Genomic DNA, 57,127 nt, shown 5'->3' with positions numbered 1-57,127 from the left:
CGATGTCCCGCAGGAACTCGATGGCCGACAGGCCGGCCGTCCAGTCCAGGTTGTTCACCATGACCGCGGCGTTCTCGCCCTCGAAGGACAGGAACGGCTCGATCTGCGCGCGCAGCCGGGTCACCCAGTTCGCGACGGTCTCCGGGGCGTTCAGCGTGCGCTCGGCCGTCGGGCGCGGGTCGCCGATCTGGCCCGTCGCGCCGCCGACCAGGGCCAGCGGGCGCAGGCCCGCCTGCTGGAGGCGCCGCATGGTGAGGACCTGCACCAGGTGCCCTACGTGCAGACTGGCCGCGGTCGGGTCGAAGCCGCAATAGAACGTGACGGGACCGTCTGCGAGCGCCTTGCGCAGAGCATCTTCGTCAGTGGACAGGGCGAACAGACCCCGCCACTTCAGCTCGTCGACGATGTCCGTCACGGTTCTCGTATCTCCTTGAGTGGTCTGGTAATCAGGTACGAGGTTATACGCCCTGACTGACAGAGCTCATATTGAAGTCCGGCACCCTCAACGCCGGCATCGCGGCACGAGTGAACCAATCGCTCCATTCCCGCGGCAATGTCTTTTCGGTCCGCCCCGCCTCCGTGGCTCGCCCCAGCAGGTCCACCGGCGACTCGTTGAACCGGAAGTTGTTCACCTCGCCGACGACCTGCCCGTTCTCGACGAGATAGACGCCGTCCCGGGTCAGTCCCGTCAACAGGAGCGTCGCCGGGTCGACCTCACGGATGTACCAGAGGCAGGTCAGCAGCAGACCGCGCTCGGTGGCGGCGACCATCTCCTCCAGGGAGCGGTCCTCGCCGCCGTCCAGGATCAGGTTGCCGATGGTCGGGGCGACGGGCAGCCCGGTCAGGCCCGCGCTGTGCCGGGTGGTGGACAGATGGGTCAGCGTGCCCTCGCGGACCCAGTCCGTCGCGGAAAGCGGCAGACCGTTGTCGAACACGGACGCGTCGTCGCCCGAGGAGTGCGCGAGCACGAAGGGCGCGGACTCCAGCCCCGGCTCGTTCGGGTCGCTGCGCAGTGTCAGCGGCAGCTCGGTGAGCTTCTCGCCGACACGGGTGCTTCCGCCGGGCTTGCTGAAGACCGTCCGGCCCTCGGCCGCGTCCCGGGCCGCCGCCGACCACATCTGGTAGATCAGCAGGTCCGCGACGGCGGTCGGCGGCAGCAGCGTCTCGTAGCGGCCCGCGGGCAGCTCGATGCGACGCTCGGCCCACCCGAGCCGGGTGGCCAGCTCGGCGTCCAGGGCGGCCGGGTCGACGTCCTTGAAGTCCCTGGTGGACCGTCCCGCCCACGCCGAGCGCGTACGGTCCGGCGACTTGGCGTTGAGCTCCAGCGTCCCGTTCGGCTGGTCGTGCCGCAGGCGCAGCCCCGTCGACGTACCGAGATAGCTGGAGACGAGCTCGTGGTTGGCGAACCCGTACAGCTCGCGGCCGCCCGCACGCGCGCGTGCGAACGATTCACCGAGCGCCGGCGCGAAGTCCGCGAAGACGGCGGAGGAGGTCTCCGTGGGCGCGTCCGTGAAGTCGGGGGACTCCGGCACGCCCGTGACCAGCGGCTGGGCATCCTCGGCGGGACCGGCGCCGCGCGCGGCGGCCTCCGCGGCCCGCACCAGGGGCTCCAGCTCGTCCGCGGTCACGGCCGCGCGCGAGACGACGCCGGACGCCGTGCCCTCGCGGCCGTCGACGGTGGCGATGACGGTCAGGGTGCGCCCGCGCGTGACCCCGTTCGTGGTCAGCGCGTTGCCCGCCCAGCGCAGGTTCGCGGTCGAGTGCTCGTCGGCGATCACGACGCAGCCGTCGGCGCGGGAGAGTTCGAGGGCGCGCTCGACGACCTCGTGCGGCTTGTTCGTACGGGCGCTCATCGACCGGCCTCCTGCGTGGTGTTGAGGATGTTGACACCCTTGAAGAGGGCGGACGGGCAGCCGTGCGAGACTGCCGCGACCTGGCCCGGCTGGGCCTTGCCGCAGTTGAAGGCACCGCCCAGGACGTAGGTCTGCGGGCCGCCCACCGCGGCCATCGAACCCCAGAAGTCGGTCGTCGTCGCCTGGTAGGCGACATCCCTCAGCTGACCGGTGATCCGGCCGTTCTCGATCTTGAAGAATCGCTGCGCCGTGAATTGAAAGTTGTACCTTTGCATGTCGATGGACCAGGACCGGTCACCGACGACGTAGATACCGCGGTCGACGCCCCCGATCAGATCCTCCGTCGAGAGCCCACCGGGATCCGGCTGAAGCGAAACGTTGGCCATGCGCTGCACGGGCACATGCCCGGGGGAGTCGGCGTACGCACAGCCGTTGGACCGCTCGAAGCCGGTCAGCTTCGCGATCCGCCGGTCCAGCTGATAGCCGACGAGCGTCCCGTCCTTCACCAGGTCCCAGGACTGCCCCTCCACCCCCTCGTCGTCGTACCCGATCGTCGCCAGGCCGTGCTCGGCGGTGCGGTCACCGGTGACGTTCATCAGCTCGGAGCCGTACTTCAGCTTGCCCAGCTGGTCGAAGGTGGCGAAGGAGGTGCCGGCGTACGCGGCCTCGTAGCCCAGCGCACGGTCCAGCTCGGTGGCGTGGCCGATGGACTCGTGGATCGTCAGCCACAGGTTGGAGGGGTCGACGACGAGGTCGTACAGCCCCGCCTCGACGCTCGGCGCCCGCATCTTCTCGGCGAGCAGCTCCGGAATCTGCCCGAGCTCGGACTCCCAGTCCCAGCCGGTGCCCAGCAGGTACTCCCAGCCGCGCCCCACCGGCGGCGCGATGGTGCGCATGGAGTCGAACTCGCCGCTGGACTCGTCGACGGCGACGGCGGTGAGCTGCGGGTGCAGCCGTACACGCTGCTGGGTGGTCACGGTCCCGGCGGTGTCGGCGTAGAACTTGTTCTCGTGCACGGTCAGCAGCGAGGCGTCGACGTGGTTGACGCCGTCGGCCGCGAGCAGCCGGGCGCTCCAGTCCGCGAGCAGCCCGGCCTTCTCCTCGTTCGGTACGGAGAAGGGGTCGATGTCGTACGACGAGATCCACGTCTTCTCGGCGTGCACCGGCTCGTCGGCCAGCTCCACGCGCTCCTCGGAACCCGCCGCCTTGATCACCTGGGCCGACAGCTTCGCCATCGCCACGGCCTGCGAGGCGACCTTCGCGGCCGCGTCCATCGTCAGATCCACGCCCGACGCGAACCCCCAGGTACCGCCGTGCACCACCCGCACCGCATACCCCAGGTCCGTGGTGTCCGACGACCCGGCGGGCTTCGCGTCCCGCAGCCGCCAGGACGCGCTGCGCACCCGCTCGAACCGGAAGTCCGCGTGCTCGGCACCCAGCGCCCGGGCGCGCGCCAGCGCGGCGTCGGCCAGGGCCCTGAGAGGCAGTGCCAGAAATGACTGATCGACTTCATGGGGCACGGGTGGGATTCCCTTCGCTGTGACTCTGCCGTGATGACCGTCGCTGGCAGTGAATCACGGCTCACCGGCTGTTTTCCCCTGAGATACGGATGAGCCCGAGAGGGACATCCGTGTCCGGACTGCTGGACTCCCGGCTGGAGCGGCAGGCGCAGGAGAGGGTGCAGGAGAGGGCGAAGGAACGGGGTGCGGAGTGCGAGGGCACGTACGACGACTCGTACGCCCGCCTCCGAGTGGCGTGCCTTCCTGCAGCCTTGCGCTCCCTCGACGCCATCCATGTGGCGAGTGCGCCGGCGATGGGTACGCCATTCGACTCCCTGATCACGTACGACAAGCGGATGCTCGACGCGGCCCGGGAGGCGGGCCTGGCTGCTCACGCGCCGGGCATGGCGGACTGATCTCCGAGACGAGGTTTGGACAGGCGCCGACTGTAGAGACCCGACAGGAGCAGCGGCGCGCCACTGTCGGTGCCCGATTCTCCGCGAGGCGGAGGGGACCGATAGGTTTCCAAGGAAGGCGCCTGTCTTGCAGGGGTTTCAGACTGCTATCGAAAGGGTGATCCGTTGAGCCGCTCGGTTCTCGTCACCGGAGGCAACCGGGGCATCGGCCTCGCCATCGCCCGCGCGTTCGCCGATGCCGGCGACAAAGTCGCGATCACATACCGCTCGGGTGAGCCGCCCGCCGCCCTCACCGCTTTGGGGTGCCTCGCCGTCAAGTGCGACATCACCGACAGCGAGCAGGTGGAGCAGGCCTACAAGGAGATCGAGGCCGAGCACGGTCCCGTCGAGATCCTGGTCGCCAACGCCGGCGTCACCAAGGACCAGCTCCTGATGCGGATGTCCGAGGAGGACTTCACCTCCGTCCTCGACACCAACCTCACGGGCACCTTCCGGGTCGTCAAGCGCGCCAATCGTGGCATGCTCCGCGCCAAGAAGGGGCGAGTCGTCCTCATTTCGTCCGTCGTGGGGCTGCTCGGCTCCGCGGGGCAGTCGAACTACGCCGCCTCCAAGGCCGCCCTGGTCGGCTTCGCGCGCTCGCTCGCCCGCGAGCTCGGCTCACGCAACATCACCTTCAACGTCGTCGCGCCCGGTTTCGTCGACACGGACATGACCAAGGTGCTCACCGACGAGCAGCGTGCGGGCATCGTCGCCCAGGTGCCGCTCGGCCGGTACGCGCAGCCCGAGGAGATCGCCGCGACGGTGCGGTTCCTCGCCTCGGACGACGCCTCGTACATCACTGGAGCCGTCATTCCGGTTGACGGCGGACTGGGAATGGGTCACTGATCACCATGAGTGGAATTCTCGAGGGCAAGCGCGTCCTGATCAGCGGTGTGCTGATGGAGTCCTCCATCGCCTTCCACGCCGCCAAGCAGGCCCAGGAGCAGGGCGCCGAGATCATCCTGACCGCGTTCCCGCGGCCCACGCTGACCGAGCGCATCGCCAAGAAGCTCCCCAAGCCCACCAAGGTCATCGAGCTCGACGTGACCAACGACGAGCACCTGGCGCGTCTCGCCGACATCGTCGGTGAGGAGTTGGGCGGCCTCGACGGCGTCGTGCACTCCATCGGTTTCGCGCCGCAGGACGCGCTCGGCGGCAACTTCCTCAATACGCCGTTCGAGTCGGTCGCCACCGCCATGCACGTCTCGGCGTTCTCCCTGAAGTCGCTGACCATGGCCTGCCTGCCGCTGATGCAGAACGGCGGCTCGGTCGTCGGCCTCACCTTCGACGCGTCCTTCGCGTGGCCGCAGTACGACTGGATGGGCCCGGCCAAGGCCGCCCTGGAGGCCACCAGCCGCTACCTCGCCCGCGACCTGGGCAAGCAGAACATCCGCTGCAACCTCATCTCCGCGGGCCCGCTCGGCTCGATGGCCGCCAAGTCCATCCCGGGCTTCAGTGAGCTGGCCTCCGTGTGGGACAACCGCTCGCCGCTGGAGTGGGACCTCAAGGACCCGGAGCCGGCCGGCAAGGGCATCGTCGCGCTGCTGAGCGACTGGTTCCCGAAGACCACCGGCGAGATCATCCACGTGGACGGCGGTCTGCACGCCATCGGTGCCTGATTTCACCTGCGTGGCCGACGCCCCGTTTCCCGCACTGCGCGGGGAGCGGGGCGTCGCCCGTTCGGCCTAGTCGGCCGGGCGCCTCCGGCGCCGTACCGCGCACGCTGGGAGTACGCACCGCCCCGCAGCCGTACGGCCGAGGAGGTCCCCCTTGTGCGCCTGTCCCGCCGTTTTGCCCCGGTGTTCGCCGCTCTCGCCTTCATGATGGTTCTGCCGTACGACGCCGTGCCCCACGCGCGCGTGCGGCACGAAAAACCCGCCACGCCCCAGCCGTTCGGCGCCGAGTGCCGCACCACGGTGCAGGGTTCGGACGTGATCGCGTACTGCCACAACCCCTACCCGGAGACCGACTGGGTCGCCCTGCACATCGAGTGCGACCGCTGGTGGGACATCGACACGGACACCGCCGCGGTCGCGGCGGGCCCCGCGATGACGGTTCGACTGGCCGGCCGATGCTGGAAGGAGATCCGGTCGACGTGGGTCAGCCACGAGAGGTGACGGTTCCCGTCAGCCACCGGATGTGACGCCGGGGTCCTTCAGTCACGGGATGTGACGCCCGGGTCTTTCAGCCACCGGATGTGATGCCTGGATCCTTCCGGCCCAGCCGTCCCGGACGGCACTGGAACGGATAGCCCGCGGCCTCCGTACCGGCCGCCTCCGTGTCGCCCGCGCGGATCGCGTCGACGAGCCGCGCGTGGTCCATGTACGTCTCCGGCGTCAGCTTCCCCCCGACGTCCTCGCGCAGCCAGTCGCGCAGCACCTCGCCCAGGTCCGCGTACATCGCCGTCATGACGTCGTTGTGGGACGCGGCCACCACCGCCATGTGGAAGGTCGCGTCGGCGGCCACGAAGGCCTCCGCGTCACCCGACTCCCAGGCCTCCTCACGCCGGACGAGCAGCGCGTCCAACTGCTTCAGATCGCGCTCGGTGCGCCGCTCGGCGGCCAGCTTCGCCGCGCTCGACTCCAGCGTGGCGCGCAGCTCGGCGATGTGCCGCGGATCGGCGTCCGCGAAGCGCCGGTGCATCACGCCCGCCAGCTCGCTGGTCGCCACGACATAGGTGCCCGAGCCCTGACGGATGTCGAGCAGGCCGTTGTGAGCCAGCGCGCGGACGGCCTCGCGGACGGTGTTGCGGGCGACGCCCAGCTGCTCGACCAGCTCCGGCTCGGTGGGGATGCGGGAGCCGACCGGCCACTCGCCCGAGGTGATCTGGTTCCGCAGCTCGGCGATGACCTGCTCGGACAGCGCCGAACGGCGGGGGTGGCGAAGCGGCATGGCGGTCCTTCGTACGGGCCCGGTGTGATCGTTCGCGCGGGGCCGGAGATTCCGGAGATTAACGCAAGGGGATTGGACAGCCAATCATCCCATGATTCTATGATGGCGCCATGGCCAGCGAGGAGACCCGGACGATGACGTCCCTACCGATACGCGGCTCCGCCGAGAGCACGGAGCCCCGACCGCACCCCACGCGCGCGTGGGCGACGCGGCTGATGGCCGTCGGCATCGTCCTCACCGCCCTGAATCTGCGCCCCGCCATCACCAGCCTCGGCGCCCTCCTCGAAGAGGTGCGCGTCGGGCTCGGCATGAGCGGCAGCGTCGCCGGAGTGCTCACCTCCGTGCCGCCGCTGTGCTTCGCCGTCTTCGGTGTCATGGCGCCGCGCCTCGCTCGCCGCTTCGGGCCCGGCGCGGTCGTCTGCGCCGGGATGGTCGCCATCACGGCGGGCCTCGCGATCCGGCCGTACGCCGGGAGCACGGCCGGCTTCCTGGTCGCCAGCGCCCTCGCGCTCATGGGGATCGCCGTCAGCAACGTCCTGATGCCGGTGATCGTCAAGCGCTGGTTCCCGGACCGGGTCGGCTCCATGACCGGCCTCTACTCGATGGCGCTCGCCCTGGGCACCTCGACCGCGGCGGCCGTGACCGTGCCCATGACCGACGCCCTGGGCGGCAGTTGGCAGTCGGGGCTGGCCGTGTGGGCAGGGCTCGCCGCGGCCGCCGTACTGCCGTGGATTGCGCTGGTACGCGCGCGGGGTGCCGATTCCGAGAGCGGTGCCCCAGGTGGGCGTACCGATTCCGGGGCCGCCGCGTCCGCCGCACAGGAGCCCGACGGGCTGCGCATCACCCGCAGCCGCACCGCCTGGGCCCTCGCCGTCTTCTTCGGACTCCAGGCCACCGCCGCGTACATCACGATGGGCTGGATGGCGCAGATCTTCCGCGACGCGGGTGTCTCCGCGGGCACCGCGGGGCTGCTCCTCGCCGTCACGATGGTGATGGGCGTGCCGCTGGCCTTCGTCATCCCGCGCCTCGCCACCCGCCTGCCCCACCAGGGGCCGATCGTGATCGCGCTCGGTGCCTGCGGACTCGCCGGATACGCGGGCCTCTACTTCGCCCCGGCGGGCGGCGCCTGGGCCTGGGCCCTCCTGCTGGGCGTCTCCAACTGCGCCTTCCCGCTGGCCCTCACCATGGTCGGCATGCGGGCCAGGACCGGCGCGGGCGTCGTCAAGCTCTCGGCGTTCGCGCAGAGCACCGGATATCTGCTGTCGATCCCGGGGCCCCTGCTCGTGGGCGTGCTCTACCAGCACAGCGGCGGCTGGGGGCTGCCGATCGCGCTCATGGCCGCCCTGATGGTCCCGCAGATCGCGGTGGGCGTCCTGGCGGGCCGCGACCGCACGGTGGAGGACGAGGCCGCGCGCCGCCCCCGCCCGTGAGACCCCCCACCTGTGAGGCGGCGGACGAAGGGTGCGAGACTGGCCGTATGCCTGTGCTCGACCCGAACCCCCAGAACGGCCAGAAGAAGATGCTGCTCGTGCTCGGCGCGATGCTGGCCATCACCGTGATCATCGGCGTCATCGCGTCGATCGCCTCGCCGTAACCACCATCGCCCGCGCCCCCTGGGATGCCGATGGTGGGGCTAACCCCCCATCCCCTAGGGGGTGAGTGTCAGGGTCAAGTGGGTGGATCACCGGATGGGTTGACGGCTCCGGATTGCGTAACTTCGAGTTGTGGCCGCGAGGACGCGGACCACGGAGCGCTCGAAGACCCACGGAGGCGTCATGTCGGCCCGTACGCACACCCGGCCCCACCCGGCGACCACGGGCCGCGTCGACATCCGGCTGCCCTGGTGGGCCCTGGCCCTGCCCGCCCTCGCCTTCGTGACCCTGCTGCTTCTGATACTGAACCCGGTGGACGCGCACGCCGCGGGCGGCGACCCCGCGATCACCCACATCTTCGAACGCGTCCAGCAGACCGTGCTGCACCAGGCCCCCTGAGCACCCCTGGGGGAGCCCGTCAACTCTCTGCGCCGCATGGCGTGTTTCATGCGAAGCTGGGACCCATGAGCGTCGCAGAACCCCGCAGGATTGTCCTCTTCCGGCATGCGAAAGCCGAGTGGTCGCAGGTGTCCGACCACGAGCGGCCGCTCGCTGACCGGGGCCGCAAGGACGCCGCCGTCGCCGGGCGCAAGCTGGCCGACACCGGTATCCCCTTCGATCTGGCCCTCTGCTCCACCGCGGTCCGGACCCGCGATACCTGGAAACTGGCCGTCCATGAACTCCCGCACCGGCCGAAAACAGTCTATGAGGAGCGGCTCTACGAAGCCTCGCCCGGCGAGCTGATCGCCGTGCTCAACGAGACCCCGGACGACGCGCAGAACGTGGTTCTGATCGGCCACAACCCCGGCATCCGCGGCCTCGCCGAGATCCTGGCCGGACAGGCCGAGGGCGACACCCTCACCCGGATGCAGGGCGGTTTCCCCGCCGCCGCCTTCGCCGTGCTCTCCTTCGAGGGCTCCTGGAAGTCCCTGGAGCCCGGAGTGGCCACGCTGTCCGACTACTGGGCGCCGACCGAGTAACCCACCTGGACAGAGACGGGGGCCCGGCACCATCGCGGTGCAGGGCCCCCGTCGACGTACTGCGACCCCTATGAGTACGACTGACTACGACCCGTATGAGGGCGACTCCTGTGCGTACGATCCGTACAGGTCTGCAACACCTGTACGACCGTATGGGCTCAGTGGTCGTCCAGGTGCATGTCCGCCGCCTCGACCTCTTCGCGGGTGACCCCCAGCAGATACAGGACGGTGTCCAGGAAGGGGAAGTTCACCGCGGTGTGCGCGGCCTCGCGGACGACGGGCTTGGCGTTGAAGGCGACACCGAGACCGGCCGCGTTGAGCATGTCGAGGTCATTGGCGCCGTCACCGATCGCCACGGTCTGGGCGAGCGGCACCCCGGCCTCGGCGGCGAAGCGGCGCAGCAGCCGCGCCTTGCCCGCGCGGTCCACGATCTCCCCGGTGACCTTGCCGGTCAGCTTCCCGTCGACGATCTCCAACGTGTTGGCCTGCGCGAAGTCGAGGCCGAGCCGCTCCTTGAGATCGTCGGTGACCTGAGTGAACCCGCCCGAGACGACACCGACTTGGAAGCCGAGCCGCTTCAGCGTACGGATCAGCGTGCGGGCGCCCGGCGTCAGCCGGACCTCCTCGCGCACCTTGTCCACCACCGAGGCGTCCAGCCCCTTGAGCAGCGCCACGCGCGCGTGCAGCGACTGCTCGAAGTCCAGCTCCCCGCGCATCGCGGCCGCCGTCACCTCGGCGACCTCCTCCTCGCACCCGGCGTGCGCGGCGAAGAGCTCGATCACCTCGTCCTGGATGAGCGTCGAGTCCACGTCCATGACGACCAGCCGCTGGGCCCGCCGGTGCAGTCCCGCCGCCACCACGGCGATGTCCACGCCGAGCACCGCGGCCTCGGTCACCAGCGCGGTGCGCAGCGCCTCGGTCTCCGTACCGGACACGGCGAACTCGACCGCCGTCACCGGGTACTTGGCCAGCCGGAAGATCCGGTCGATATTGCTGCCGGTCTTGGTGATCCGGGCGGCGATCGCGGCCGTCGACTCCGCGGTGAGCGGATGCCCGAGCACGGTGACCAGGGACCGCCCGAAGCCGCGCGGCCGGTTGTCGCCGAGGCCGGAGATGATCTCCGCCTGCATCTTCATCGAATCCGCCCAGCTGTGGACGGTGGCCCGCAGATCCCCCTCCAGACCGGCGGACGGCTCCGTCACGAGCGCGCACAGCACGATCCGGCCACGGGTGACGACCTGCTCGATGTCGACCACGTCGACGGAGTAGGCGGCGAGGGTGTCGAAGAGTCCGGCCGTGATGCCCGGCCGGTCCTTGCCGAAGATCTTGACGAGGAGGGTGGGGACGTCGGGGGTCTGCGAAGCGCTCATGGTGGTTCCACCGTATCCGGCACCCCGTGCCCATCGCCGCACAGGTCCGCCCTGCGGACAGGGAACACTGGGTGTCGAAGCGGTGTCGAGCGCGTTGCCCGGGTGTGGCGGTCAGTCCCGCTGCCGGGGGTTCGGCGACCCGGGCGGTCCCTGGTCGGGCGGCGGCTGTGGCGGAGGGGGCACGTTCCGCCCCCGTGGCCGCCGCTTCTGCGGCCCAGGTGGCGGCGCCATCGGCCGGACGACCGTCGGCGCGCCGTACACGTCGTCGGGCGGTCGCGCGCGCTCGGAGGTCCGACCGTCCGTGGGCTCCCGCAACTCGTCGGGCAGCCGCAGATACGGATTGGTGTCGGGGTTCGCCGGCCGGTACGGCGTGCTCGGGGCGTAGGGCCCCGGCTGCGGCGGCAGGTCCGGGGGGGCCGGGAAGGGGGGCGCGACCGGAGGCCCTGCGTCACTCAGTGCCAGCGGCGCCGCCCGCCGTCCCGCGGCCCCGCTCGCGTGGGCGAGCAGCGCCCCCGCCGCCCCGGCGCCCGCACCCCACGCCGCGCCGAGCAGCAGCGCCATGCCCAGGTGCCCGTGCAGCACGATTCCGGCGCCGAACGCGTCGATGCCGAACACCGACAGCGAGGCGTCCACGGACACGTCCGTCAGCCACGCCAGCAGCGGCAGTGCCAGCGCCGTCACGATCCCGAGCCGAAGAGCGCAGCGCCCTGCGAAACCGAGGGCACCCGGCCCTCGTACATCCGGAGCAGTCGCCGTTCCCACCGGAGCTGCAGCCCGCCCCCGTACAAAAGGCGTACGCGAGGCCGCCAGAACACCGGCGAACAGCATCATGACCGCCGTCGCGACCCCCAACAGCCACACCCGTCCGTCGAGTTGGGCGAGGCGGCCCAGGGTGACGGGCTGGTTCGAGTCGACGCTCAGCAACTGGTCGAGGGGGTGGGGGAGCACCTTGGCGAGTTCGCCGGTGGCCTTGCCGTCCCAGGGGACGAAGAGGCCGATCGGGATGCCCAGCCACACCCCGTTGGGCGCGCCGAGCAGCGCCGCGCCCGCGATCAGCTTGGGATGTGGGTCGCCGATCGCCGCGTACGCCGCCGCCGCGAGCCCCGCCGCGACCGCCACCAGTAGCACCGTGACCAGCGCGGAAGCGGCCGGCCGCACGACCCGGTGCACGCCCTCCCAGCCGCGCGGCAGCGGGGTGCGCCGGGAGGCGAGCAGGGCGATCACCAGGATTCCGGCCGCCCAGGCCGCGCCACCGAGCAGCGTCGGCACCGTGTCGACGGTGAAGCCCACGGCCGCCTGCGCTTTCACGAGGTCGCCGATCTTGCCGGGCAGCAGCCCGCCGAGGTCGCCGAGCCCGCCGGGGAGCTTGTCGGTGATGTTCCCGAGCCCGCCGCCGCCCGTCACCCTGTCGAGGCCGAGCTTGCTCCCGTCGATCGTGATGACGTCGTGCCCGGCCCAGGCGAGCCCGCCCAGGGTCGTCACGAACAGCACGACCACCGCGCCCGCGCGCACGAGGAGTTCGGACGGCGCGATCACAACTCCCGCCCCGCGCAAGGACCGTAGGAAGAAGAAGGAGAGCAGGAGCGCGCCCACCAGTCCCACACCCAGTGGCGTGATCTGTATGGCCGTGTGCGCCTCGGCGCCCTTCAGGCCGAAGGCCGACACATCGCCGGACGGTTTGACCGCCCCATTGGCCCCAAGGGCCACTACCGCCGCGGTCATCGGCCCGAGTGAGCCCGCGGCGTCCGCGCCGACGAGATGCAGGCCGAGTGCGGCCGTGCCCGCCATCGCGATCAACGCCCAGCTCACCGAGGCGATCGCGGACAACAGCACATCCCCCCACGGCAGTTGCCTGCTGTGTCGCACGGTGTCGATGCTCATCGTCAGACCCCCCGATCCGCGCCGCGGCGTCACCACCGCGGATGTCCCCCTCGCGGGGGATTACCACTCTCCGGTCCGGTTTCAACCCCGTCAACGGAAACGGGCAACCCGTCCGTACCCGGTCTTCAGATGGCCCGACTTTCGGTCAAGGGGCTGCTCCTGAAATAGTTCCCCCCGATGTTCGACATCCCTAGACTCCCTGTGATGGGGGTAACTCGGGGGACAACTCAGTGGGGCATGGAGTGCCGGAACTCGTACTGGAATTGAATGGACGGACCTGGACGCTCGATGCGTCCAGGCCATACGCCCTCGGACGTGATCCGCAGGGGGACATCGTGCTCGACGACGCCAGGGTCTCCTGGCGTCACGCCACGATCAGCTGGGACGGCCGGAGTTGGGTCATCGATGACCACGGCAGCACCAACGGCACCTTCGTGCAGGGGCAGCGGATCCATCGGATGGAGATCGGCCCCGGCTCGGCCGTGCACCTCGGCAACGCGACCGACGGCCCGCGCCTGAACCTCTCCGGTGCCGTGGCCGCTGTCGCACAGCCTCAGCAACAGCCGTACGCCGCCCAGGGCGCGAGCCCCGGTTGGGCGCAGCAGGCACCGCCGCAGCAGCAGGCGCCGGAGCCGAGCCACCAGCAGCCGCAGCAGGCCGCGGCGAACGTGCCGCAGCAGCAGGGACCCGGTGGTGGCGCGGGGGCGCCGCCGGTCTACGGCGACCGCAGCCCGACCACCTTCCACCAGCTGGCCCTCGGCCGGGTGATGCGCATCGGTCGTGCGCTGGAGAACGAGCTGGTCGTCTCCGACCTGCAGGTCTCGCGCCACCACGCCGAGTTCCACGCGACGCCCGACGGCCGTTTCGAGATCCGCGACCTCGGCTCGCACAACGGCACGTACGTCAACGGTATGCCGATCGCCAAGGGCGGCTCGGCGCTGCTCGGCCCGAACGACATCGTCGGCGTCGGCCACTCGACGTTCCGGCTCGTCGGCGACCGCCTCGAGGAGTTCGTCGACACCGGTGAGGTCTCCTTCTCGGGCCGCCACCTGACCGTCACGGTCGACGGCGGCAAGCAGATCCTCAAGGACGTCTCCTTCGGCGTCCCGGAGAAGTCGCTCGTCGCGGTCATCGGCCCGTCCGGCTCCGGCAAGTCGACCCTGCTGAAGGCGCTCACCGGTTACCGCCCCGCCAACCAGGGCGATGTCCTCTACGACAACCGGAACCTCTACAAGCAGTTCGCCGAGCTGCGCCAGCGCATCGGTCTGGTCCCGCAGGACGACATCCTGCACAAGGAACTGACCGTCAAGAAGGCCCTCAAATACGCGGCCAAGCTGCGCTTCCCCGCCGACACCACGGGCGAGGAGCGCGAGGCCCGGATAGACGAGGTGCTGCGCGAGCTGAAGCTGGACATCCACAAGGAGAAGAAGGTCACCTCCCTCTCCGGTGGCCAGCGCAAGCGTGTCTCGGTGGCCCTGGAGCTGCTCACCAAGCCGTCGCTGATCTTCCTGGACGAGCCGACCTCGGGCCTCGACCCGGGCATGGACCGCGATGTCATGCAGCTGCTGCGCGGCCTCGCCGACGACGGCCGTACGGTCCTCGTCGTCACGCACTCCGTGGCCGAGCTGGCCATCTGCGACAAGCTGCTGGTGATGGCGCCGGGTGGTTCGGTGGCGTACTTCGGTCCGCCCGAGGAGGCCCTCAACTTCTTCGGCTACGAAACCTGGGCCGACGTCTTCTCCGCCTTTGAGAACTACCGCGACTACGACTGGGCGGGCCGCTGGAAGGGCTCGCAGCACTACCAGATGTACGCCGCGGACATCGACGCGATTGCTCCGCAGTCCGTACAGATGACTCCGATGCAGGCGATGAAGCCGCCGAAGCCACAGGGCTGGATGTCCCAACTGGGCACCCTGGTACGCCGCTATGTGTCGGTGATCGCCTCGGACAAGGGCTTCCTGGCACTGACGGTGATCCTGCCGGTCGTGCTCGGCTCGGTGAGCCTGCTCATCGACTCGGGCGAGAACCTGCTGCCCCACTTCAAGGGTGGCGTGAACCAGGGCAATTCCACCGCCACCACGGTCCTGTTGATCCTCGCCGTCGGCGCCTGCTTCGCCGGCGCCGCCAACTCGGTACGTGAGCTGATCAAGGAACGGGTGATCTACGAGCGGGAGCGCGCGACCGGCCTGTCCCGCTCGGCGTACCTGATGTCCAAGGTGGTCGTGCTTGGCGTGGTCACCCTGTTCCAGGGGGCCCTGGTCGGCGCGATCGGCTTCGCCGACCGTGTGGTGCCGAAGGAGGGTCTGTTCCTCGGCAGCGCCGTGAAGGTGGAACTCACCCTGCCGATCATGGCGTTGGGCTTCACGTCGATGATGTTCGGCCTGGTCATCTCCTCGCTCGTGAAGACGGCCGAGAAGACCATGCCGCTGTTGGTCATGTTCGCGATCATCCAGGTCGTGTTCACCGGCTGCCTGTTCGTCCTGAACGGCACGATCGGCGTCAACCAGTTCTCCTACCTGATGCCGTCGCGCTGGGCGGTGGCCGCCGCTGGCGCCACCCTGGACTTCAACCTGGTCAACCCGGACCGCAAGCACCCCGGCAGGAACGACCCGCTGTGGGACCACACCATGAGTGCCTGGACCCTGGACATGGTCGCCGTGATCGCCCTCGGCGTGGTCTGCGCCTTCCTTGTGGCCCGCTTCCTGCGCCGCCACGAGCCCGAGGTCATGCGCAAGTAGTCCCGTGCGTACGTACGCCGAAGGGCGGCACCCCCACCGGGGTGCCGCCCTTCGGCGTACGTGTCAGAGGTCCGCGCCGGCCTCAGTACGCGCTGTTGACGTGGTCGATCGAGCCGTACTTGTCGGCCGCGTAGTTGGCGGCGGCCGTGATGTTGGCGATCGGGTCGTAGATGTTCGTCGACGTCCCGGGGACGTGGTACGCGTTGAAGGTCGGCTGGATGACCTGCAGCAGGCCCTTCGACGGGATGCCGTTGATCGCGTTGATGTCCCAGCCGTTGATGGCCTTCGGGTTGCCCGAGGACTCCCGCATGATGTTGCGGTACAGACCGTTGTACGAGCCGGGGATGCTGCGCTTCGCCATGATGTCGAGCGACTGGCGGATCCAGCCGTCGAGGTTGTTGGCGTACGTCTTCATGGCGACGGGCTGGATCGAGATGCGCTGCGTGGAGCGGCTCGCGGCCTGTTCCTTCCAGCGCGCGTCCTCGGCGGTCTTCTTGGTGGCGATTTCGGCAGCGGCCTTGTACTTGGCGGCGGCGGCGTCGGCGGCAGCCTTCTTCGCGGCGGCGGCGTCGGCCGCCTGCTTCTTCGCCGCGATGGCCTGGGTCTTCAGGCTTGCGCCGGCCAGCTGGTCGGTGACGCTGGCCTTGACGTCCTTGATCGGCTGCTGGCTGAAGACGACCGGGGCTGAGAAGGCGGCCTCGTCGGTCGCCGTGGTGGTCCCCGAGTTGCCGGGCACGACCGAGAAGGCGACGGCTGCGGCACCGAGGGTGGCGACACCGGCGATCGAGAGCTTGTGGACCTTGGTCAGCTTCGGACTATGTCCAGGAGTGCGGGTGTTCTTGGGCATGGCTGAGGACCTCTTCGAATAGCGCGGAGGTCGCTCTCGGTCCGGTGGGGGACAGAGTGTTTCCGGAACTGACGCCGCGGGGTGGAACCCGCGGCGCTGAGCGACAGAGGCCATTCTTAGCGGCCGCAAAATACTGTGGCAAAGGTGTGACGTACGAAGCCCGGTAGTAGGTCCAGCAGGGGCAAATCGGGGCAGACTGTCACGTCTGCCCCGCTCACCCGGACCCCCTTTATCTCCTATGTCCGTTCGTACGTGATGTGCGCCCTATGTGCGGGCTCACATCGGCTCTGCGGAATTTTCACCGGTAGTTGCTGGAGCAATGCTCAGCGTGAGGGGTCGGGTCCGGAAGGGTCCTGGTCCGGAAGGATGAGGTGCGCGTCCCCGAACTCGTGCCAGAGGTAGAGCCCGCTCAACGCCTCGACATAGGCCCGCTCGATCGCCGCCCCGCCCGCGATCGCCTCCAGCATCAGCAGATGCGAGGCCTCCGGCTCGTGCAGCCCGGTCAGCAGCCCGTCCACCACCCGTACGCCCCGCTCCGGGGTCACCACGAGGTCCGTCCAGCCCTTCCGGGCCCGGACCACCCCGTCCAGGCCGGCGGCCGTCTCGACGGCGCGTACGGCCGTCGTACCGACCGCGACGACCCTGCCGTCCGCCGCCTTCGCCGCGTTGATCAGCCGCGCCGACGCCTCCGGCACCTCGTACCGCTCCGGATACGGCGGCTCGTGCGCCTCGGCCGACGCGACACCGGTGTGCAGCGTGATCGGCGCGAACTGCACGCCCCGGCTCACCAGCTCCGTCACCAGCCGCGCGGTGAAGGGCCGCGCCGCACTCGGCATCTCCGCACTGCCGACGCCGTCGGCGGACGGCAGCGCGAACACCGTCTGATAGACGGACAGCGGCTGGTCCCTCTCTGTATAGGCGTAACGAATGGGCCGTCCGTGCCGCCGCAGCAGCCCCAGCACGTCCGGATCCGACACCCGCCCCCACCACAACCGGGGGCTGCGCGCCGTCAGCGGCTCCTCCAGTACGAGTCGTACGTCCCCGGCGAGGCACACCTCCACTCCCGCGGGCCCGCCCGCACGCGCACGCGTGGTGCCCCTTCCGTCGGGAACCCGCAGCTCGACGGCCCACCGCCCGTCATCGCCCCGCGTGGAGAAATGCACCACCACGCGCGCGTGCCCGATCCACCCGTCCACTGCGGCCGCCAACGTGGGAGAGGTGTTGACGACCAGCAGATCCCCCGCGCGCAGCTGCCGCGGCAACTCCACGAACGCGTGATGCGACACCTCTGTACCCCGCGACACGAGCAGCCGTACGCAGTCCCGGTCCAGCCCGGGCCCGCGCTGCTCGGCCGGCACCCGCGCGGACAACTCCTCCGGAACCCCCACGGCGGTCGTCATCGCACCTCCAGCCGCGCCACGGCAGTGGTCCCCCTCATCGGGCCACATCCAGGAGGGACGGCGCCGAGTACCGACCACTCGCCAGGCGTTCGTCCAGCAGCCGCAGAAAGGCCGGAACCACACTGTCCGGCGCCGGCCGCGGAGCGTCGTCGTCCGGTACGGCCGCCGCGTACAGGTCCGTGCCCATGTCCCCCGGGTCCACCGCCCAGACCCGCAGCCCGGGCTCCTCCTCGCCGAGCACCGCCGTGAGGTGGTCGAGAGCGGCCTTCGAAGCCCCGTAGCCGCCCCACGTCTCGTACGCCTCGGCGGCCGCGTCCGAGCTGATGGCGACGACTGCGCCCGCCTCCGCGGCCCGCAGCAGCGGCAGCGCCTCCTGGACCAGGCCCAGCGCCGCGACCGCATTGACCTCCAGGGCCCGCCGCAGCCCGTCCAGAGCCAGATCCTCCAGACGTACCAGCGGCTCGGCGCCCAGCGCGCTCGCGTTGCTCACCAGCAGATCGACGCCGCCGAGCCTGCGGGCCGCCGCCACCAGCTCAGCCCGGTGCCCGGCGTCCGTGACATCCCCGGGCAGCGCCTCCACCCGTGTCCCGTACGCGGACAGCGCCACCGCCGTCTCCTCCAGCACCCCCGCGGTCCTTGCGTCGAGCACCAGATCCCAGCCCCGCTCCGCGAGGGCAGCACCGAGCGCCCGCCCCAGCCCCTTCGAAGCCCCCGTGATGATCGCTACCGGCATGACGTCCGTCCCCTCGTCCCATCACCGCCGCTCCCGGCGGGTGCCTTCAACGTAGGAACCGGGCCGCCCCCGCCGCCTCGTGCGCGGGCCCCAATGACCTGGGGTCCTTCGCCCTAGGCCCACCGGCCTAGGCGGCGGCCGACACAGGTCGGATACGCACTGTCACACCTCACAGGTACGTTGGGGACATGAGCCAAGGCCCCCGGTCCGGTCTGTACGCGGTGAGCTCCGCGCTGCTGGCCATGAGCAGGCACCTCGAGGTGCGCGACGTCCTCAAGACGATCGTCGCCTCGGCCCGCGAGCTGCTCGACGCGCAGTACGCGGCGCTCGGTGTGCCCGACGACCACGGCGGCTTCGCCCAGTTCGTGGTCGACGGCGTCAGCGACGCCGAGTGGAAGGCCATCGGCCCGCTCCCGCGCCAGCACGGCATCCTCGCGGCGATGCTGCAGGAGGCCCGCCCCGAGCGCCTGGCCGACGTGCGCAAGGACCCCCGCTTCGAGGGCTGGCCCGCCGCCCACCCCGACATGTCCGACTTCCTGGGCCTGCCGATCCGTGACGGCGACGAGGTCATCGGCGCATTGTTCCTGGCGAACAAGAACAAGAACACCGACAAGATCACCGACCGAGCCGAGCGGGACGGCGGTTGCGGCTTCACCGAGGACGATCAGGAACTCCTCTCGATCCTCGCCCAGCACGCGGCGATCGCCCTGACCAACGCACGCCTGTACGAGCGCAGCCGCGAGCTCACCATCGCCGAGGAGCGCTCCCGGCTCGCCCATGAGCTGCACGACGCCGTCAGCCAGAAGCTGTTCTCCCTGCGCCTCACCGCGCAGGCAGCCGCCGCCCTCGTCGACCGCGACCCGGCGCGCGCCAAGGACGAACTGCACCAGGTGGCCGCGCTCGCCGCGGAGGCCACCGAGGAGCTGCGCGCCGCCGTCATCGAGCTGCGCCCCGCCGCCCTCGACGAGGACGGCCTGGTCGCCACCCTGCGCACCCAGATCCAGGTCCTCGACCGCGCCCACTCCGCGCGGGTGACCTTCGCCAGCTGCGGGGTGCGGGCGCTGCCCGCCGCCCAGGAGGAGGCCATGCTGCGCGTCGCCCAGGAGGCCCTGCACAACGCGCTGCGGCATTCTGGAGCCGGCCGGGTCGACGTCACCCTCAAGAAGCGCGGACCCGGCGTGGTCCTGCGCGTCGGCGACGACGGCAGCGGCTTCGATCCCACGGCGATACGCACCGCGGGCCGTCACCTCGGCCTGGTGTCGATGCGTGACCGGTCGAGCGGGGTCGGCGGCACACTCACCGTGGAATCGGCGCCCGGAAGGGGCACCACGATCGAGATGGAGGTCCCTGGTGGCTGACGCAATCAAGGTGCTGCTGGTCGACGACCACCAGGTGGTCCGCCGGGGCCTGCGCACCTTCCTCGAAGTGCAGGACGACATCGAGGTCGTGGGAGAGGCGTCCGACGGCGTCGAAGGGGTGGCCCGTGCCGAGGAGTTGAAGCCCGACGTCGTCCTCATGGACGTCAAGATGCCGGGCATGGACGGTATCGACGCGCTGCGGAAGCTCCGCGAACTCGCCAACCCCGCGCGCGTGCTGATCGTCACCAGCTTCACCGAGCAGCGCACCGTCGTCCCGGCCCTGCGCGCGGGCGCCGCCGGGTATGTGTACAAGGACGTGGACCCCGACGCCCTCGCCGGAGCCATCCGCTCGGTGCATGCCGGGCACATCCTGCTGCAGCCCGAGGTGGCGGGTGCCCTGTTGTCCCAGGAGGAGGCCAACTCGGGCCAGGGGAGAGGTGGTTCGCTCACCGAACGGGAGCGCGAGGTGCTCGGCCTGATCGCGGACGGCCGCTCAAACCGGGAAATCGCACGCGTGCTCGTCCTCTCCGAAAAGACCGTCAAGACGCATGTCTCGAACATCCTGATGAAGCTCGACCTCGCCGACCGGACGCAGGCCGCGCTCTGGGCCGTACGCCATGGGGCGGCGGGCTGAAGCCCGGTGAAGCGGGCGGCAATTCGGAGGGTTCCGCTCCGGGCCGAGATTCATACCGTCGTGTGTATGTCACCCGGATGGCGCATCCTTCGCGGATCCCGGCCGTTCTCCAGTGCGTGCTGCGGCGACTTGCCGCAGTGATCGCTAGGGAGGGCTCAGAAGTGAAGAACCTGAAGAAGGCAACGGCCGTCGCGATGGTGGCCGGCGGCCTGGTCGCCGCCGGTGCCGGCATGGCCTCCGCGACGGACGGCTCGTGGGCGGGCGGCAACGCCGCGGGCTCCCCGGGCGTCGTCTCGGGCAACGTCATCCAGGCCCCGGTGCACATCCCCGTGAACGCGGTCGGCAACAGCGTGAACGTCATCGGCGTCCTGAACCCGGCCTTCGGCAACCTGGGCCTCAACCACTGAGACCCACGCCCCCATCACCCCCACCGGCCTCCCAGGCACTCCTGGGAGGCCGGCCGCCGTGCTTCTCCGGGAGAGGGGGCCGGGGGCGCAGCCCCGCCCAGGGGTGCGGGGAACTGCGCGATCGGCCCCCACCGGCCCGCAGCCGACACACCCACCCGGGGGTCTGGGGGGGCGGAGTCGAGAGCTGGGGGAGGGTAGGGACGACGGGGGCGAAAACACCCGTCGCCGACGTTCGTGGCCGCCTCAGCGACCCCCCCGCTCCCGCTCCTCCACAAACGCGTTGTACGCCGCCACCTGAGCCCGCCGAGCCGTCCGCTCCACCGGCCGCAGCGCCAGCGCCCGCGCCGAGATCTCCGAGGCACTCACCGCCCCACCGTGCCCGTTCTCGTACGCGACGGAGATCAGCAACCCCACCCGCTGGGCCAGCTCCAGCACGCGTACCGCACGCGGCGGATACCCGGGCGCCAACACCTCCCGCCCCCGCTCGGCCCGCGCCCGATACGCATTGATCGCCGCCTCCGCGACCGGCCCCGACCCGGCCACATCGAGCCGCGACAACACCTCCGTCGCCTCGCGCAGCGCCTCCGCCAGCTCCCGCTCGGCCTCACCGAGCGAGGGCACATCGGCGGGCGGCGCCTCCCGCACGGGGAGGCAGTGCCAGACGACCTCGACATGGACATCACCGTCGGGCCCGGCCTCATGGACCTCGGGGACGAGCCCGAGCGCGCCGCCATGGCAGACGACCGCCTCCTCGGCAACGAGGGCGCGCGCATTGAAGTCCGGCGGCCCGCTCAGCCCGAGCGGATGTCCCGGCGCGGGCAGCGCGACCCGCAGTCCGGTCACCCCGAGCGCGCGCAGCCGGCCGAGGGCGAGCGTGAGCCCGACGGGCCCGGACTCGCCCGGCAGCCCCTCGACCCGGTGCACCGCATCCTCACCGACGATGGCGAGCACCGCGTCATCCGGCGAAACAAATCCGGCCAAAAGGGCATTTCCCCATGCGGCCAGACGTCCTGAGCGTGGTTCCGAGAGCATGCCTCCACCCTAAGGACCGGCCGATGGATGGGAGCGACCGACCGGTGGCGTAGGTTTTCCCTGGGGGCTGCGTCCACAGACGTAAGCGACGGCCGAGACTGCAATGGGAGACAACGCGCTCATGAGCGATGTACTGGAGCTGGAGGACGTGTCCGTGGTCCGAGAGGGCCGGGCTCTGGTGGACCAGGTCTCCTGGTCGGTCAAGGAAGGGGAGCGCTGGGTCATCCTCGGCCCGAACGGCGCCGGTAAAACGACCCTCCTGAACCTCGCTTCCAGCTACCTCTTCCCCAGCCAGGGCACCGCCACCATCCTCGGCGACACCCTCGGCAAGGTCGACGTCTTCGAGCTGCGCCCGCGCATCGGCGTGGCCGGTATCGCCATGGCCGAGAAGCTCCCCAAGCGCCAGACCGTCCTGCAGACCGTGCTGACGGCCGCGTACGGCATGACCGCGGGCTGGCACGAGGACTACGAGGACATCGACGAGCAGCGCGCCCGCGCGTTCCTCGACCGCCTCGGCATGAGCGACTACCTGGACCGCCGGTTCGGCACGCTCTCCGAGGGTGAGCGCAAGCGCACCCTGATCGCCCGCGCCCTGATGACCGACCCCGAGCTGCTGCTGCTCGACGAGCCCGCCGCGGGCCTCGACCTCGGCGGCCGCGAGGACCTCGTCCGCCGCCTCGGCCGTCTCGCCCGCGACCCGATCGCCCCCTCCATGATCATGGTCACGCACCACGTCGAGGAGATCGCTCCCGGCTTCACCCATGTCCTGATGATCCGTCAGGGCAAGGTGCTCGCCGCGGGCCCGCTCGAGCTCGAACTCACCTCGCGCAACCTCTCCCGCTGCTTCGGCCTCCCGCTCGTCGTCGAGCAGGTGGGCGAGCGCTGGACCGCGCAGGGCCTGCCGATGTCCTGACCGCCAAGAGCACCCCGCACGAAGCCCTCCGCACTCGGCATTCGGCACGAAGTACCCGCGTACGAGCCCCTTCTCACCCCGGACTGCGCCCTGTCCGTGACCGGCCCGCGGACCTACCATGACCATGTGAACGACATCAACGCATGGGTGTGGTGGCTGGTCGGCGCGGCCGCGCTGGGCATCCCACTCGTGGTGACCGCGATGCCGGAGTTCGGCATGCTCGCCGCCGGAGCCGCCGCCGCGGCGGCGACAGCGGGTCTTGGCGGCGATGTCGTCCTTCAGGTACTCGTCTTCGCCGTCGTCTCGTTCGCGCTCATCGCCGTCGTACGTCCCGTCGCGGCCCGGCACCGCGCCCAGCGGCCCCAACTCGCCACCGGCGTGGAGGCGTTGAAGGGCAAACAAGCCATCGTCCTGGAACGGGTGGACGGTTCGGGCGGCGGCCGGATCAAGCTCGGCGGAGAGATCTGGTCGGCGCGCGCCCTCGATGCCGGACAGGCCTACGAGGTGGGCCAGGAGGTGGACGTCGTGGACATCGAGGGGGCCACGGCGATTGTCATGTGACCTCGTGCGACGCAAGTGAACCGAACGCCCCACGTGGCAGACGACGGTCTGTCAGACTCGTCCAGCAAGATCTTCAACAACCATAAGATCTTTCGGAATTACCGAGGCGGAGAAGGGTACGGGGAGTATCGATGGCACCCATCATCATCGTCCTGATCATTCTGGTGGTGTTGGTTTTCATCGCCCTGATCAAGACCATCCAGGTCATCCCACAGGCCAGCGCGGCCATCGTCGAGCGCTTCGGCCGCTACACCCGGACCCTGAACGCGGGCCTGAACATCGTGGTCCCGTTCATCGACTCGATCCGCAACCGCATCGACCTGCGTGAACAGGTGGTGCCGTTCCCGCCGCAGCCGGTGATCACCCAGGACAACCTGGTGGTCAACATCGACACGGTCATCTACTACCAGGTCACCGACGCGCGCGCCGCCACCTACGAGGTCGCCAGCTATATCCAGGCGATCGAGCAGCTCACCGTCACCACGCTGCGCAACATCATCGGCGGCATGGATCTGGAGCGGACCCTCACCTCCCGTGAGGAGATCAACGCGGCCCTGCGCGGAGTCCTCGACGAGGCCACCGGCAAGTGGGGCATCCGCGTCAACCGCGTCGAGCTCAAGGCGATCGAGCCGCCCACCTCCATCCAGGACTCGATGGAGAAGCAGATGCGCGCCGACCGTGACAAGCGCGCCGCGATCCTCACCGCCGAAGGTATCCGCCAGTCGCAGATCCTCACCGCCGAGGGTGAGAAGCAGTCCGCGATCCTGCGCGCCGAAGGTGAGGCCAAGGCCGCCGCCCTGCGCGCCGAAGGTGAGGCCCAGGCCATCCGTACGGTCTTCGAGTCCATCCACGCCGGCGACGCCGACCAGAAGCTCCTCGCCTATCAGTACCTCCAGATGCTCCCCAAGATCGCCGAGGGCGACGCCAACAAGCTCTGGATCGTGCCCAGCGAAATCGGCGACGCCCTCAAGGGCCTGAGCGGTGCCATGGGCAACTTCGGCCCCATGGGCGGCGGTTCGGGCAACGGAGGCACCGAGCGCCGCGAGAAGCCGTCCGTCACCGACTGACGACTTGGTCGTACGACGATGGGGCCCACCTCTTGGCGGAGGTGGGCCCCATCGTCGTACGGACCGGGCCGTCTAGGCAGCCGGCTGTGCCAGCCACTCCGGCAGGGCGTCGAGGTCGTCCCGGCCCAGCGCCAGCAGCATCGCGTCCGCGGGCGTCGGCTCGAACGGCTGGCGCAGCAGCGGCATACCCGCCTGCTCCGGTGTACGGGCCGCCTTGCGGTGGTTGTCCTCCGCGCAGGACGCGACCGTATTCAGCCAGGAGTCCTGACCGCCCTGCGCGCGCGGCACCACGTGGTCGACGGTCGTCGCCCGCCTGCCGCAGTAGGCGCACCGGTGCCGGTCGCGCACCAGCACACCGCGCCTCGACCACGGCGCTTGTCTTCGGAAGGGCACCCGCACATACCGGCACAGCCTGATCACCCGAGGCACGGGTATGTCCAGCGCGGCGCCGCGCATACGGAGTTCGGGGTGGGCCTGCTCGACGACAGCCTTGTCCTGCAGCACCAGAACGACGGCTCGGTTCAACGTCACCGTTGACAGCGGCTCAAAGCTCGCGTTCAGAACCAGCGTGTCCCGCATCCAGCCCACCTCCCGTGCGCACCGGCCCACCCCCTGGCGGGCTTGGATCAACTCTGGCCGGGCACGCCGAGATGGACAACGCAATAAAAATGCCCGCCCCTGATCACTTCCAAGACCAGAGGCGGGCAAACGTTCAGTGAACGTGAGTCTTCACGCTTTACGCGGGAGACGCGTACTCACCCATCAGTTGGGCGCGCGCCAGCGTGTGGAACCGCAGATTGAATCCCACGACGGCCGGCGACACCTCCGCGTCGGGACCGAGCTTCTCCTGATCCACGGCGTACACGGTGAACACGTACCGGTGCGCCGGATCCCCGGCCGGCGGCGCGGCGCCACCGAAGTCCTTGGACCCGTAGTCGTTGCGCACCTGAACGGCGCCCTCCGGCAGCCCCTCGAACTTGCCGCTGCCCGCACCCGTCGGCAATTCCGTCACCGAAGCGGGAATGTCGAACACCACCCAGTGCCAGAACCCACTTCCCGTCGGGGCGTCCGGATCGAAGCAGGTCACGGCGAAGCTCTTGGTCTCCGGCGGGAAGCCCTCCCAGCTCAGCTGCGGCGAGGTGTTCCCGGCCGCGTACACCTGAGCGTCCTTCAGTACCCCGCCCGGCTCGACGTCCTCACTGGTGACCGTGAAGGCCGGAACGGGCGGATGGAAGTCATGGGGGAGCGGCGGCCTCTTGGGCTCGGTCACGTCAGAACCTCCTGAACGGCGGAATCTCTCGAACCCGAGCCTAGAACCAGCTGCGCTTGCTGCCGACCTCCGACAGCCACTGGTTCAGGTACGCGGCCCAGTCCGTGCCCTGGTAGTCGTGCAGACCCACCTGGAAGGAGCGGTACGTGTCGCTGCCCTCACTGAAGAGGCCCGGCTTCTTGTCCATCTCCAGGATGACGTCCATGGCGTGGTCGTCCGCGACGAAGCTCAGCTCCACCTGGTTCAGCCCGCGGTACTGCGACGGCGGGAAGAACTCGATCTCCTGGTAGAACGGCAGCTTCTGCCGGGTGCCCCGGATGTGACCGCGCTCCATGTCCGCGCTCTTGAAGCGGAAGCCCAACTGGATGAAGGCGTTCAGGATCGCCTGCTGCGCCGGCAGCGGGTGCACATTGATCGGGTCCAGGTCACCGGAGTCCACGGCACGCGCGATCTGCAGCTCGGTGGTCACTCCGATGTGCATGCCCCGCAACGGCTGCCCGTCGATCGTGGTGATCGGCGTCTCCCACGGAATCTCGAGCCCGAAGGGAACCGCGTGCACGGCGCCGGCCTGCAGCTCGAAGGCCCCACCGAGCCGCAGCTTGGTGAACTCGATGTCCTGCTTGTACTCCTGGTCGTCGTGCCCCTCGACCTCGACCTTGGCCTGGAGCCCGACAGACAGCCCCTCGATGGCCTGGTTCACGGACCCGCCCTGGATCCGCACCTCACCCTGCACGACACCGCCCGGAACGACGTTGACCTCGGTCAGCACCGTCTCGACCGAAGCCCCACCGGCCCCCAGGCTCGCAAGCAGCCGCTTGAACCCCATGTCTCATCCTCCCCAGGCAACGCCTGTGCTCCGTCGTACACCCGTCTGGATCCTTGATCCCTACAAACGCGATCCGACCCCGGCCGGTTCCGCACCCTCACCTTTCCAAGGCAGACGCTCCTTGACCATCCGCAGGCACGCGCGCGTACGCAGCGGTCCCCACCTGTCCACACCCGTCCGGGCTACTGGACCAGGCTCGTACGCCATGATCGCGGCCCCTGACCGTACGCCCCTCACCCGGGAGTTCTTCGACCGCCCGTACTGGAGGTCGCGCCCGACCTCCAGGGACGCATCCTCGTCCGCACGACAGCGGACGGTCCGATCGAGCTCCGCCTCACGGAGGTCGAGGCGTACGACGGCCCGAACGACCCCGGCTCCCACGCCTATCGCGGCCGCACGGCCCGCAACGACGTGATGTTCGGTCCGCCCGGGCATGTATACGTCTACTTCACCTATGGCATGTCAAGTCGGTCAGCATGACCGTTGTGAATCTCGCTCACCCCGCTGAAGAAGTCGCCCCCAAGCTGCTCGGTGCCATCCTCACCCACGAGACACCCGAGGGAACCGTGAGCATCACCATCACGGAGACCGAGGCGTACTCCGGTACGGCCGACCCCGCCTCCCACGCCTACCGAGGCAGGACACCCCGAAACGCCGTCATGTTCGGACCCGCAGGACACCTGTACGTCTACCGGTCTCACGGTCTCCACTGGTGCGTCAACATCGTCACCGGGGCAGACGGCATCGCTTCAGCTGTCCTCATCCGGGCAGGCAGGGTCATCGAAGGGGAAGACCTGGCACGCAAGAGGCGAGGGGGCAAGGTCGAGAGTCCACGTCTCGCGCGGGGGCCGGGGAACTTCTGCCAAGCGCTCGGCATCACGGCAGAGCACAACGGCACAGACCTACTGACAGGCGCCTCGGTCACGCTGTCCGAGGGTGAGCCAGTACCCGCCGCACTCATCCGGGTCGGTCCTCGGGTAGGAGTGAGCAGAGCCCACGACTGGCAGCACCGCTTCTACCTCGCCGGTGATCCAACGGTCTCGGCGTACCGACTGAGCCCGAGAGCCAAGCCGTCCGCCGGAGCCTGAGCCGCTGTGCGCCTCGCTCGCGGCTCGCCGGTGGCCTTGCTTGTGTCGGCCGGAGAGTGAGCCAGGCTCGCCCGTACGTACTCCGGCGTGGCGAGCAGGCCGGTAACCATCGAGAGCAGGAAGCAGCGCATCTGTGTGGAGGTCGCTTCCAACGACTTCAACTCCGCCTGTCGCCTCCCGAGCCCCTTCCGGCGAAGCTCTCGAAGGTTCCGCCACTCAGTGTTGGCCGGCCTGGCGAGCGCCGACACTTCGGCGATGAGCTCGGGCGGAGCTTCGAGGGCTCGCAAGATCTGCTCTACGTCGACCACCACCGCGCTCGCCGAGCTGCTCAGCTTCGAACGTCACTCGTTCTTCACGTACTCCAAGAAGGGAACCGACTCGCCAACGGCGATGCGCTGCCACTCGATGAACGGCGCAGGATCACCCTCGTACAGCTCTCGGTCGATCTGTGTTCCATGAGAGGTCGAGTCAGGATGCGCACTCACCCCTTGTGCTTCCCTTCGTCGCGAAGGCGCTTCAGTGCGTTACCTACGCATGTGGTTCTGCATGAACCCGGTGTGTGGTTCCGAGGGCAACCCGAGCGCGGTCCTCCGTGGAGAGATCACCGAGGGCGCCGAACTCGCTCGCAAACGTCGACTCTCGGCCCGAAATGACAAGGAACTGGCCAAAGGGCCCGCGCGACTGGTCACGGCACTCGGCGTGGACAGGGCCCTCGACGGCACCGACGCCTGCTCCCCCGAGGGCTCTCCGCTGACCCTCCTGACGGGTACCCCCGTCCACTCCGACCAGGTACGCAACGGTCCGCGCACCGGAGTGGCCGGCGACGGGGGCGTCCACCCCTGGCGCTTCTGGGTCGCCAACGACCCCACCGTGAGTCCTTATCGGTCCCATACGCCACGCCGTCGCTCAACTTGACGCGTCCCTGGAGAGGTCCGTAATGTAGCCCGAGCCGCTTGACCCGGGTACGGCGTTCAGCCAGCAGCCGGAAGTGGCCAACCCACTACTTACGACTTCCCCTCGGCGGGGGCGAATTCGGCGTGTCTGCATGCCTGAATTCAAACTCGCGGAACTCGATTATGAGTCACGGAGGGAATCGGCTAACGTGGTGAATGTCGAAAGGCCGCGAGACGAAAGCGCTCAAAGGCTGGAAGACAAGCCCCGCTGACTGGGAATCAGGCCCGAAAGGATCTGGTAGAGTCGGAACCGCCGGAAAGGGAGACGCGAAAGCGGAAACCTGGAAAGCGCCGAGGAAATCGGATCGGGAAACGGTCTGATAGAGTCGGAAACGCAAGAACGAAATAAGAGCAAAGCAAGACCGAAGGGAAGCGCCCGGAGGAAAGCCTGAGAGATTCTCTCGGGTGAGTACAAAGGAAGCGTCCGTTCCTTGAGAACTCAACAGCGTGCCAAAAATCAACGCCAGATATGTTGATACCCCGTCTCCGGCCGATCGGCTGGGACGAGGTTCCTTTGAAAAAGTCCTGCCGGGCACTGCCTGGCAGGCGCACAGCGAGGACGCTGTGAACCGGGGGGATTATTCCTCCCCTTGGTTCCGCTCTCGTGGTGTCGTCCCCGCAGTCTTTAATTAGACGCAGTCGGGAAAACATTCACGGAGAGTTTGATCCTGGCTCAGGACGAACGCTGGCGGCGTGCTTAACACATGCAAGTCGAACGATGAAGCCCTTCGGGGTGGATTAGTGGCGAACGGGTGAGTAACACGTGGGCAATCTGCCCTTCACTCTGGGACAAGCCCTGGAAACGGGGTCTAATACCGGATAATACCTGCCTGGGCATCTGGGTGGGTTAAAAGCTCCGGCGGTGAAGGATGAGCCCGCGGCCTATCAGCTTGTTGGTGAGGTAGTGGCTCACCAAGGCGACGACGGGTAGCCGGCCTGAGAGGGCGACCGGCCACACTGGGACTGAGACACGGCCCAGACTCCTACGGGAGGCAGCAGTGGGGAATATTGCACAATGGGCGAAAGCCTGATGCAGCGACGCCGCGTGAGGGATGACGGCCTTCGGGTTGTAAACCTCTTTCAGCAGGGAAGAAGCGAGAGTGACGGTACCTGCAGAAGAAGCGCCGGCTAACTACGTGCCAGCAGCCGCGGTAATACGTAGGGCGCAAGCGTTGTCCGGAATTATTGGGCGTAAAGAGCTCGTAGGCGGCTTGTCACGTCGGGTGTGAAAGCCCGGGGCTTAACCCCGGGTCTGCATTCGATACGGGCTAGCTAGAGTGTGGTAGGGGAGATCGGAATTCCTGGTGTAGCGGTGAAATGCGCAGATATCAGGAGGAACACCGGTGGCGAAGGCGGATCTCTGGGCCATTACTGACGCTGAGGAGCGAAAGCGTGGGGAGCGAACAGGATTAGATACCCTGGTAGTCCACGCCGTAAACGGTGGGAACTAGGTGTTGGCGACATTCCACGTCGTCGGTGCCGCAGCTAACGCATTAAGTTCCCCGCCTGGGGAGTACGGCCGCAAGGCTAAAACTCAAAGGAATTGACGGGGGCCCGCACAAGCAGCGGAGCATGTGGCTTAATTCGACGCAACGCGAAGAACCTTACCAAGGCTTGACATACACCGGAAACGGCCAGAGATGGTCGCCCCCTTGTGGTCGGTGTACAGGTGGTGCATGGCTGTCGTCAGCTCGTGTCGTGAGATGTTGGGTTAAGTCCCGCAACGAGCGCAACCCTTGTTCTGTGTTGCCAGCATGCCCTTCGGGGTGATGGGGACTCACAGGAGACTGCCGGGGTCAACTCGGAGGAAGGTGGGGACGACGTCAAGTCATCATGCCCCTTATGTCTTGGGCTGCACACGTGCTACAATGGCAGGTACAATGAGCTGCGAAGCCGTGAGGCGGAGCGAATCTCAAAAAGCCTGTCTCAGTTCGGATTGGGGTCTGCAACTCGACCCCATGAAGTCGGAGTTGCTAGTAATCGCAGATCAGCATTGCTGCGGTGAATACGTTCCCGGGCCTTGTACACACCGCCCGTCACGTCACGAAAGTCGGTAACACCCGAAGCCGGTGGCCCAACCCCTTGTGGGAGGGAGCTGTCGAAGGTGGGACTGGCGATTGGGACGAAGTCGTAACAAGGTAGCCGTACCGGAAGGTGCGGCTGGATCACCTCCTTTCTAAGGAGCATCTAGGCTGCCAGGCTTGCCTGGTGGTCCAGGGCCATTACGTCGGCAAACGTTCGACGGTGGTTGCTCATGGGTGGAACGTTGATTATTCGGCACACTTGACTGTCTTCTCCTTCCAGTACTGCTCTTCGGGGCGTGGAACGAATGAGGGAAGCGGTGAGGGTGTCGGGCACGCTGTTGGGTGTCTGAAGGTACGGCCGATTTTGGCTGCCTTCAGTGCCGGCCCCAGTGAACTCCGGTGGTAACCGGGGGTGATGGGTGGTTGGTCGTTGTTTGAGAACTGCACAGTGGACGCGAGCATCTGTGGCCAAGTTTTTAAGGGCGCACGGTGGATGCCTTGGCACCAGGAACCGATGAAGGACGTGGGAGGCCACGATAGTCCCCGGGGAGTCGTCAACCAGGCTTTGATCCGGGGGTTTCCGAATGGGGAAACCCGGCAGTCGTCATGGGCTGTCACCCTTGCCTGAACACATAGGGCAAGTGGAGGGAACGCGGGGAAGTGAAACATCTCAGTACCCGCAGGAAGAGAAAACAACCGTGATTCCGGGAGTAGTGGCGAGCGAAACTGGATGAGGCTAAACCATATGCGTGTGAGACCCGGCAGGGGTTGCGTATGTGGGGTTGTGGGATTTCTCTTTCACGGTCTGCCGGCCGTGAGACGAGTCAGAAACCGTTGATGTAGGCGAAGGACATGCGAAAGGTCCGGCGTAGAGGGTAAGACCCCCGTAGTCGAAACGTCAACGGCTCGTTTGAGAAACACCCAAGTAGCACGGGGCCCGAGAAATCCCGTGTGAATCTGGCGGGACCACCCGCTAAGCCTAAATATTCCCTGGTGACCGATAGCGGATAGTACCGTGAGGGAATGGTGAAAAGTACCGCGGGAGCGGAGTGAAATAGTACCTGAAACCGTGTGCCTACAAGCCGTGGGAGCGTCGGACATCAAGCTTGCTTGGTGTCTCGTGACTGCGTGCCTTTTGAAGAATGAGCCTGCGAGTTTGCGGTGTGTTGCGAGGTTAACCCGTGTGGGGAAGCCGTAGCGAAAGCGAGTCCGAATAGGGCGGTTTAGTAGCGCGCTCAAGACCCGAAGCGGAGTGATCTAGCCATGGGCAGGTTGAAGCGGCTGTAAGAGGTCGTGGAGGACCGAACCCACCAGGGTTGAAAACCTGGGGGATGACCTGTGGTTAGGGGTGAAAGGCCAATCAAACTCCGTGATAGCTGGTTCTCCCCGAAATGCATTTAGGTGCAGCGTCGTGTGTTTCTTGCCGGAGGTAGAGCACTGGATAGGCGATGGGCCCTACCGGGTTACTGACCTTAGCCAAACTCCGAATGCCGGTAAGTGAGAGCGCGGCAGTGAGACTGTGGGGGATAAGCTCCATGGTCGAGAGGGAAACAGCCCAGAGCATCGACTAAGGCCCCTAAGCGTACGCTAAGTGGGAAAGGATGTGGAGTCGCAGAGACAACCAGGAGGTTGGCTTAGAAGCAGCCACCCTTGAAAGAGTGCGTAATAGCTCACTGGTCTAGTGATTCCGCGCCGACAATGTAGCGGGGCTCAAGCGTACCGCCGAAGTCGTGTCATTGCAGCTATAGGGCCAACGCCTGCTGTGATGGGTAGGGGAGCGTCGTGTGCCGGGTGAAGCCGCGCCGGAAGGCAGTGGTGGACGGTTCACGAGTGAGAATGCAGGCATGAGTAGCGATACACACGTGAGAAACGTGTGCGCCGATTGACTAAGGGTTCCTGGGTCAAGCTGATCTGCCCAGGGTAAGTCGGGACCTAAGGCGAGGCCGACAGGCGTAGTCGATGGATAACCGGTTGATATTCCGGTACCCGCTGTGAAGCGTCAAACATTGAACCAGGCGATGCTAAGTCCGTGAAGCCGTCCCGGAGCCTTCGGGCAAAGGGGAGTGGTGGAGCCGACGGACCAGACCTGTAGTAGGTGAGTGATGGGGTGACGCAGGAAGGTAGTCCATCCCGGGCGGTGGTTGTCCCGGGGTAAGGGTGTAGGCCGTGCGATAGGCAAATCCGTCGCACATCAAGGCTGAGACCTGATGCCGAGCCGATTGTGGTGAAGTGGATGATCCTATGCTGTCGAGAAAAGCCTCTAGCGAGTTTCATGGCGGCCCGTACCCTAAACCGACTCAGGTGGTCAGGTAGAGAATACCGAGGCGTTCGGGTGAACTATGGTTAAGGAACTCGGCAAAATGCCCCCGTAACTTCGGGAGAAGGGGGGCCATCACCGGTGATGAGTCTTGCACTCTGAGCTGGGGGTGGCCGCAGAGACCAGCGAGAAGCGACTGTTTACTAAAAACACAGGTCCGTGCGAAGCCGTAAGGCGATGTATACGGACTGACGCCTGCCCGGTGCTGGAACGTTAAGGGGACCGGTTAGTCACTCTTCGGGGTGGCGAAGCTGAGAACTTAAGCGCCAGTAAACGGCGGTGGTAACTATAACCATCCTAAGGTAGCGAAATTCCTTGTCGGGTAAGTTCCGACCTGCACGAATGGCGTAACGACTTCTCGACTGTCTCAACCATAGGCCCGGTGAAATTGCACTACGAGTAAAGATGCTCGTTTCGCGCAGCAGGACGGAAAGACCCCGGGACCTTTACTACAGTTTGATATTGGTGTTCGGTTCGGCTTGTGTAGGATAGGTGGGAGACTTTGAAGCGGCAGCGCCAGCTGTTGTGGAGTCGTCGTTGAAATACCACTCTGGTCGTGCTGGATGTCTAACCTGGGTCCGTGATCCGGATCAGGGACAGTGTCTGATGGGTAGTTTAACTGGGGCGGTTGCCTCCTAAAGAGTAACGGAGGCGCCCAAAGGTTCCCTCAGCCTGGTTGGTAATCAGGTGTTGAGTGTAAGTGCACAAGGGAGCTTGACTGTGAGACCGACGGGTCGAGCAGGGACGAAAGTCGGGACTAGTGATCCGGCGGTGGCTTGTGGAAGCGCCGTCGCTCAACGGATAAAAGGTACCCCGGGGATAACAGGCTGATCTTCCCCAAGAGTCCATATCGACGGGATGGTTTGGCACCTCGATGTCGGCTCGTCGCATCCTGGGGCTGGAGTCGGTCCCAAGGGTTGGGCTGTTCGCCCATTAAAGCGGTACGCGAGCTGGGTTTAGAACGTCGTGAGACAGTTCGGTCCCTATCCGCTGTGCGCGTAGGAATATTGAGAAGGGCTGTCCCTAGTACGAGAGGACCGGGACGGACGAACCTCTGGTGTGCCAGTTGTCCTGCCAAGGGCATGGCTGGTTGGCTACGTTCGGGAGGGATAACCGCTGAAAGCATCTAAGCGGGAAGCCTGCTTCGAGATGAGTATTCCCACCCCCTTGAGGGGTTAAGGCTCCCAGTAGACGACTGGGTTGATAGGCCAGATCTGGAAGGCGGGTAACCGCTGGAGGTGACTGGTACTAATAGGCCGAGGGCTTGTCCTCAGTTGCTCGCGTCCACTGTGTTGTTCCCAGACAACGAACGGTTGTGCTGGCTGAACAGTTTCACTAATCAATTGAAAAGTGTGCTTGTTCGCTGCCCGTTCAAGACCTCGCTTTATGGCGGGGTGTCTGAAAGGGTTTCGGTGGTCATAGCGTGAGGGAAACGCCCGGTTACATTCCGAACCCGGAAGCTAAGCCTCACAGCGCCGATGGTACTGCAGGGGGGACCCTGTGGGAGAGTAGGACGCCGCCGAACAAATTTTGGAGGACCTCTGGTCCCAGCGACTCGCTGGGACCAGAGGTCCTTTTTTATTTTTCCGAAGCGCGCCGGGTACCCGGCTGCGCGAGAATGACTTGCGGTACCGAAGACAGGAGTCACCCATGTCCACCAACTCTCCGGACGAGCGACCGGAGCGCGATCAGCGCCGCCGGGACAGTGGTGACCGCGGCGGCTACCGCGGGGGCCCGCGCCGCGACAACGACCGGGGTGGCTCGGACCGTGGCGGCTACGGCCGGCGCGACGACCGCCGTGACAGTGACCGAGGCAGTGATCGGGGCGGTGACCGCGGCGGCTTCCGTCGTGATGACAGCCGTCGTGATGACAGCCGTGCTGGTGGTGGCGGTTTCCGCGGCCGCGACGACCGGCGCGAGGGCGACCGTGGTGGCCGTCCGGCCTTCCGGCGTGACGACCGCCCCAGCGGGCCGCGTCGCGACGACCATGGCGACCGTGGGTTCCGTCGGGACGGCGACCGTCCTGCTGTCCGGCGTGACGACCGCCCCAGCGGTGGCCCGCGCCGTGATGACGACCGTGGTGGTTTCCGTCGTGATGAGCGTCGTGACAGCGGCGACCGTGGCGGTTTCCGCCGCGATGACAACCGTGGAAGTGGTGGTTTCCGGCGGGACGACCGTCGGGATGACCGTCGTGACGATCGTCGGGGCGATGACCGTGGTGGTTTCCGTCGTGATGACCGTCGTGACAGCGGCGACCGCGGTGGTTTCCGCCGCGACGACCGCAGCGACTTCCGACGTGATGACCGCAGGGACGACCGCCGCGACGATCGTCGGGGCGATGACCGTGGTGGTTTCCGTCGAGAAGGGGACCGTCCTGCTGTCCGGCGTGACGACCGCCCCAGCGGTGGCCCGCGCCGTGATGACGACCGTGGCGGTTTCCGTCGTGATGACCGTCGTGACAGCGGCGACCGTGGCGGTTTCCGCCGCGACGACCGCAGCGACTTCCGACGTGATGACCGCAGGGACGACCGCCGCGACGATCGTCGGGGCGATGACCGTGGTGGTTTCCGTCGTGATGACCGTCGTGACAGCGGCGACCGCGGTGGTTTCCGCCGCGACGACCGCAGCGACTTCCGACGTGATGACAGGCGTGACAGCGGCGATCGCCCGGCCTTCCGTCGCGACGACAGGCGTGACGACCGGCGTGATGATCGTCGCGACGACAGCCGAGGCGGTGGTTTCCGCCCCCGCGACGACCGCCCCCGCGAGGACCGTGGCCGTGATGACCGCGGCCGTGACGACCGCGGACGCGGTGGCCCCCGTCGTGACGACCGGGGTGGCCGTCCCGGTGGTTTCCGTGGCCGTGACGACCGTCGGGGCGATGACCGGCGTGGCGGCGGCTTCCGTGGCCGCGACGAGCGTGACCGCGACCGTGAGCCGATCAAGCGGCTGCCGATCCCCGATGACGTCACGGGCGAGGAGATCGACGCGGACGTACGGCAGGAGCTGCAGAGCCTGCCCAAGGGGCTTGCCGAGGACGTCTCCAGGAACCTGGTGATGGTCGCGCGGCTCATCGACGAGGACCCCGAGGGTGCGTACGCGTACTCGAAGATCGCTCTGCGGCTGGCGTCGCGTGTCGCCGCCGTACGTGAGGCGGCCGGATTCGCCGCGTACGCGAACCAGAAGTACAGCGAGGCGCTGGCCGAGTTCCGGGCGGCTCGCCGTATGACCGGGAACGTGGACCTGTGGCCCGTGATGGCGGACTGCGAGCGCGGTTTGGGCCGGCCCGAGAAGGCGCTGGACATGGCCGGTGCGCCCGAGGTGCACAAGCTGGACAAGGCCGGTCAGGTCGAGATGCGGCTCGTGGCGGCCGGCGCGCGGCGGGACATGGGGCAGCTCGACGCAGCCATCGTGACCCTGCAGAGCCCGGAGCTCGCTTCGAACTCCGTACAGCCCTGGACCGCGCGCCTGCGCTACGCGTACGCCGACGCGCTCCTTGCCGCCGGTCGTGAGGACGAGGCGCGCGAGTGGTTCGCCAAGGCCATCGAGTCCGACAGGGACGGCAGCACGGACGCCTCCGACCGGCTTGCCGAGCTGGACGGCGTCGAGTTCGTGGACGCGCTCATCGAGGATGAGGACGAGACGGAGGCCGAGCCGGCGACCGAGTCCAAGGTCGAGTCCGAGGTTGAGGTCGAGGTCGAGTCCGAGACTGAGGACGCCGACGAGGACGAGGCTCCGAAGGCTGAGCGGACTCCCGTCGAGGCCGATGACGAGGACGGGCCCGAGGACGCTCCTCGGAGCTGACGCCAGGCCTGCGGAGAAGGACACGGGCGGCGGGACCCCGGGAGGGGCCCGCCGCTCGGCGTTTCAGAGGGTGAGCGCCCGCAGCACCAGGCCCGACGCCGGCTTCGGGCCGAAGGACGTCGACTTGCGGGGCATCGTGACCCCCTGACGGGCGAGGTCGCGTACGACCTCCTCGCGGACCGGGTGCATCAGGACGGCCGTGCCGCCGTCGTGCTCCGCCTTGGCGACCGTGGCGGCGGTGTCGTGGATGTACGCGATGTGGGCGGGCGAGTCCTCCGGGACGCCCCAGACGTGACCGAGGAGCGCGGCATGCAGGACGGTCGCGTCCAGGGTGCGCCAGGCCTCGGGACGGTCGGCCGGGATCGTACGGGCCAGGAGGTCCGGGTCCGGGCGGTCGACCAGGTGGAAGGCGCCGTCGCCCGCGAGGAGGAAGGCGTTGCCCTCGGCGGCGGCTTTGGCGAGGGCCTCCAGGGCCTCGGGGAGCGGCACGTCCAGGTGGCGTACCCGGAACGAGTCCGTGAGGGCGGCCAGCGCCTGCGCGACCGGCAGGCCGTGCAGCAGGCGGTGGATCGCGCGGACCCGGAGGGGGTAGCGCGCGGTGTCCACCAGGAGGACCAGGCCGTAGTCCCAGGGGCTGGGTGAGGGGTGCTCGGAGCGTAGCCGCAGGTACGTCGCCCAGCGATGGTGGCCGTCCGCGATGAGGGCCTGGTGATGGCCCAGATCCGTCTGGATCTCGGCCAGATCGGCGGGGTCGGTGATGGCCCACAGGCGGTGGCTGAAACCGTCCTCCGTGGTCGTCGCGAGCAGCGGGTCGCGCTCCGCGGTGCGCTCGATGACGGCGGCCGCGCCGACCCGGGAACCGTTGCCCCGGTAGGTCAGCAGGAGGGGTTCGAGGTTGGCGGAGGTGGCGCGCATCAGGGCCGCGCGGTCCGCGATGACGTGGGGCATGACGTCCTCGTGCGGGAGGACGACGCCGTCGGACGGCTCCGACAGGCGCAGGGCGCCGATGATGCCGCGTTGCAGCATCCCGTCGTCGTGCTGCTCGTAGACGTACAGGCCGGGCTCGGGGTCGGTGGTCAGGACGCCCTTGGTGAGCCAGTCGTGCAGGGTGTCCGCGGCCTGGCGGTTGCGGGCGGTGGGGGTCGTGTCCTGGGGGAGGATCAGCCGGACGATGTTGTGCGGGTCGGCCGATTCGAGGTGGAGCAGACCGTCCGGCCGTACGACGACGTCGTACGGCGGGGATGTCACGGCGGCGAGACTGCCGACCCGGTCGGGGTCGTAGCGCAGGCCCCGGAACGGGATCAGTTCGAGGCCGCTGCGCGCCGGGGTTTCCTCCGCGGGACCTGCATTGTTCATTGAGGCATCGTAATTGTGATCGCCGGTGTGTGTCGGTGCCGTGCGCGATGATCGAGGGAAACAGCTAGAACGAGGAGCGATGTGTAATGAGCCGGACCATCAGGACACGGCCCGAGGGCAGTGGGCAGGCCCTGAGTGAGGCGTACGACACGGCGCTGCTCGATCTGGACGGGGTGGTGTACGCGGGTGGTAACGCGATCGCGTACGCCGTGGAGTCGCTCGGCACCGCCCGCTCCGGCGGGATGCACCTCGCGTATGTCACGAACAACGCGCTGCGGACGCCCGACGCCGTGGCGGAGCACCTGAGCGAGCTGGGCATACCGACGGGCGCCGATGACGTCATCACCTCCGCGCAGGCCGCGGCCCGGCTGATCAGCGAGCAGGTGCCCGCCGGTTCGCGCGTGCTGGTCATCGGCGGCGAGGGCCTGCGGGTCGCGCTGCGCGAGCGCGGGCTTGAGCCGGTCGAGTCGGCGGACGACGATCCGGCGGCGGTCGTTCAGGGGTTCGGCGGTGCCGACCTGACCTGGGGACGCTTCGCGGAGGCCTGCTACGCCATCGCGCGCGGGGTGCCGTGGTTCGCGTCCAACACCGACCTGACGATCCCGAGCGCGCGCGGGATCGCGCCCGGGAACGGGGCGGCGGTCGAGGTCGTACGCATCGCCACGGGCGCCGAGCCGCAGGTGGCGGGCAAGCCGCTGCCTCCGATGCACCGCGAGACGATCCTGCGGACCGGGGCGAAGCGGCCGCTGGTGGTCGGCGACCGGCTGGACACCGACATCGAGGGCGCGTTCAACGGCGAGGTGGACTCGCTGCTCGTGCTCACCGGCGTGACGGACGGCGCGCAGCTCCTGGCCGCCCCGCCGCAGCACCGGCCGACGTATGTCGACGCCGATCTGCGCGGGCTGCTCACCGGGCAGCCGGAGGTCGAGCGGGCGGGCGACGGGTTCCGCTGCGGTGGCTGGACGGCGACGGCCGGGAGCATGGGGGTCCCCTCTGCTCGAGCGAAGTCGGGCGACTGGGGGAGGCTGGAGTTGGCGGGCGACGGTGAGGCGCTCGACGGGCTGCGGGCGCTGTGCGCGGCGGCGTGGACGGCGGCCGGGGAGGGCATCTGCGAGCTTGATGGGGGGAAGGCGCTGGCGCGGCTGGGGCTTTGAGCCCCCGGTGGTCGGATACCTGAGCGGTTCAGCGGTGGTGACGGGGGATCGAAACCAGCAGCGAGGGTAGGCTAACCTAACTTCGTGTTGGTCGACAGTCCCCCCGAACAGCGCGCGGAGACCGCCCCCGCGCCCCCAAGCCACCGGGCGATACGTGCCGTTGGGCTCGTCGTGTCCCTGGCCCTCCTGGTGCTCGTCGCCCTGGCGAGCATCGCGATCGGTGCGAAAGCGCTGCCGCTGGACCAGGTCTGGCACGGTCTGTTCCACGACTCGGGGACGTACGCCGACGTCGTGGTGGACGACCGGATCTCGCGTACTGTCCTCGGGCTGCTCGTCGGCGCCGCGCTCGGGCTGTCGGGTGCCGTCCTCCAGGCGCTCACCCGCAACCCGCTGGCCGACCCAGGACTGCTCGGCATCAACGCGGGCGCGTCCGCCGCGGTCGTCACCGCCATCACCTACTTCGGTGTCACGAGCCTGAGCGGCTATGTGTGGTTCGCCTTCTTCGGCGCGGCCGCGGTGGGTGCTCTGGTGTGGTTCCTCGGCGGCAGCCGGGGGGCGACCCCGGTGCGGCTCGCGCTCGCGGGCACCGCGATCAGTGCCGCGCTGTACGGCTATCTGCAGGCCGTGATGATCATGGACAACGCGGCGCTCGGCAAGATGCGGTTCTGGACGGTCGGTTCGCTGGCCTCGGCCACGGACTCGACCATCAAGCAGGTGCTGCCGTTTCTGGTGGTCGGCACGGTCGTCGCGCTGGGCCTCGCCCGGCCGCTGAACGCCATGGCCATGGGCGACGACACCGCCCGAGCGCTCGGCGCCGACCTGAACCGGACCCGTGCGCTGTCCATGGCAGCCGCCACCGTGCTGTGCGGCGCCGCGACCGCCGCCTGCGGGCCGATCGTCTTCGTCGGACTCATGGTCCCGCACGCCGTCCGCTCCTTCACCGGGCCGGACCTGCGCTGGATCCTGCCGTACGCGACCGTCCTGTCGCCCGTGCTCCTGCTGGGCGCGGACGTCCTGGGGCGGATCGTCGCGCGGCCCGCGGAGCTGCAGGTCGGCATCGTCACCGCGGTCCTCGGCGGGCCGGTCTTCATCTGTCTCGTACGACGGCGGAGGACGGCGCAGCTGTGACGACCACACGTACCCGGGCCGTGCGCACGCGCGGCGGGCTCTCCGTCCGGTTCGACGTCCGGGCGTTCACCGTCGTCGTGCTGCTGCTGGTGGCAGCGCTCGCCGCGAGCGTGGTGCTGATCGGCACCGGCGACTTCCCGATCCCGGCCGTCGACGTCCTCAAGACGCTGGTCGGCAACGGGAACGCGGGCCAGGAGTTCGTCGTCAACGACCTACGGCTGCCGCGCGTGCTCGTCGGCCTCCTGGTGGGGGCCTCGCTCGGGCTCGGCGGGGCGCTCTTCCAGTCCGTCTCCCGCAATCCGCTGGGCAGTCCGGACGTCCTCGGCCTCGGGCAGGGGGCGACGGCCGGCGCGCTCATCATGATCGTGCTGTTCTCGGGCAGCGCCAACCAGGTCGCCCTCGGCGCGCTCGTCGGCGGTCTGGTGACCGGACTCGCCATCTATCTGCTCGCCTGGAAGCAGGGCGTGCACGGATACCGACTGGTCCTGGTCGGGATCGGAGTCTCCGCGATCGTCACGGCGGTCAACGGCTATCTGCTCACCAAGGCGGACATCGTCGACGCGGCCCGCGCGGTCGTCTGGATGACCGGCTCCCTCAACGGCCGTGACTGGGCGCAGGTCTGGCCGCTGCTCATCATGTGCGCCGTCCTCGTCCCGCTCGTCCTCGGCAACGCGCGCGGGCTGCGCATGATGGAGATGGGCGACGACGTGTCGTACGCCCTCGGGGTGCGCGTCGAGCGCGTACGGCTGCTGCTGATGCTCTCCGCCGTGCTGCTCACGGCGGGCGCCACCGCCGCCGCGGGCCCGGTCGGCTTCGTGGCGCTCACCGCGCCACAGCTCGCCCGGCGGCTGACCCGGTCGCCGGGACCGAACCTGGTGTCGTCGATGTGCATGGGCGCGACCCTGCTGATCGTCGCGGACTGGGCCTCGCAGCGGGCCTTCGGAGCCGATCAGCTGCCCGTCGGCGTAGTGACGGGGGTCCTGGGTGGGATCTATCTGCTGGGGCTGCTGGTCACCGAACGCAAGGCGGGCCGGATATGAGCGCCCCGTTGGACCGGAACACCCGGGCGCACGAGAACACCCAGGCGCGCGAAAACACTCGAAGGAGCACTGTGAACCGCCTGTCCGCCGACAACGTCACCCTCGGCTACGACCAGCGCGTCATCGCGAAGAGGCTGTCGGTGGAGATCCCCGACAACTCCTTCACCGTGATCGTCGGCCCGAACGCCTGCGGCAAGTCCACCCTGCTGCGCGCCCTTTCGCGGATGCTCAAGCCCTCCGAGGGGCGGGTGCTGCTCGACGGTCAGGTCATCCAGTCGATGCCCGCGAAGAAGGTGGCCAGGACGCTCGGGCTGCTGCCGCAGTCGTCGATCGCGCCGGACGGGATCACGGTCGGCGATCTGGTCGGCCGGGGCCGCTACCCGCACCAGGGGCTGCTGCGCCAGTGGTCGACGGAGGACGAGCGGGTCGTGCGGGAGTCGATGGCCTCGACCGGCGTCGCCGAACTCGCTGATCGATATGTCGATGAATTGTCGGGTGGCCAGCGGCAGCGCGTGTGGATCGCGATGGCCCTCGCCCAGCAGACCCCGCTGCTGCTGCTCGACGAGCCGACCACCTACCTCGACATCCAGCACCAGATCGACGTGCTCGATCTGTGCGCCGAACTCCACGAGGAGCAGGGGCGCACCTTGGTCGCGGTCCTGCACGACCTCAATCACGCGGCCCGGTACGCCACCCACCTGATCGCCCTCCGTGACGGCAGGGTCGTCGCCGAGGGCACGCCGAACGACATCGTCACGGCCGAGCTGGTCGAGGAGGTCTTCGGGCTGCGCTGCCAGGTCATCGACGACCCGGAGACGGGGACGCCGCTGGTGGTTCCGGCGGCGCGGAAGGCCCGCGCGCAGGTGGCCGCAGGCGCCGCTACAGAAGCTTCCTGAGGCGGAACAGATCGAGGAGGGCCGCCTCCAGCTTCACCCGGCCCGAGCCCCAGGCCTTCGCGAAGTGCAATTCACCGTCGACCATGGAGACCAGGTCGTCGCCGGACATGGCGAGTCTGATCTGGGTCTTCTCGAGGGGCGGGCCCTGGATCGTGTCCAGGATCTCGATCCGGCCGCCCTTGAGGCGGCCGACGAAGGTGATGTCGAGGTCGGTGATATGGCAGCTCAGCGAGCGGTCCAGGGCCGCCGCCTCGCGTACGTCCCCGTGGGCGCCCGCCATGTTGTCCGAGAGCTTGTCGAGTGCGCTGCGGCACTCCTCAATCGTGGCCATCGCGGTCGACGGTACCGCAGTGCTTCGGGGTAGCGTCGGGGCATGGACGAGTCAGTGCCGGAGACCGGATCTCCGCAGGGTCTGGTGTCGGAGCCGGAGGTTCCGGTCGGGACAGGGACGGAGACAGGGGCAGGGGTGCGGGTGGAGGCAGAGACCGAGGTCGAAGCCGAACTCGAATCCGAGTACGACCCTGCCGCCCCGGCGCCGCTGAACGTGGACCGCACCCCCACCGGGAACGCCGAGGTCGACGCCCAGCTCGACCGGCTGGGCGACGCCGACCACCTCGCCACGGACGGACACGTCGAGGTGTACGAGGATGTACATCGGGGGCTGCGCGACGCGCTGACCGCGCTCGACGCCCGCCCGGGACCTCCGGTGCCCCCGACGACGTACGGCAATAGGAGCTGAACCGAACGTGGCAGGAGTGGCACGCCGCCGCCTCGACGCCGAGCTGGTCCGCCGGAAGCTCGCCCGCTCGCGCGAGCACGCCGGCCAGCTGATCGCCGCGGGCAGGGTCACCGTCGGCAAGACCCTCGCGACCAAATCCGCCACCCAGGTGGAGACCGCCGCCGCGATCGTGGTCACCCGGGACGACAGCGATCCCGACTACGTCTCGCGCGGCGGGCACAAGCTCGCGGGCGCCCTGGCGGCCTTCGTGCCCCAGGGGCTGGAGGTCGGGGGGCGGCGCGCGCTGGACGCCGGAGCGTCCACCGGAGGCTTCACCGACGTACTGCTGCGCGCGGGCGCCGCCCACGTCGTGGCCGTCGACGTCGGCTACGGCCAACTCGCCTGGTCTCTACAGAGCGATGAACGCGTCACCGTCAAGGACCGTACGAACGTACGCGAGTTGACGTTGGAGGCGATCGATGGGGAGCCCGTGGATCTTGTTGTCGGAGATCTGTCCTTCATCCCGCTCGGCCTGGTGCTGCCCGCCCTCGTGCGGTGCGCGGCGCCCGACGCCGATCTGGTGATGATGGTCAAGCCGCAGTTCGAGGTGGGGAAGGAACGGCTGGGGAGTGGTGGAGTCGTACGCAGTCCGGAACTGCGCGCCGAGGCCGTGCGCGGGGTGGCGCGAAGGGCCGCGGAACTGGGGCTCGGAGTGAAGGGCGTGACCGCGAGTCCACTGCCCGGACCCTCGGGCAATGTCGAGTACTTTCTGTGGCTGCGTGCCGGGGCACCCGAACTCGACCCGGCCGACGTTGACCGTGCAGTGGCGGAGGGGCCGCGTTGACACAGACCCGAGCTCGTACTGTTTTCCTGCTCGCCCACACCGGGCGGCCCGCTGCGATCCGCAGCGCCGAACTCGTGGTCCAGGGGCTGTTGCGCTCCGGGATCGGGGTACGGGTCCTGGAGGCGGAGGCGGCCGACCTGCCGCTGCCGCCCGAGGTGGAGCTGGTGAAGGAGGCCACCCCGGACTGCCTCGACGGGTGCGAACTGCTGATCGTGCTCGGCGGTGACGGGACGCTGCTGCGCGGCGCCGAGTTCGCCCGCGCCTCCGGGGTGCCGATGCTCGGCGTCAACCTCGGCAGCGTCGGCTTCCTCGCGGAGGCCGAGCGCGACGACCTCGACAAGGTGGTCGACCGGGTGGTGACGAAGGCGTACGAGGTCGAGGAGCGGATGACCGTCGACGTCGTCGTGCACCAGAACGGCACCATCGTGCACACCGACTGGGCGCTCAACGAGGCAGCCGTGCAGAAGGTCTCCGCCGAGAAGCTGCTCGAGGTGGTCCTGGAGATCGACGGGCGGCCCGTCACCGCCTTCGGATGCGACGGTATCTGTCTGTCGACGCCGACCGGGTCGACCGCGTACGCGTTCTCCGCGGGCGGTCCTGTGGTGTGGCCGGAGGTCGAGGCGCTGCTCATGGTGCCGATCAGTGCGCACGCGCTCTTCGCCAAGCCGCTGGTGACCTCGCCGAACTCGGTGCTCGCGGTGGAGGTGCTGCCGCACATTCCGCCGGGGGTGCTGTGGTGCGACGGGCGGCGGACGGTGGAGTTGCCGCCGGGGGCGCGGGTGGAGGTGCGGCGGGGGGCCGTGCCGGTGCGGCTCGCTCGGCTGCACCACGCGTCGTTCACCGATCGGCTGGTGGCGAAGTTCGCGTTGCCGGTTTCCGGGTGGCGGGGGGCGCCGCACTAGAACACGCCCGGCGCCTCGGGTACCGCCCGGGCGCCGGGCCCCCGCGTCGGCGGGGAGCCATCAGGGCAACGAGGCCTCGGCAGGAAAGGTCACGCCCGGTTCTCGTTGTGGGGGGCGGCGTCGCACGGGGCCGGGAAAACCTCGTATGGTCGGGGACGTGTTGGAGGAGATGCGGATACGGTCGCTCGGAGTCATCGACGACGCGGTCGTCGAGTTGTCGCCCGGCTTCACCGCCGTGACCGGTGAGACCGGTGCGGGCAAGACGATGGTGGTCACCAGCCTCGGGCTGCTGCTCGGCGGGCGCGCGGACCCCGCCCTCGTACGGATCGGCGCCAAGAACGCCGTCGTCGAGGGGCGGATCACCGTACCCACGGGCGGAACGGCGGTCGTACGGGCCGAGGAGGCGGGCGCCGAGCTCGACGACGGCGCGCTGCTGATCAGCCGTACCGTTTCGGCCGAGGGACGCTCTCGGGCGCATCTGGGCGGGCGTTCCGTGCCGGTGGGGGTGCTCGCCGAGCTCGCCGACGAGCTCGTGGCCGTGCACGGCCAGACCGACCAGCAAGGGCTGCTCAAGCTGTCCCGGCAGCGGCAGGCGCTCGACCGGTACGCCGGGGACGCGGTCGCCGTGCCGCTCGCCAAGTACGTGGGGGCCTACCGGCGGCTGCGGGCCATCTCGTCCGAGCTGGACGAGATCACCACGCGCGCACGTGAGCGGGCCCAGGAAGCCGATCTGCTGCGCTTCGGGCTCGACGAGATCGCGGCGGTCGAGCCGCGCGCCGGCGAGGACGTGGAGCTGGCCGCGGAGGCGGAGCGGCTGGGGCACGCGGAGGCGCTGGCATCCGCCGCCACGGCCGCGCACGCCGCCCTCGCGGGCAATCCCGAGGACCCCGAGGGCATCGACGCGGCGACGCTCGCCGCGGGCGCGCACCGGGCCCTGGAGGCCGTACGGTCGCACGACTCCTCGCTCGCCACCCTGTCCGGGCGCATCGGAGAGATCAACATCCTGCTCCGCGATGTGGCGGGTGAGCTGGCCGGATACGCCGACGACCTCGACGCCGATCCGCTGCGGCTCGCGGCGGTGGAGGAGCGCCGGGCCGCGCTCACCCAGCTGACCCGGAAGTACGGCGAGGACATCGACGCCGTACTGGAGTGGGCCGAGCAGGGTGCCACGCGGCTCCTCGAACTCGACGGCGACGACGAGCGGATCGATGAGCTGACCGGCGAGCGGGACGCGCTGCGGACCGAACTGGGCGGGCTGGCACAGGCTCTGACGGACGCCCGGACGGAGGCCGCCGAGCGGTTCGCCGCCGCCGTGACCGCCGAGCTGGCCTCACTCGCCATGCCGCACGCGCGCGTGTCGTTCGACATCCGGCAGACCGATGATCCCGAGGGCGTGGAACTCGGCGGTCGTACCGTCGCGTACGGGCCCGCGGGTGTCGACGAGGTCGAGCTGCTGCTCGCCCCGCACCCGGGTGCGCCGCCGCGGCCCATCGCCAAGGGGGCCTCCGGCGGTGAGCTCTCGCGGGTGATGCTCGCGGTGGAGGTCGTCTTCGCGGGGACCGATCCTGTGCCGACATATCTCTTCGACGAGGTCGACGCCGGTGTGGGTGGCAAGGCCGCGGTGGAGATCGGGCGGCGGCTGGCCAAGCTCGCCAAGACCGCTCAGGTTGTCGTAGTGACTCATTTGCCCCAGGTGGCCGCCTTCGCCGATCGGCAGTTGCTCGTCGAGAAGACCAACGACGGGTCGGTGACCCGGTCCGGGGTGAAGGTGCTCGAGGGCGAGGAGCGGATTCGGGAGCTGTCCCGGATGCTGGCGGGGCAGGAGGACTCGGAGACCGCTCGGGCGCACGCGGAGGAGTTGTTGGCCACGGCTCGGGGTGACCGGTAGTCGCATGATCACCGCCTTCGGCTCTGCCGCCGCGGCCACCCGCGCCGGTATCACCGCTCTGCGCGCCAAGGCTCCCGGCGGGCGCCACCGCTGGGAGCGTACGAACTACGCCGGGCGCACCGTCGAGCTGTATGCCGGGCCCGCCAGTGCCCTGGGAGCGGCGCTCGGGGCCGCGCGCGTCCATCGCGGCGCCGGGTTCGCCGTCCTGGTCGCCGGGGCGTGCGGCGCGTACGACGACGTGGCCGGGGTGGGTGACCCGCGGCGTGGGTTCCGGGCGCATCTGGGGGCGCTCAGGGACGGTGAGGTGACCAGCGGGGCGGTCAAGTTGTTCGGGATCTCGGCCGCGGGGCTGGTGGCGGGGGCGCTGCTCAAGGAACGTCCCCTGGACAGGCTGCTCGCGGGGATCGTGATCGCCGGGAGCGCGCATTTCGTCAACCTCGTGGATGTACGCCCGGGACGGGCCGTCGGCGCCGTGCTCGCGCTGGGGGCGCCCGGGGTGCTGCGGGGCGGGCCCGCCGGGCGGCTGTCGGCCGCGGCGATGGGCGCGGCGGCGGCCGTGCTCCCCGACGACCTCGGCGAGCGCGCGATGATCGGTGACGCCGGGGCCCACGCGCTCGGCGCCGCGCTGGGCAGCGCGATCGTCGCGGGCAACGGGCGGGCGGGGCTCGTCGCGCACGCGGCGGCGCTGGTGGCCGCGACGGTGTACGGGGACAAGGTCAGCGAGGCGGTGGCGCGACCGCTGGGGTGAGGGTCGGGCAACCCGTCGTGAAGACGCGCGACTTCTCACCCTTGTGGGTGACAGGTGCCGTCGAGCCGGCCGGTGCGTCGCGCACCGTGCTCCGATGGCGGTCCCGGAACACCCGTGCGGCCTGGCATCCTTGGCGTAGTACGCGGAGCACGACGTGCGGTACACCCCCCTCTGCATTTCCTTCTGTACGTTCTTCGTGACCGTCCGACGCCGAACCAGGAGCCCCGGCCACGTGAGCCACGTGAGCAGCTACTCACCGCACGGCCAGTTGCCGCTGCGCACCGTGCAGGTGCTCGGCGGCGGAAGTGCGGGCAGCAGCGCGCATGTGCGGTCGCTGGCCTCGGGGCTTGTCGCCCGAGGTGTGCGGGTCACCGTCTGTGCCCCCGCCGAGGCCGATCACGCGTACGGGTTCAGCGGCGTGGGCGCCCAGCACTTTCCCGTGCCGCGCAGCAGCGACCCCGCCTCCGTGGCCGCGCTGCGGACGGCCTGCGCGGACGCCGACCTCGTGCACGCGCACGGGCTGCACGCCGCGCTGCGGGCCGCGCTCGCGCTCAGCGGGCGGCGCACCCCGCTCGTCGTCACCTGGCACACCCGCTCGCACGCGGACGGGGCGCGGGCCCATCTGCTGCGCCTGCTGGAGCGGCGGGTCGCCAAGGCCGCCGCCGTGGTGCTGGGCACCTCCTCCGACCTCGTGGACCGTGCCCGGCGGCGGGGCGCGCGGGACGCCCGGCTCGCCGCCGTCGCGTTTCCGACGCCGCGCAAGGCCGTCGAGTACGGGGATCCCGACCGGCTCCGGCACAAGGCGCGGGCCGAACTCGGCGCCACCGACCGCCCGTTGCTCATGGCCGTCGGTTCCCTGGACCGGCACCGTGGCTACGACACCCTGCTGGACGCCGCGCGCGCGTGGTGCGGTCTCGACCCCGTGCCGCTCCTGGTGATCGCCGGGGAGGGGCCGCTGCGGACGGTCCTCCAGCGGCGGATCGAGGACGAGGAGCTGCCGGTCCGGCTCGTCGGGCGGCGCGACGACATCACCGAGCTGCTTCTGGCCGCCGATCTCGCGGTGCTGTCCAGCAGTTGGGAGTCCCGGTCCGTCCTCGCCCAGGAGGCCCTCCACGCGCGCGTGCCGCTCGTCGCGACCGCCGTCGGGGGCATCCCCGAGCTGGTCGGCGACGCGGCCGAACTCGTCCCGTACGCGGACGCCGGCGCGCTCGCCAAAGCCGTCGTACGGCTGCTCGGGGATGCCGACCGCCGGGAGCTGCTCAAGGAGCGGGGGGTGCGGCAGGCCGCGACCTGGCCGACCGAGGACGAGACTGTTGCCCAAGTACTCAGCGTCTACGACGAGTTGACCCAGACCAGGCCTCTCGCCTGAATCGTCCACACCGTCCACATCGGCCACGTCATCCGGAGCTACGGCACGTGCCTGCGTGCCCGTAGCGCCAGGCTCAACGCCAGTACCGTCTGCGGGTCGTCGAGGTCCGTGCCCAGCAACTCCCCGATGCGGGCGAGGCGGTTGTAGAGGGTCTGCCGGTTGAGGTGCAGTTCGCGAGCCGTCTCCGCCTTGCGGCCCGCGTGCGCCAAGTACGTCTCCAGGGTGGGCAGCAGCGGCGGCTTGGAGCGGTCGTCGTGGTCGCGGAGGGGACCGATGGCACGGTCCACGAAGGCCGCCAGGTCCGGGTGGTCGCGCAGCCGCCACAGGAGGAGGTCGATGTCCAGGCGGCGGGCGTCGTACCAAGGGCGGTCCGACAGGCCCTGCGCCGCCGTCGCGGTCTCCGCCGCGTGCCGCAGGCCCGCCGAGGCCGCCGCCCAGCCGCCCGCGACCCCGACCACCACCACCGGCGGCTGCGCCCCGGGCCGCTGCATGCCCGCGCGCTCCACGCCCGCCCTGAGGGCCGCCGCCACCCGGTCGGCGACCGCCGAGCGTTCCGACTCCGAACGCAGGCCCAGCAACAGCGGGACACGGCCCTCGACCGGCCGTACGCCCAGCAGGACCGGTACTCCCACCGAGGCCAGCTCCTCCGCGACCGCGCGCGCCAGGACGGCCCAGCCGCCACCGGGGGACGGGCCGTCGGCGAGCCGCATCACGACCGGCAGGAGCGGGCTGGTGCCGGGCTTGAAACCGAGCACGCGGGCCTGCGCGGGGGCGTCCTCGGCCTTGATACGGCCCTCCGCGAGGTCGGTCAGGAAGTCGCCGCGTCCGCGCGCCGCGAGCTCCTCCTCCTGGCGGGCCTGCATCAGGACGACGGCGAGGATGCCCGCGGCCCGCTCGGCGGCGATCCGGTGCACGGGGGCGACCGGGGCGCTGACGGGGAGGAGGACCAGCCGGGCGCGTACGGAGCCGGTGCCGGGGCCGCCGCCCGGTACGTCCACCAGGGTCGTGCCGGCGGGCGGCTGCTCCTTGTGCTGGCCGCGCAGGCCCTCCCACACCTGGAGCGGATCGGCGCCCGCGGAGCCGGCCCCGGCGGCGTACAGGAGCTGTCCGTCCGCCGTTTCCAGGAAGACGGGATTGCCGCTGAAGTCCGCGAGGATGCCGAGGACCTGGGGTACGCCCCCGCCGCCGAGGAGGGCCTCGGTACAGCGCCGGTGCACCTCCTCGGCCCGCTGCAGCAGCGCGTAGTGGCCGTTGACGATCTCGGTGTGGATTTCCTCCGTGACCGCCACGAAGGGCACCTCTCGGTGCAGCTGGACCAGCGGGAGATTGGCGGAGCGGGCCGTCTCCACGAGGGCCGAGGGCAGCCGGGCGAAGCGCGGGCCGAGCTCCACGACGAGTGCCGCGATACCGCGCTCGGCCAGGGTGCGGACGAACGCGCGCTGGTCGGCGGGGCGGGTGCCGAGGCCGTAACCGGTGGTCAGGAGCAGTTCGCCGCCCTTGAGGAGCGAGGCGATGTTCGGGACCTCGCCCGCGTGCACCCAGCGCACGGTGCGGCCCAGCCGGTCGGCGCCCGCGAGGATCTCCGGCAGCCCGCTGCGCAGCCCGGGCAGCTCCAGCGCCCGCTGCACGGTGATTCCGGCGCCCTGGGTGTCGTAACGGCTGTCCAAACGGCTGTCCATGCTGCGGACGCTACCCGGGGAGGGGTTCCGGAGGCATTTCCGAGGCCTGCTCCGCTCGCTCACGCCGGCGCGAGCTCGTCATACCGGCACGATGTTGTGGTTGAAACGGAAGACGTTGTCCGGGTCGTACGCGGTCTTCACCGCGGCGAGCCGCCGGATGTTCTCGGCGCCGAGGCCGGCCACCACGCGGTCCGCGCCCTCGTTCCCGATGAAGTTGAGGTGGACCGCGCCGGTGCTCCACGGCCGTACGGCGGCGCGGACGTCCTTGACCCACTGGACGCAGCGCTCGTCGTCCGCCGGGTCCTCCCAGATCCCGAAGGGGTGCACGGTCCACGGGGCGTTCCGGTACGGCACAGGGAAGCGGGCCGGGCCGGCGACGATCGCGCCGCCCTGCGGGAACAGCACGTGCTGGGTGCCGGTGGGCACCGGCATGGCGTTCCCGAGGTCGCAGAAGACGTCCACGGCCTCGTCGGGCAGACCGGTCAGGGACTCGGCGGACCAGTGGTTCCTGAGGCCGGGCGGGTCGTCCAGCATGCACTGGAAGTCGGCGTAGGGGAGGGGCGTGAGGATCTCGGCCTCGTGCGGCAGCGCCAGCAGGGGCTGGACGAGCCTGCGCAGGTCCTCCGCGCCGCCCGCGTACACCAGGAGCGCGCTGACCACCCGCTTGCCCACCAGGTGTGCGGGGATGAGGTCCTTGGGCGGGCCGGTCCGGTGGATGATGCCGCCGCCGACCTCCGGCGGGGCGTTCTCGATGATCTCTCGGTAGGTGCGGATCGCTTCCGGGGCGGTGTCGGGCCGGTACATGACCATGGCGAGCGAGAATTCCGGCAGCGGGTGCAGTTTCAGGGTCAGGGCGGTGGCGATGCCGAAGTTTCCGCCGCCGCCGTGCAGGGCCCAGAAGAGCTCCGGGTTCTCGTGGTCGGTGGCCCGGACCGTGGTGCCGTCGGCCGTGACCAGTTCGACGCCGAGCAGATGGTCGACGGCGAGGCCGAAGGCCCGGTCGAGCCAGCCGGTGCCGCCGCCGAGGACGAAGCCGGCGACGCCGATGGTCGAGACCCGGCCGCCGGTGGTCGCCAGGCCGTAGGGCTGGGTGGCGCGGTCGAGGTGGCTCATGAGGGCGCCGCCCTCGACCCGTACCGTCTCGGAGCCGGGGTGGACGGTCACGGTGTGCATCCGGCGCAGGTCGACGACCAGGCCGTTGTCGTTGAGTGACATGCCGGCCACGCTGTGGCCGCCGCCGCGGATCGCGATGTGGAGGTCCAGGTCCCGGGCGAAGCGGACCGAGCGGGTCACGTCGGCCGTGTTCTCGCATTGTGCGATGACGGCGGGGCGGCGGTCGATCACGCCGTTGAAGATCTTGCGGGCGTTGTCGTAGCCGCGGTCTTCTGGCCTGAATACGTCGCCGGTCAGGTCCGCTCTCAGCGCGGCGAGGGCGGTGTAGGCCTTTGAGAAGGGGGTCATGGCAGCCGCCCCTTTTCAGGAGGGGACAGGGCTGTTTTCAGCGTAGGGGTTTTGGCTGGTGAGTTTGAAGCTGCGGGCCCAGTGAGGGCTGGTCGCGCCCACGCGGCGGAGCCGCACAATGACACAGCCCTGCGCCTTCAAAAGCAGCAGCCCGCGCCCCCTGGAAAAGGGAGCGCGGGCTGCTGCACCGCTTGTTTTCAGCCGCCGTAGGCACCTGAAGCCGTCAGTCTCAGCGCCGTGTCGATCAAAGGCACGTGGCTGAAAGCTTGCGGGAAGTTGCCTACCTGGCGCTGGAGGCGCGGGTCCCATTCCTCGGCCAGCAGGCCCAGGTCGTTGCGGAGGGCCAGGAGCTTTTCGAAGAGATTGCGGGCCTCGTCGACGCGGCCGATCATCGCCAGGTCGTCCGCCATCCAGAAGGAACAGGCGAGGAAGGCGCCCTCGTCGCCCTCCAGGCCGTCCACGCCCGCGTCCTCGCCGGAGGTCGGGTAGCGCAGGATGAAGCCGTCCGTGGTGGACAGCTCACGCTGGATCGCCTCGATGGTGCCGATCACGCGCTTGTCGTCCGGGGGCAGGAAGCCCATCTGCGGGATCAGCAGGAGCGAGGCGTCCAGTTCCTTGGAGCCGTACGACTGCGTGAAGGTGTTGCGCTCCTTGTCGTAGCCCTTCTCGCACACGTCCCGGTGGATGTCGTCGCGCAGTTCGCGCCACTTCTCCACCGGGCCGTCCGCGTCACCGGACTCGATGAGCTTGATCGTGCGGTCGACGGCGACCCAGGCCATCACCTTGGAGTGCACGAAATGGCGGCGCGGACCGCGGACCTCCCAGATGCCCTCGTCCGGCTGGTCCCAGTGGTCCTCCAGGTAGCGGATCAGCTTCAGCTGGAGGAGCGAGGCGTAGTCGTTGCGGGACAGACCCGTCATGTGGGCCAGGTGCAGGGCCTCGATGACCTCGCCGTAGACGTCCAGCTGGAGCTGGTGGGCCGCGCCGTTGCCGACCCGCACGGGGGTGGAATTCTCGTATCCGGGAAGCCAGTCGAGCTCCGCCTCGCCCAACTCCCGCTCGCCCGCGATGCCGTACATGATCTGCAGGTTCTCCGGGTCGCCGGCGACGGCGCGCAGCAGCCATTCGCGCCAGGCGCGGGCCTCCTCGCGGTAGCCGGTGCGCAGCAGGGAGGAGAGGGTGATCGCGGCGTCGCGGAGCCAGGTGTAGCGGTAGTCCCAGTTGCGTACGCCGCCGATCTCCTCCGGGAGGGAGGTGGTGGGCGCGGCGACGATGCCGCCGGTGGGGGCGTACGTCAGGGCCTTGAGGGTGATCAGGGAGCGGACGACGGCCTCGCGGTAGGGGCCGTGGTACGTGCAGTGCTCGACCCAGTCGCGCCAGAACTCCTCGGTGGCCTCCAGGGCCTGCTCCGGCTCGGGCAGCGCGGGGGGCTGCTTGTGCGAGGGCTCCCACGAGATGGTGAACGCGATCCGGTCACCGGGTGCCACCGTGAAGTCCGCGTACGTGGTCAGCGCCTTGCCGTACGTCTCGCAGGCGGTGTCGAACCACACCGAGTCGGGTCCCGCGACGGCGACTGTGCGGCCCTCGTGCTTGTGCACCCAGGGCACGACGCGGCCGTACGAGAAACGCATCCGCAGTGCGGAGCGCATCGGGACCCGGCCCGTGACGCCCTCCACGATCCGGATCAGCTGCGGCGCTCCGTCACGCGGCGGCATGAAGTCGGTCACACGGACCGTGCCGCGCGGGGTGTCCCACTCGGATTCGAGGATCAGCGAGTCACCGCGGTACGAGCGGCGCGCCGCCGTCGGCGGTTCGGCGTCGGCCGCGTGGGCGGGCCCGAGCCGCCAGAATCCGTGTTCCTCCGTGCCGAGCAGTCCCGCGAAGATGGCATGGGAGTCGAAGCGAGGCAGGCACAGCCAGTCCACTGTGCCGTCCCGGCAGACCAGTGCTGCGGTCTGCATGTCTCCGATGAGTGCGTAGTCCTCGATGCGCCCGGCCACGTGCATCTCCAGTCGAACGGCCACGTCGCCCCCAGGGGGGCGGTCGCTCTGCGGTCAGGGAACAGGAACGTTAAAACGTTAGAAGATTGAACGTTAGAACGTTGGTAAAGCGTCGCTGCGGAACGTCAATTATCGGTGCGATTGTCGTTGCGAAACGAACTGACGAGCTCTCGTTGTTCCGGGTTACGGGCGGGGATGGTGCCGTATGCCGGCGGGCTCAGCAGTTTGAGTGTCCGAGCAGGATACGACGCACCTGGAAGATCCGCGTGCCGCTCCCGGCAACCCGACTCGTCCAAAGGAGTGAGTACCGGGTGAGCGTTGCGCGAGGGCTGTGTGAGGCCTGTGCCGACGTGTGTGCGGAGCGTGGCCGGAAGCAGCCTCGTCGCGTCGCTGATACCCTGGTAGCCCGTGGACCGGTGGGCACGAAACCCCCGAACCGCAGCGACGGCACCTCCGAAAATCTTCGGACACCACGCCGGTACGCACTCCAGACCGCGACCACGGGAGCCCCCTTTGGCCATGCCGCCCGCTGCTTTTCGAAACAGCACAGCCACGACGACCAAGCACATCTTCGTCACCGGGGGTGTCGCCTCCTCCCTCGGCAAGGGCCTGACCGCCTCCAGCCTGGGCGCGCTGCTCAAGGCGCGGGGCCTGCGGGTCACCATGCAGAAGCTCGACCCGTACCTGAACGTCGACCCGGGCACCATGAACCCGTTCCAGCACGGCGAGGTGTTCGTCACCAACGACGGCGCCGAGACCGACCTGGACATCGGTCACTACGAGCGCTTCCTCGACGTGGACCTGGACGGCTCGGCCAACGTCACCACCGGGCAGGTGTACTCGACCGTCATCGCCAAGGAGCGGCGTGGCGAGTACCTGGGCGACACGGTGCAGGTCATCCCGCACATCACCAACGAGATCAAGCACCGCATCCGCCGCATGGCCACCGACGACGTGGACGTCGTCATCACCGAGGTCGGCGGCACGGTCGGCGACATCGAGTCGCTGCCGTTCCTGGAGACCGTCCGCCAGGTCCGGCACGAGGTCGGCCGGGACAACGTGTTCGTGGTCCACATCTCGCTGCTGCCCTACATCGGCCCCTCCGGTGAGCTGAAGACGAAGCCGACCCAGCACTCGGTCGCGGCCCTCAGGAACATCGGTATTCAGCCGGACGCGATCGTGCTGCGTGCCGACCGCGAGGTGCCCACCGCCATCAAGCGCAAGATCTCGCTGATGTGTGACGTCGACGAGGCGGCCGTGGTCGCGGCCATCGACGCCAAGTCGATCTACGACATCCCGAAGGTCCTGCACACCGAGGGCCTGGACGCGTACGTCGTCCGCAAGCTGGACCTGCCCTTCCGTGATGTGGACTGGACGACCTGGGACGACCTGCTCGACCGCGTCCACAACCCGCTGCACGAGATCAACCTCGCGCTCGTCGGCAAGTACATCGACCTGCCCGACGCCTATCTCTCGGTCACCGAGGCCCTGCGCGCGGGCGGCTTCGCCAACAAGGCCCGTGTGAAGATCAAGTGGGTCACCTCCGACGACTGCAAGACCCCGGCGGGCGCCGCGGGGCAGCTCAGCGACGTGGACGCGATCTGCATCCCCGGCGGCTTCGGCGACCGCGGTGTGTCCGGCAAGGTCGGCGCGATCCAGTACGCCCGCGAGAACAAGATCCCGCTGCTCGGCCTCTGTCTCGGCCTGCAGTGCATCGTGATCGAGGCCGCGCGCAACCTGGCCGGCATCCCGGACGCCAACTCCACCGAGTTCGACTCCGCCACCGCGCACCCGGTCATCTCCACCATGGCCGAGCAGCTGGACATCGTGGCGGGCGAGGGCGACATGGGCGGAACGATGCGCCTGGGCATGTATCCGGCCAAGCTCGCCGAGGGGTCGATCGTGCGCGAGGTGTACGACGGCAAGGAGTACGTCGAGGAGCGCCACCGCCACCGCTACGAGGTGAACAACGCCTACCGCGGCGAGCTGGAGAAGAAGACCGGTCTGCAGTTCTCCGGCACCTCCCCGGACGGCAAGCTCGTGGAGTACGTCGAGTACCCGCGCGAGGTGCACCCCTACCTGGTCGCGACGCAGGCGCACCCCGAGCTGCGCTCCCGCCCGACCCGCCCGCACCCGCTCTTCGCGGGCCTGGTGAAGGCCGCTGTCGAGCGCAAGACGGGCAAGTAACACAAGGGCTGTACGGTGGCCGGGGTGGGTGCCTTACGGGGCGCACACCCCGGTTTCCGTTTGCCAGGACCGGCATCTTTGTACGTGGTACACGTGCGGTACGTGTGGGAGGACAGGGCATGACGATCAAGGACACCGCCGCGGAGTGGGAAGTCCGGGCCACCGCGACCCCCTTCGTCGGCAACAAGACCTCCGTCCGCACCGATGACGTGGTCATGCCCGACGGATCGGTCGCTCGCCGCGACTATCAGGTCCACCCCGGCTCCGTGGCCGTCCTCGCCCTCGACGGCCAGGACCGGGTGCTGGTTCTGCGCCAGTACCGGCACCCCGTGCGCCACAAGCTCTGGGAGATCCCCGCCGGACTCCTCGACATCCCCGGCGAGAACCCGCTGCACGCGGCCCAGCGCGAGCTCTACGAAGAGGCGCACGTCAAGGCCGAGAACTGGCGCGTCCTGACCGACGTCTACACCACCCCCGGCGGCTGCTCCGAGGCCGTGCGCGTCTTCCTCGCCCGCGATCTCTCCGAGGCGGAGGGGGAGCGCTTCGAGGTCGAGGACGAAGAGGCCGACATGGAGCTGGCCCGGGTCCCCGTCGACGAACTCGTCCGCGGGGTCCTCGCCGGAGACCTGCACAACAACTGCCTCGTCGTGGGCGTCCTCTCCCTGCTCGCCGCGCGGAACGGCGACGGATTCGACGCGCTGCGCCCGGCGGAGGCGCCGTGGCCGGCCCGGCCGTTCGAGGCCTGACCCGCCCCTGACCCGCCTCTGACCCGCCTCTGACCCGCCCCGATCCGGCCCCGGCCCGGCCCCGTCCCGCCCCCTGACATCCCTTTGGCGGCACTCCCACGCCACCAGTCCTACGATCGCCTGATCCGATCGGGGGACGTCTCCGCCGCGCTCCGCCGGGATCGTCGCAGAGCGTGAACTAGGCTCTGAAAACGCCCCGTCCGGAGTCCCGGCGGGCTTGCGCGCGCAGTGGGACGGGAGTGTGGCCCGTGACGGATCAGGCGGTGGACACCGACGGCACGAAAGTGTCGTCAGCAGGGCGGCGTCCGGCTGCCGTGTCCGCTCCCACGGAGGGTCAGTTCCTCGGCCGTACAAGAGAGTTGAAGGAACTCCGGGCGGACATCGAACGCGCGGGCCTGGACACCCTCGCCGGCCGCAAGGCCCCACGCGCGCGCGTGCTGCTCATCGCGGGCAAGCCCGGCTCGGGCCGTACCGCGCTCGCCGAGGAGCTCGTACGGCAGGTCGCCGAGAGTTACCC

Annotated in this window: 50 protein-coding genes, 3 rRNA genes and 3 pseudogenes (2 of these 56 only partly in view); 36 read left to right on the top strand and 20 right to left on the bottom strand. The window is 69.2% G+C overall.

The genetic code is table 11. The annotated features are described in order from the left end of the window. The 3 genes in view from tyrS to OG747_RS09715 are tightly spaced (at most 43 nt apart) and all read right to left on the bottom strand, a layout consistent with a single transcriptional unit that may run on beyond the window. Positions 1-415, bottom strand: partial view of a tyrosine--tRNA ligase gene (gene tyrS, locus OG747_RS09725; RefSeq protein WP_405878878.1) — the start only. It extends 854 nt beyond the left edge of the window; only the first 415 of its 1,269 coding nucleotides appear in the window; its start codon is at positions 413-415; the stop codon falls past the left edge of the window. A gap of 43 nt (positions 416-458) precedes the next feature. Next, complete coding sequence (locus OG747_RS09720; protein WP_405878877.1) at positions 459-1,853, bottom strand: metallopeptidase TldD-related protein; 1,395 nt, start codon at positions 1,851-1,853, stop codon at positions 459-461. Continuing rightward, positions 1,850-3,373 (bottom strand): TldD/PmbA family protein, encoded by a 1,524-nt coding sequence (locus OG747_RS09715; protein ID WP_405878876.1) that lies wholly within the window; start codon positions 3,371-3,373, stop codon positions 1,850-1,852. The genes OG747_RS09720 and OG747_RS09715 overlap by 4 nt, the downstream gene beginning before the upstream one ends. A gap of 110 nt (positions 3,374-3,483) precedes the next feature. Between OG747_RS09715 and OG747_RS09710 the strand changes: the two genes are divergently transcribed. From OG747_RS09710 to OG747_RS09695, 4 genes are all read left to right on the top strand, one after another. After that, the gene (locus tag OG747_RS09710; RefSeq protein WP_405878875.1) at positions 3,484-3,768 is read left to right on the top strand and encodes a hypothetical protein; all 285 of its coding nucleotides are present in this window, start codon (positions 3,484-3,486) and stop codon (positions 3,766-3,768) included. Positions 3,769-3,933: 165 nt separating this feature from the next. Beyond that, entirely contained in the window at positions 3,934-4,653 is a 720-nt protein-coding gene (gene fabG / locus OG747_RS09705; protein WP_405878874.1) for a 3-oxoacyl-[acyl-carrier-protein] reductase, read from the top strand. A gap of 5 nt (positions 4,654-4,658) precedes the next feature. Further along, a complete protein-coding gene (fabI, locus tag OG747_RS09700; protein WP_405878873.1) occupies positions 4,659-5,426 on the top strand; it encodes an enoyl-ACP reductase FabI in 768 nt (255 codons plus the stop codon). 153 nt (positions 5,427-5,579) lie between these two features. Continuing rightward, the gene (locus OG747_RS09695) at positions 5,580-5,924 is read left to right on the top strand and encodes a hypothetical protein (RefSeq protein WP_405878872.1); all 345 of its coding nucleotides are present in this window, start codon (positions 5,580-5,582) and stop codon (positions 5,922-5,924) included. 67 nt (positions 5,925-5,991) lie between these two features. Here OG747_RS09695 and OG747_RS09690 read toward each other — a convergent pair whose 3' ends face one another. After that, entirely contained in the window at positions 5,992-6,699 is a 708-nt protein-coding gene (locus OG747_RS09690) for a FadR/GntR family transcriptional regulator (protein ID WP_405878871.1), read from the bottom strand. Between the two features lie 110 nt (positions 6,700-6,809). On the opposite strand from OG747_RS09690, the gene OG747_RS09685 reads away from it, so the two are divergent. The 4 genes from OG747_RS09685 to OG747_RS09670 all read left to right on the top strand — a co-directional run bounded on the left by OG747_RS09685 (position 6,810) and on the right by OG747_RS09670 (position 9,271). Further along, positions 6,810-8,129, top strand: a complete 1,320-nt coding sequence (locus tag OG747_RS09685) for a CynX/NimT family MFS transporter (RefSeq protein WP_405878870.1) — start codon at positions 6,810-6,812, stop codon at positions 8,127-8,129. A gap of 47 nt (positions 8,130-8,176) precedes the next feature. After that, complete coding sequence (locus tag OG747_RS09680; protein WP_356174139.1) at positions 8,177-8,293, top strand: SGM_5486 family transporter-associated protein; 117 nt, start codon at positions 8,177-8,179, stop codon at positions 8,291-8,293. 181 nt (positions 8,294-8,474) lie between these two features. Then, positions 8,475-8,690, top strand: a complete 216-nt coding sequence (locus OG747_RS09675) for a hypothetical protein (RefSeq protein ID WP_405878869.1) — start codon at positions 8,475-8,477, stop codon at positions 8,688-8,690. A gap of 65 nt (positions 8,691-8,755) precedes the next feature. Then, positions 8,756-9,271 carry a SixA phosphatase family protein gene (locus OG747_RS09670; RefSeq protein ID WP_405878868.1) on the top strand — a complete coding sequence of 172 codons (516 nt, stop codon included), beginning with the start codon at positions 8,756-8,758 and terminating at the stop codon, positions 9,269-9,271. A gap of 158 nt (positions 9,272-9,429) precedes the next feature. Here OG747_RS09670 and serB read toward each other — a convergent pair whose 3' ends face one another. Continuing rightward, positions 9,430-10,641, bottom strand: a complete 1,212-nt coding sequence (gene serB / locus OG747_RS09665; RefSeq protein ID WP_405878867.1) for a phosphoserine phosphatase SerB — start codon at positions 10,639-10,641, stop codon at positions 9,430-9,432. Between the two features lie 111 nt (positions 10,642-10,752). Next, positions 10,753-12,522, bottom strand: a complete 1,770-nt coding sequence (locus OG747_RS09660; RefSeq protein WP_405878866.1) for a streptophobe family protein — start codon at positions 12,520-12,522, stop codon at positions 10,753-10,755. A 242-nt stretch (positions 12,523-12,764) separates the two neighbouring features. Here OG747_RS09660 and OG747_RS09655 point away from each other — a divergent pair, with 242 nt between their 5' ends. Then, on the top strand, positions 12,765-15,260 hold the full coding sequence (locus tag OG747_RS09655; protein ID WP_405878865.1) for an FHA domain-containing protein: 2,496 nt from the start codon (positions 12,765-12,767) through the stop codon (positions 15,258-15,260). An 82-nt stretch (positions 15,261-15,342) separates the two neighbouring features. Here the strand turns inward: OG747_RS09655 and OG747_RS09650 are convergent, their stop codons facing one another. The 3 genes from OG747_RS09650 to OG747_RS09640 form a co-directional block, all read right to left on the bottom strand. Continuing rightward, positions 15,343-16,107 carry a transglycosylase SLT domain-containing protein gene (locus OG747_RS09650; RefSeq protein ID WP_405878864.1) on the bottom strand — a complete coding sequence of 255 codons (765 nt, stop codon included), beginning with the start codon at positions 16,105-16,107 and terminating at the stop codon, positions 15,343-15,345. Positions 16,108-16,430: 323 nt separating this feature from the next. Continuing rightward, the gene (locus OG747_RS09645) at positions 16,431-17,507 is read right to left on the bottom strand and encodes an S-adenosylmethionine:tRNA ribosyltransferase-isomerase (RefSeq protein WP_405878863.1); all 1,077 of its coding nucleotides are present in this window, start codon (positions 17,505-17,507) and stop codon (positions 16,431-16,433) included. 34 nt (positions 17,508-17,541) lie between these two features. Next, entirely contained in the window at positions 17,542-18,240 is a 699-nt protein-coding gene (locus OG747_RS09640; protein WP_405878862.1) for an SDR family NAD(P)-dependent oxidoreductase, read from the bottom strand. Between the two features lie 188 nt (positions 18,241-18,428). Between OG747_RS09640 and OG747_RS09635 the strand changes: the two genes are divergently transcribed. The 3 genes from OG747_RS09635 to OG747_RS09625 all read left to right on the top strand — a co-directional run bounded on the left by OG747_RS09635 (position 18,429) and on the right by OG747_RS09625 (position 20,639). Continuing rightward, positions 18,429-19,598, top strand: a complete 1,170-nt coding sequence (locus OG747_RS09635; protein ID WP_405878861.1) for a GAF domain-containing sensor histidine kinase — start codon at positions 18,429-18,431, stop codon at positions 19,596-19,598. Beyond that, a complete protein-coding gene (locus tag OG747_RS09630; RefSeq protein WP_405878859.1) occupies positions 19,591-20,232 on the top strand; it encodes a response regulator in 642 nt (213 codons plus the stop codon). The genes OG747_RS09635 and OG747_RS09630 overlap by 8 nt, the downstream gene beginning before the upstream one ends. A gap of 161 nt (positions 20,233-20,393) precedes the next feature. Next, on the top strand, positions 20,394-20,639 hold the full coding sequence (locus OG747_RS09625; protein ID WP_405878858.1) for a chaplin: 246 nt from the start codon (positions 20,394-20,396) through the stop codon (positions 20,637-20,639). 243 nt (positions 20,640-20,882) lie between these two features. On the opposite strand, the gene OG747_RS09620 is transcribed toward OG747_RS09625, so the two are convergent. Further along, complete coding sequence (locus OG747_RS09620) at positions 20,883-21,671, bottom strand: hypothetical protein (RefSeq protein ID WP_405878857.1); 789 nt, start codon at positions 21,669-21,671, stop codon at positions 20,883-20,885. Between the two features lie 121 nt (positions 21,672-21,792). On the opposite strand from OG747_RS09620, the gene OG747_RS09615 reads away from it, so the two are divergent. The 3 genes from OG747_RS09615 to OG747_RS09605 all read left to right on the top strand — a co-directional run bounded on the left by OG747_RS09615 (position 21,793) and on the right by OG747_RS09605 (position 24,212). Beyond that, positions 21,793-22,584, top strand: a complete 792-nt coding sequence (locus OG747_RS09615; RefSeq protein ID WP_405878856.1) for an ABC transporter ATP-binding protein — start codon at positions 21,793-21,795, stop codon at positions 22,582-22,584. Between the two features lie 126 nt (positions 22,585-22,710). Beyond that, a complete protein-coding gene (locus OG747_RS09610; RefSeq protein WP_405878855.1) occupies positions 22,711-23,145 on the top strand; it encodes an NfeD family protein in 435 nt (144 codons plus the stop codon). A gap of 131 nt (positions 23,146-23,276) precedes the next feature. After that, positions 23,277-24,212, top strand: coding sequence for an SPFH domain-containing protein (locus OG747_RS09605; RefSeq protein WP_405878854.1), 936 nt, complete (start codon positions 23,277-23,279; stop codon positions 24,210-24,212). A 72-nt stretch (positions 24,213-24,284) separates the two neighbouring features. Here the strand turns inward: OG747_RS09605 and OG747_RS09600 are convergent, their stop codons facing one another. The 3 genes from OG747_RS09600 to OG747_RS09590 form a co-directional block, all read right to left on the bottom strand. Continuing rightward, a complete protein-coding gene (locus OG747_RS09600; protein WP_067364630.1) occupies positions 24,285-24,791 on the bottom strand; it encodes an HNH endonuclease in 507 nt (168 codons plus the stop codon). 157 nt (positions 24,792-24,948) lie between these two features. After that, the gene (locus OG747_RS09595; protein ID WP_405878853.1) at positions 24,949-25,482 is read right to left on the bottom strand and encodes a YbhB/YbcL family Raf kinase inhibitor-like protein; all 534 of its coding nucleotides are present in this window, start codon (positions 25,480-25,482) and stop codon (positions 24,949-24,951) included. A gap of 40 nt (positions 25,483-25,522) precedes the next feature. Further along, a complete protein-coding gene (locus OG747_RS09590; protein ID WP_405878852.1) occupies positions 25,523-26,308 on the bottom strand; it encodes a sporulation protein in 786 nt (261 codons plus the stop codon). 205 nt (positions 26,309-26,513) lie between these two features. Here OG747_RS09590 and OG747_RS09585 point away from each other — a divergent pair. Together OG747_RS09585 and OG747_RS09580 are read left to right on the top strand one after the other, a co-directional pair. After that, a pseudogene (locus OG747_RS09585) lies at positions 26,514-26,770 on the top strand (DNA-3-methyladenine glycosylase); the annotation flags it as partial. Between the two features lie 14 nt (positions 26,771-26,784). Further along, complete coding sequence (locus OG747_RS09580) at positions 26,785-27,396, top strand: DNA-3-methyladenine glycosylase (RefSeq protein WP_405878851.1); 612 nt, start codon at positions 26,785-26,787, stop codon at positions 27,394-27,396. On the opposite strand, the gene OG747_RS09575 is transcribed toward OG747_RS09580, so the two are convergent. Together OG747_RS09575 and OG747_RS09570 are read right to left on the bottom strand one after the other, a co-directional pair. Beyond that, a complete protein-coding gene (locus tag OG747_RS09575) occupies positions 27,324-27,506 on the bottom strand; it encodes a hypothetical protein (RefSeq protein WP_405885493.1) in 183 nt (60 codons plus the stop codon). The genes OG747_RS09580 and OG747_RS09575 overlap by 73 nt on opposite strands. A gap of 231 nt (positions 27,507-27,737) precedes the next feature. After that, positions 27,738-27,881, bottom strand: a complete 144-nt coding sequence (locus OG747_RS09570; protein ID WP_405878850.1) for a hypothetical protein — start codon at positions 27,879-27,881, stop codon at positions 27,738-27,740. A gap of 49 nt (positions 27,882-27,930) precedes the next feature. On the opposite strand from OG747_RS09570, the pseudogene OG747_RS09565 reads away from it, so the two are divergent. The 6 genes and pseudogenes from OG747_RS09565 to OG747_RS09540 all read left to right on the top strand — a co-directional run. Beyond that, a pseudogene (locus tag OG747_RS09565) lies at positions 27,931-28,311 on the top strand (DNA-3-methyladenine glycosylase); the annotation flags it as partial. 688 nt (positions 28,312-28,999) lie between these two features. Further along, positions 29,000-30,525, top strand: a 16S ribosomal RNA gene (locus OG747_RS09560). A 314-nt stretch (positions 30,526-30,839) separates the two neighbouring features. Then, positions 30,840-33,962, top strand: a 23S ribosomal RNA gene (locus OG747_RS09555). 136 nt (positions 33,963-34,098) lie between these two features. Beyond that, positions 34,099-34,215 (top strand): 5S ribosomal RNA (gene rrf, locus OG747_RS09550). The 16S, 23S and 5S rRNA genes sit together here, the layout of an rRNA operon. 239 nt (positions 34,216-34,454) lie before the next feature. Further along, positions 34,455-35,465: pseudogene (locus OG747_RS09545) on the top strand (hypothetical protein); the annotation flags it as partial. Positions 35,466-35,639: 174 nt separating this feature from the next. Next, positions 35,640-36,494 carry a tetratricopeptide repeat protein gene (locus OG747_RS09540; RefSeq protein WP_405885492.1) on the top strand — a complete coding sequence of 285 codons (855 nt, stop codon included), beginning with the start codon at positions 35,640-35,642 and terminating at the stop codon, positions 36,492-36,494. Between the two features lie 63 nt (positions 36,495-36,557). Here the strand turns inward: OG747_RS09540 and OG747_RS09535 are convergent, their stop codons facing one another. Continuing rightward, positions 36,558-37,850 carry a DUF1015 family protein gene (locus OG747_RS09535; RefSeq protein ID WP_405878849.1) on the bottom strand — a complete coding sequence of 431 codons (1,293 nt, stop codon included), beginning with the start codon at positions 37,848-37,850 and terminating at the stop codon, positions 36,558-36,560. An 86-nt stretch (positions 37,851-37,936) separates the two neighbouring features. Here OG747_RS09535 and OG747_RS09530 point away from each other — a divergent pair, with 86 nt between their 5' ends. The 4 genes from OG747_RS09530 to OG747_RS09515 all read left to right on the top strand — a co-directional run bounded on the left by OG747_RS09530 (position 37,937) and on the right by OG747_RS09515 (position 42,068). Beyond that, positions 37,937-39,004 carry an HAD-IIA family hydrolase gene (locus OG747_RS09530; protein WP_405878848.1) on the top strand — a complete coding sequence of 356 codons (1,068 nt, stop codon included), beginning with the start codon at positions 37,937-37,939 and terminating at the stop codon, positions 39,002-39,004. Positions 39,005-39,088: 84 nt separating this feature from the next. Further along, the gene (locus tag OG747_RS09525) at positions 39,089-40,132 is read left to right on the top strand and encodes a FecCD family ABC transporter permease (RefSeq protein WP_405878847.1); all 1,044 of its coding nucleotides are present in this window, start codon (positions 39,089-39,091) and stop codon (positions 40,130-40,132) included. Further along, entirely contained in the window at positions 40,129-41,172 is a 1,044-nt protein-coding gene (locus OG747_RS09520) for a FecCD family ABC transporter permease (RefSeq protein ID WP_405878846.1), read from the top strand. Before OG747_RS09525 ends, OG747_RS09520 begins: the two co-directional genes overlap by 4 nt. After that, positions 41,169-42,068, top strand: a complete 900-nt coding sequence (locus tag OG747_RS09515) for an ABC transporter ATP-binding protein (RefSeq protein WP_405878845.1) — start codon at positions 41,169-41,171, stop codon at positions 42,066-42,068. Before OG747_RS09520 ends, OG747_RS09515 begins: the two co-directional genes overlap by 4 nt. Here OG747_RS09515 and OG747_RS09510 read toward each other — a convergent pair. Beyond that, on the bottom strand, positions 42,052-42,399 hold the full coding sequence (locus tag OG747_RS09510; RefSeq protein WP_405878844.1) for a sterol-binding protein: 348 nt from the start codon (positions 42,397-42,399) through the stop codon (positions 42,052-42,054). The genes OG747_RS09515 and OG747_RS09510 overlap by 17 nt on opposite strands. A 42-nt stretch (positions 42,400-42,441) precedes the next feature. Here OG747_RS09510 and OG747_RS09505 point away from each other — a divergent pair, with 42 nt between their 5' ends. From OG747_RS09505 to OG747_RS09480, 6 genes are all read left to right on the top strand, one after another. Continuing rightward, the gene (locus tag OG747_RS09505; RefSeq protein WP_405878843.1) at positions 42,442-42,807 is read left to right on the top strand and encodes a hypothetical protein; all 366 of its coding nucleotides are present in this window, start codon (positions 42,442-42,444) and stop codon (positions 42,805-42,807) included. A gap of 7 nt (positions 42,808-42,814) precedes the next feature. Then, positions 42,815-43,630 carry a TlyA family RNA methyltransferase gene (locus tag OG747_RS09500; RefSeq protein ID WP_405878842.1) on the top strand — a complete coding sequence of 272 codons (816 nt, stop codon included), beginning with the start codon at positions 42,815-42,817 and terminating at the stop codon, positions 43,628-43,630. Then, the gene (locus tag OG747_RS09495; protein ID WP_405878841.1) at positions 43,627-44,532 is read left to right on the top strand and encodes an NAD kinase; all 906 of its coding nucleotides are present in this window, start codon (positions 43,627-43,629) and stop codon (positions 44,530-44,532) included. The genes OG747_RS09500 and OG747_RS09495 overlap by 4 nt, the downstream gene beginning before the upstream one ends. A gap of 145 nt (positions 44,533-44,677) precedes the next feature. Beyond that, a complete protein-coding gene (recN, locus tag OG747_RS09490; RefSeq protein ID WP_405878840.1) occupies positions 44,678-46,420 on the top strand; it encodes a DNA repair protein RecN in 1,743 nt (580 codons plus the stop codon). Between the two features lie 4 nt (positions 46,421-46,424). After that, positions 46,425-47,168 (top strand): hypothetical protein, encoded by a 744-nt coding sequence (locus OG747_RS09485; RefSeq protein WP_405878839.1) that lies wholly within the window; start codon positions 46,425-46,427, stop codon positions 47,166-47,168. Positions 47,169-47,400: 232 nt separating this feature from the next. After that, positions 47,401-48,537 carry a glycosyltransferase family 4 protein gene (locus tag OG747_RS09480; RefSeq protein WP_405878838.1) on the top strand — a complete coding sequence of 379 codons (1,137 nt, stop codon included), beginning with the start codon at positions 47,401-47,403 and terminating at the stop codon, positions 48,535-48,537. 38 nt (positions 48,538-48,575) lie between these two features. Here the strand turns inward: OG747_RS09480 and OG747_RS09475 are convergent, their stop codons facing one another. The 3 genes from OG747_RS09475 to OG747_RS09465 all read right to left on the bottom strand — a co-directional run bounded on the left by OG747_RS09475 (position 48,576) and on the right by OG747_RS09465 (position 53,677). After that, positions 48,576-50,216: a PucR family transcriptional regulator gene (locus OG747_RS09475; RefSeq protein WP_405878837.1), complete on the bottom strand. Its 1,641-nt coding sequence runs from the start codon at positions 50,214-50,216 to the stop codon at positions 48,576-48,578. A gap of 78 nt (positions 50,217-50,294) precedes the next feature. Further along, positions 50,295-51,677, bottom strand: a complete 1,383-nt coding sequence (locus OG747_RS09470; protein ID WP_405878836.1) for an FAD-binding protein — start codon at positions 51,675-51,677, stop codon at positions 50,295-50,297. 197 nt (positions 51,678-51,874) lie between these two features. Beyond that, positions 51,875-53,677, bottom strand: coding sequence for a glycoside hydrolase family 15 protein (locus OG747_RS09465; RefSeq protein WP_405885491.1), 1,803 nt, complete (start codon positions 53,675-53,677; stop codon positions 51,875-51,877). Positions 53,678-54,196: 519 nt separating this feature from the next. Here OG747_RS09465 and OG747_RS09460 point away from each other — a divergent pair. The 3 genes from OG747_RS09460 to OG747_RS09450 all read left to right on the top strand — a co-directional run. Beyond that, complete coding sequence (locus OG747_RS09460) at positions 54,197-55,864, top strand: CTP synthase (RefSeq protein ID WP_405878834.1); 1,668 nt, start codon at positions 54,197-54,199, stop codon at positions 55,862-55,864. A gap of 119 nt (positions 55,865-55,983) precedes the next feature. After that, the gene (locus OG747_RS09455; protein ID WP_405878833.1) at positions 55,984-56,610 is read left to right on the top strand and encodes an NUDIX domain-containing protein; all 627 of its coding nucleotides are present in this window, start codon (positions 55,984-55,986) and stop codon (positions 56,608-56,610) included. Positions 56,611-56,858: 248 nt separating this feature from the next. Continuing rightward, positions 56,859-57,127: the 5' end (the start) of a tetratricopeptide repeat protein gene (locus OG747_RS09450; protein WP_405878832.1), read on the top strand. Its footprint extends 1,831 nt past the window's final position; only the first 269 of its 2,100 coding nucleotides appear in the window; the start codon lies at positions 56,859-56,861; its stop codon lies beyond the right edge, outside the window.

This window comes from Streptomyces sp. NBC_01384 (genome assembly GCF_045040035.1).
Classification (GTDB): Bacteria; Actinomycetota; Actinomycetes; order Streptomycetales; family Streptomycetaceae; genus Streptomyces.
Note: the sequence above shows the minus strand (reverse complement) of the source record. Positions and strands in the feature narration are given on the sequence as shown.

Bases quoted from the DNA above. Each gene is read 5' to 3' on its own strand.
- OG747_RS09720 (WP_405878877.1), bottom strand. From the start codon at position 1,853: ATGAGCGCCCGTACGAACAAGCCGCACGAGGTCGTCGAGCGCGCCCTC.
- fabI (WP_405878873.1), top strand. From the start codon at position 4,659: ATGAGTGGAATTCTCGAGGGCAAGCGCGTCCTGATCAGCGGTGTGCTG.
- OG747_RS09690 (WP_405878871.1), bottom strand. From the start codon at position 6,699: ATGCCGCTTCGCCACCCCCGCCGTTCGGCGCTGTCCGAGCAGGTCATC.
- OG747_RS09685 (WP_405878870.1), top strand. From the start codon at position 6,810: ATGGCCAGCGAGGAGACCCGGACGATGACGTCCCTACCGATACGCGGC.
- OG747_RS09680 (WP_356174139.1), top strand. From the start codon at position 8,177: ATGCCTGTGCTCGACCCGAACCCCCAGAACGGCCAGAAGAAGATGCTG.
- OG747_RS09675 (WP_405878869.1), top strand. From the start codon at position 8,475: ATGTCGGCCCGTACGCACACCCGGCCCCACCCGGCGACCACGGGCCGC.
- OG747_RS09670 (WP_405878868.1), top strand. From the start codon at position 8,756: ATGAGCGTCGCAGAACCCCGCAGGATTGTCCTCTTCCGGCATGCGAAA.
- serB (WP_405878867.1), bottom strand. From the start codon at position 10,641: ATGAGCGCTTCGCAGACCCCCGACGTCCCCACCCTCCTCGTCAAGATC.
- OG747_RS09660 (WP_405878866.1), bottom strand. From the start codon at position 12,522: ATGAGCATCGACACCGTGCGACACAGCAGGCAACTGCCGTGGGGGGAT.
- OG747_RS09650 (WP_405878864.1), bottom strand. From the start codon at position 16,107: ATGCCCAAGAACACCCGCACTCCTGGACATAGTCCGAAGCTGACCAAG.
- OG747_RS09645 (WP_405878863.1), bottom strand. From the start codon at position 17,507: ATGACGACCGCCGTGGGGGTTCCGGAGGAGTTGTCCGCGCGGGTGCCG.
- OG747_RS09640 (WP_405878862.1), bottom strand. From the start codon at position 18,240: ATGCCGGTAGCGATCATCACGGGGGCTTCGAAGGGGCTGGGGCGGGCG.
- OG747_RS09635 (WP_405878861.1), top strand. From the start codon at position 18,429: ATGAGCCAAGGCCCCCGGTCCGGTCTGTACGCGGTGAGCTCCGCGCTG.
- OG747_RS09620 (WP_405878857.1), bottom strand. From the start codon at position 21,671: ATGCTCTCGGAACCACGCTCAGGACGTCTGGCCGCATGGGGAAATGCC.
- OG747_RS09615 (WP_405878856.1), top strand. From the start codon at position 21,793: ATGAGCGATGTACTGGAGCTGGAGGACGTGTCCGTGGTCCGAGAGGGC.
- OG747_RS09605 (WP_405878854.1), top strand. From the start codon at position 23,277: ATGGCACCCATCATCATCGTCCTGATCATTCTGGTGGTGTTGGTTTTC.
- OG747_RS09600 (WP_067364630.1), bottom strand. From the start codon at position 24,791: ATGCGGGACACGCTGGTTCTGAACGCGAGCTTTGAGCCGCTGTCAACG.
- OG747_RS09590 (WP_405878852.1), bottom strand. From the start codon at position 26,308: ATGGGGTTCAAGCGGCTGCTTGCGAGCCTGGGGGCCGGTGGGGCTTCG.
- OG747_RS09580 (WP_405878851.1), top strand. From the start codon at position 26,785: ATGACCGTTGTGAATCTCGCTCACCCCGCTGAAGAAGTCGCCCCCAAG.
- OG747_RS09575 (WP_405885493.1), bottom strand. From the start codon at position 27,506: ATGGTTACCGGCCTGCTCGCCACGCCGGAGTACGTACGGGCGAGCCTG.
- OG747_RS09535 (WP_405878849.1), bottom strand. From the start codon at position 37,850: ATGAACAATGCAGGTCCCGCGGAGGAAACCCCGGCGCGCAGCGGCCTC.
- OG747_RS09530 (WP_405878848.1), top strand. From the start codon at position 37,937: ATGAGCCGGACCATCAGGACACGGCCCGAGGGCAGTGGGCAGGCCCTG.
- OG747_RS09515 (WP_405878845.1), top strand. From the start codon at position 41,169: ATGAGCGCCCCGTTGGACCGGAACACCCGGGCGCACGAGAACACCCAG.
- OG747_RS09510 (WP_405878844.1), bottom strand. From the start codon at position 42,399: ATGGCCACGATTGAGGAGTGCCGCAGCGCACTCGACAAGCTCTCGGAC.
- OG747_RS09505 (WP_405878843.1), top strand. From the start codon at position 42,442: ATGGACGAGTCAGTGCCGGAGACCGGATCTCCGCAGGGTCTGGTGTCG.
- recN (WP_405878840.1), top strand. From the start codon at position 44,678: ATGGTCGGGGACGTGTTGGAGGAGATGCGGATACGGTCGCTCGGAGTC.
- OG747_RS09485 (WP_405878839.1), top strand. From the start codon at position 46,425: ATGATCACCGCCTTCGGCTCTGCCGCCGCGGCCACCCGCGCCGGTATC.
- OG747_RS09475 (WP_405878837.1), bottom strand. From the start codon at position 50,216: ATGGACAGCCGTTTGGACAGCCGTTACGACACCCAGGGCGCCGGAATC.
- OG747_RS09470 (WP_405878836.1), bottom strand. From the start codon at position 51,677: ATGACCCCCTTCTCAAAGGCCTACACCGCCCTCGCCGCGCTGAGAGCG.
- OG747_RS09460 (WP_405878834.1), top strand. From the start codon at position 54,197: ATGCCGCCCGCTGCTTTTCGAAACAGCACAGCCACGACGACCAAGCAC.
- OG747_RS09455 (WP_405878833.1), top strand. From the start codon at position 55,984: ATGACGATCAAGGACACCGCCGCGGAGTGGGAAGTCCGGGCCACCGCG.